We start from the raw sequence: 57204 nt of genomic DNA on the forward strand, positions 1-57204 counted from the left end.
GGTGCGCACGAATGGCACCATGATCTCGACGTTGGTCAGGCCCATCTCGTTGCGCACGCGCTTGAGAGCGCGGCATTCGAGTTCGAAGCAGTCGCGGAACGACTCGCTGATATAACGCGATGCGCCACGGAAACCCAGCATCGGGTTCTCTTCTTCCGGCTCGTAGAGCTTGCCGCCGATGAGGTTGGCGTACTCGTTGGACTTGAAGTCCGAGAGCCGTACGATGACTTTTTTCGGGTAGAACGCCGCCGCCAGAGTGCTGATGCCTTCGACCAGCTTCTCGACATAAAAGCCCACCGGGTCGTCATAGCCGGCGATGCGCTTGTCGACGCTGTCCTTGATTTCCGGCGGCAGACCGGCGTAGTTGAGCAGCGCCTTGGGGTGCACGCCGATCATACGGTTGATGATGAACTCCAGCCGCGCCAGGCCGACACCGGCGTTGGGCAACTGGGCGAAGTCGAAGGCGCGATCCGGATTGCCGACGTTCATCATGATCTTGAACGGCAGCTCGGGCATGGCGTCCACCGAGTTCTGCTTGATGTCGAAACCCAGCTCGCCTTCGAAGATGTATCCAGTGTCGCCCTCGGCACAGGACACGGTCACGCCCTGGCCGTCCACCAGCAGCTGAGTGGCGTTGCCGCAGCCGACCACCGCCGGGATGCCCAGCTCGCGGGCGATGATCGCCGCATGGCAGGTGCGCCCGCCGCGGTTGGTGACGATGGCGCTGGCGCGCTTCATCACTGGTTCCCAGTCCGGGTCGGTCATGTCCGACACCAGCACGTCGCCGGGTTGGACCTTGTCCATCTCCGAGACGTCATGAATGATCCGCACCTTGCCGGCGCCGATACGCTGGCCAATGGCCCTGCCTTCGACCAGCACCTTGCCTTTTTCCTTGAGCAGGTAGCGCTCCATGACGTTGCCGCTCGAGCGGCTTTTCACGGTTTCCGGACGCGCCTGGACGATATAGAGCTGCTGGTCGTCACCGTCCTGGGCCCATTCGATGTCCATCGGGCAACCGTAGTGCTCCTCGATGATCATCGCCTGCTTGGCCAGCTCGCTGACCTGCGCATCAGTCAGGCAGAAGCGCGCGCGCTCGGCCTTGTCGACATCGACGGTCTTGACCGAACGACCGGCCCTGGCCTCGTCGCCGTAGATCATCTTGATGGCCTTGCTGCCCAGATTGCGCCGCAGGATGGCCGGGCGGCCGCCCTTCAGGGTGTGCTTGTGCACATAGAATTCGTCCGGGTTGACCGCGCCTTGCACCACCGTCTCGCCGAGGCCATAAGCGCCGGTGATGAACACCACGTCGCGAAAGCCCGACTCGGTGTCGAGGGTGAACATCACCCCCGCGGTACCGGTTTCGGAGCGCACCATGCGCTGCACGCCAGCCGACAGCGCCACCAGCTTGTGATCGAAGCCCTGGTGCACGCGATAGGAAATGGCGCGGTCGTTGAACAGCGAAGCGAATACTTCCTTGGCCGCACGGATGACGTTTTCGACGCCACGGATGTTCAGGAAGGTTTCCTGCTGACCGGCAAAGGAGGCGTCCGGCAAGTCTTCGGCGGTGGCCGAGGAGCGCACAGCCACGGCGATGTCGGGGTTGCCCTTGGACAGCACGGCAAACTCGTCGCGAATGGCCTGGTTGAGAGCTTCGGGGAATTCGGCCTCCATGATCCAGGTGCGGATCTGGGCGCCGGTTCTGGCGAGGGCATTGACGTCATCGACATCCAGTGCGTCGAGCGCAGCATGGATCTGGGCGTTGAGGCCGCTCTGTTCGAGGAAATCACGATAGGCTTCAGCCGTCGTGGCAAAGCCGCCAGGCACCGAGACACCGGCACCCGCCAGGTTGCTGATCATCTCGCCCAGGGATGCGTTCTTGCCCCCCACGCGCTCAACGTCGTGTTTGCCGAGCTTGTCGAGGGAAACTACGTACTCTACCAAGGTGATCTCTCCACTGACTGTAAGTATTGTGTGTGCAGGAAAAACCTGGAGCCGCGCAACGTCATGCAGCACCGCGTTCCGAACTTTGTGACCAAGGCCTGAGGCGGCGACGAAAGCGGTCGTTCAAGGCCATGGAAACGGGCCTATCATATACACAACTTCCCTCGCGCTTAAGGCCCAGTACCCACAATGAAACGATCGGCATTCTTCATCTCGGATGGCACTGGCATCACCGCTGAAACACTGGGCCAGAGTCTCCTAGCGCAATTCGAAAACATAACCATCAACAAGTTCACCAGGCCCTATGTCGACAGCATCGAAAAGGCCCGCGCCATGGTCCAGCAGATCAATACCGCCGCCGAGCGCGACGGCATGCGCCCGATCATCTTCGATACCATCGTCAACCAGGACATCCGCGAGGTGCTGGCGACGTCCAATGGCTTCATGATCGATATCTTTTCCACCTTTTTGGCGCCGCTGGAAATGGAGCTCAACGCGCACTCGTCGTACTCGGTGGGCAAATCCCACTCGATCAGCCGCAACGCCAACTACATGGAGCGCATCGAAGCAGTGAACTTCGCCCTGGACAACGACGACGGCGCGCGCACCCACTATTACGACAAGGCAGACTTGATTCTGGTCGGTGTTTCGCGTTGCGGCAAGACGCCCACCTGCCTTTATATGGCCATGCAGTTCGGCATCCGCGCGGCCAACTATCCGTTGACCGAAGACGATATGGAGCGCCTGCAACTCTCGCCGGCGCTCAAAGCCCACCAGAACAAACTGTTCGGCTTGACCATCGACCCTGACCGGCTCACCGCGATCCGCCATGAGCGCAAACCCAACAGCCGTTATTCCAGCTACGCCCAGTGCGAATTCGAGGTGCGCGAGGTCGAAAGCCTGTTCCGCCGCGAGAATATTCCGCACATCAATTCGACGCATTTTTCAGTGGAAGAAATCTCCGCCAAGATCCTCGTCGAGAAAGGCGTGGAGCGGCGGTTCAAATGATTGTGTAGCGAGGAGGCTTTGCCTGCGATAAATCGGGTCAGGGACAAGAGGTTGACTGATCTAGCGTCATCGGGGGCGAGCCCCCTCGCTCCAGGGATCACGGCGCGCCCCCAAGGGTTGGCAAAACCTCTACAATATGGCGCTTTCGCCTGCCAGACGATCCCGCATGTCCACCTGTCACCTTTATCCCCTGCCCTATCATGCCGACGCCACGCGCTGGTTCGAGGCGATCCGTCACGCGCCGGGCGCCGTGCTGCTCGACAGTGCCCGCCCAGGCGCAGAACGCGGGCGCTTCGACCTGCTCAGCGCCTGGCCATTGCAACAATTGCAAACCGCTGCCGGCGAGTCCGGCACAACCTTCATCCAGCGCCTGCGCCACAGCCTCGCCGCGCTGGGCATGGCACAACTGCCCGCCGGCGCAGACCTGCCCTTCGCCGGCGGGCTGATCGGCTACCTCAGCTACGACTTCGGGCGGCGACTCGAAAGCATCGCCGGCGACAGTGTCGATGACCTGCAACTGCCCGATGCGCAATTAGGCCTCTACGCTTGGGCATTGATCAGCGATCACCAACTGCGCACCTCGCAATTGATGTTTCATCCGGCGCTGGCGGAGCAGGAGCGCGTACGACTGACCGAACTGTTCGAAGCGCAGGCTGAACGTGCGAGCGCAACCCGCCCCCACGGGGAAGATAGGTCGTTCAAGCTCGACCACGCCATGACCGGCGACTGGAGCCCCGATCAATACCGCGGCGCCTTCGAACGCATCCAGGGCTATATCCAGGCCGGTGATTGCTACCAGATCAACCTCACTCAGCGCTTTCGCGCGCCCTGCCAGGGTGATGCCTGGAGCGCCTATCGCGCGCTGCGGGCGGCCTGCCCGACGCCATTTTCGGCGTTCATGCCGCTGGCCGATGGCAGCACCCTGCTGAGCCTTTCCCCGGAGCGTTTCATTCAGGCGCGTAACGGCCAGGTCGAGGCGCGCCCGATCAAAGGCACCCGCCCCCGCGGCGCGACGCTGGCCGAGGACGTCGCCAACGGTGCCGAGCTACTGGCGAGCGCCAAGGACCGTGCCGAGAACCTGATGATCGTCGACCTGCTGCGCAACGATCTGGGGCGCACCTGCCAGATCGGCTCGGTCAAGGTGCCGGAGCTGTTCGCGCTGGAGAGCTATCCCAACGTGCATCACATGGTCAGCAGCGTGACCGGCACACTGGCCGCCGGCACCGACGCCCTGGATCTGATCGCCGGCAGCTTCCCGGGCGGCTCGATCACCGGCGCGCCGAAAATCCGCGCCATGGAGATCATCGACGAGGTCGAACCCCACCACCGCGGCTTCTATTGCGGCTCGATGCTGTACATGGATGTGCGCGGCGCGATGGACAGCTCCATCGCCATCCGCAGCCTGCTGATCAAGAACGGCCAGGTCAGTTGCTGGGGCGGCGGCGCGGTAGTGGCCGACTCGAACTGGGAAGACGAATACGCCGAATCCCTGACCAAGGTGCAGGTGTTGCTGGATACGCTGCAACAGCTCTGAGCTGCAAGATTTTGTTACCATTGCATCATTCGAGCGCCCAAGCGCCACTGACTACCGGAAGCCGCCTGATGAGCCAACCCTTCGATGTCGCCGAACTCGCCGCGACTTACTCCAGCAAATCCCCACAGGACATCCTCAAACTGGCCTTCAGCCATTTCGGTGACTATCTGTGGATATCCTTCAGCGGCGCCGAAGACGTGGTGCTGGTGGACATGGCCTGGAAACTCAACAAGAACGTCAAGGTCTTCAGCCTCGACACCGGCCGCCTGCACCCGGAGACCTATCGCTTCATCGACCAAGTCCGCGAGCATTACCAGATCGCCATCGAGCTGGTGTCTCCCGACCACAGCAAGCTGGAGCCTTTCGTCAAGGAAAAAGGCTTGTTCAGCTTCTACAAGGACGGCCATGGCGAATGCTGCGGCGTGCGCAAGATCGAGCCCCTGCGCCGCAAACTGGCGAGCGTGACGGCTTGGGCCACCGGTCAGCGCCGCGATCAGAGCCCCGGCACCCGCAGCCAGGTGGCGGCCCTGGAGATCGACGGCGCCTTCTCGACGCCAGATCGCCCGCTGTACAAATTCAATCCATTGGCGCAGATGACCAGCGAGGAAGTCTGGGGTTATATCCGCATGCTCGAGCTGCCTTACAACAGCCTGCACGAACGAGGCTTCATCAGCATCGGCTGCGAACCCTGCACGCGCCCGGTATTGCCGAACCAGCACGAGCGCGAAGGCCGCTGGTGGTGGGAAGAAGCGACCCAGAAGGAATGCGGGCTGCATGCCGGCAACCTGATCAGCAAGGCCTGAGTCACTTCAGCAAAAACACCGCCCCCCCTGTAGCGAGGGGGCTTGCCCCCGAAAAATAGTGCCAGCGACATTATCTCTGCCGCCGCACCGTCATCGGGGGCAAGCCCCCTCGCTACACGCTGGGCATCAGTGCTTGGGCAACTCGACCCCGGCAAACAGCTCTTCGAGCTCCTGCTTGTTGTGGCACTGGATGGCTTTGGCCATCACATCCCGGGTCAAGTGCGGCGCGAACTTCTCGATGAAGTCGCACATGAATCCGCGCAGGAAGGTCCCGCGACGGAAGCCGATCTTGGTCACACTGGCTTCGAACAGGTGATCGGCGTCCAGCACCACCAGATCGCTGTCCAGCTTCTCGTCCACGGCCATGCGTGCGACGATGCCAACACCCAATCCCAGGCGCACGTAAGTCTTGATGACGTCGGCGTCGGCTGCAGTGAATACCACTTTCGGCGTCAGGCCGCGATGGCTGAAGGCCTCATCGAGCTTGGAACGACCGGTAAAACCGAACACGTAGGTGACGATCGGATGCTCGGCGAGCACTTCGAGCGTCAGCTTGCCGACCTTGGTCAGGGGATGGCCCTGAGGCACCACGACGCAACGGTTCCAGCGGTAGCACGGCATCATGATCAGATCACCGAACAACTCGAGTGCCTCGGTGGCGATGGCGAAATCGACGGTGCCGTCAGCGGCCATTTCGGCAATCTGCATCGGCGAACCCTGGTGCATGTGCAGGGCGACGTCAGGGTATTGCTTGATGAAATTGCTGATCACCGGCGGCAAGGCATAACGCGCCTGGGTGTGGGTGGTCGCGATCGACAGGGTGCCTTTTTTCTCGTTGGAGAATTCCTGGGCGATCTGCTTGATGCTCTCGACCTTGCGCAGAATCTCACCGGCCGTATTGATGATCCGCTCGCCCGCTGGGGTCACGCGGGTCAGGTGCTTGCCGCTGCGGGCGAACACTTCGACTCCCAATTCATCCTCGAGCAAGCGGATCTGCTTGCTGATCCCCGGCTGCGAGGTATACAGACTTTGCGCCGTGGCGGAGACATTGAGGTCGTGGTGCGCCACCTCCCAGATGTAGCGCAGTTGCTGAAGCTTCATAGAGTTCCCTCAAAGCAGATAGACGTCACCTGCAGCAGCGACGGGTTATAACTATATCAATGGTAAAACCCGGAAACATAGAACTTTTTATTAATTGTAATAAAATTTTTCTACACGCCACCTGTATCGGCCCATCAGGCGCGGCTAACCCTCCCCGTCCCCGCGCTTGACCAGCGTCGACCCCAGGGGCACCAGGTATACCGGTACGGTGCTGAGTTGCAGGACCCGCGCGGCAGTGCGCCCCAAGGGAATGTCGGCATTGCCGCCCTCACCGTGGCTGCCGATGATCAACAGGTCGACTTCCAGGCGCTGGACCTGATCGAGAATGACTTGCGCCGGATCCCCCTGGCGCACCCGCACGGCGCTGATCAGCGCCAGGTCCTGCGGCTCTTCGAGTTCGTCGACGAAGCTGTCGAGGACCTTTTGCTCGATGTTGGCCATGACCGTGGTCACCCCTTCATGGTGCAAGTCATCGAGCGTGGATGGATCGAGGTAGCTCTGCAGCACCGATTCGGCGAACGGGCTCATGGGCTCGACGGCGTGTATCACATACAAGTCAGCCTTGAACGCCCTGGCCATGGACAGCGCATGCTGCAGAACGAAAGGCGCGTACGGACCAAGATCAGAGGCATACAACATGGACCGGATCATTCAACCCCCTTGTCACTGCTGCGAACGGCAGAACTTGCTAGAGCTTAGCAGCGCCGCCGCGAGGCGCTCGCCAGCATCGGCAAGGGGACAAAGCCGCCACTGGCCATTGTCGCCGCAGGGGGTATCGCGTTAAGGTTCCGCTCCCCGCTGCGCCGAATAATAGTGTGCACCGCCGTGTGGGGCATCGCTGGCGGACACCATCTGTGACCTGATGAGTAACACCATGGCTGATTTACCGATCAATGACCTGAACGTGGAGTCCAACGAGACCCTGATCACCCCCGATCAGCTCAAGAAGGACATCCCCCTCAGCGACGCCGCCTTGCATACGGTGACCCAGGGCCGTGCGGTGGTGCGCGACATTCTCGACGGCACCGACCACCGCCTGTTCGTGGTCATCGGGCCTTGCTCGATTCACGACATCAAAGCGGCACACGAGTATGCCCGGCGCCTCAAGGCCCTGGCCGAGGAAGTCAGCGACACGCTGTACCTGGTGATGCGCGTGTATTTCGAAAAGCCACGCACGACCGTCGGCTGGAAAGGCCTGATCAACGATCCATACCTGGATGACTCGTTCAAGATCCAGGACGGCTTGCACATCGGCCGTCAGTTGTTGCTGGACCTGGCGGAAATGGGCCTGCCCACCGCAACCGAAGCGCTGGATCCGATTTCGCCGCAATACCTGCAGGACCTGATCAGTTGGTCGGCGATCGGCGCGCGCACCACCGAATCCCAGACGCACCGGGAAATGGCCTCTGGCCTGTCCTCGGCCGTGGGCTTCAAGAACGGCACCGATGGCGGCCTCACGGTAGCGATCAATGCCTTGCAGTCGGTCTCCAGCCCGCACCGTTTCCTGGGCATCAACCCGCAAGGCGGCGTATCCATCGTCACCACCAAGGGCAACCCCTATGGGCATGTGGTACTGCGCGGCGGCAACGGCAAGCCCAACTACGATTCGGTCAGCGTCGCACTGTGCGAGCAGGCCCTGGAAAAAGGCGGCATCCGCCCGAACATCATGGTCGACTGCAGCCACGCCAACTCCAACAAGGACCCTGCCCTGCAGCCTTTGGTGATGGACAACGTCGCCAACCAGATCGTCGAGGGCAACAACTCGATCATCGGCCTAATGGTGGAAAGTCACTTGAACTGGGGCGCGCAATCCATTCCCAAGGACCTGGCCGACCTGCAATATGGCGTCTCGATCACCGATGCCTGCATCGACTGGCAAAGCACCGAGACCACCCTGCGCAGCATGCACGCCAAGCTCAAGGATGTGTTGCCGCGGCGAAAGCGCCGCTAAGGCTGCGACAAACGCAAAAACGCCGGGCTCAGCCCGGCGTTTTCATATAGCTGTGCAACCCGCGTCGGCAATTACAGCTTGGCAGCCTGGCGCTGGTGCAGTTCCATGTAGCGCTCGACATAGGAGCAGGACGGGATCACCACATAGCCCATGCGCTCGGCGTACTCGAGGGCTTCTTCGGTCAAGGCCGCGGCAATGCCCTGGCCGCGCAGCTCGTTCGGCACGAAGGTGCGGTAGATATCCAGCGTCTGCTTGCCAAGGTCCATATACGTCAGGTAGGCACGGTGACCGTCGACGATGGTCTCGAATTGATGACCAGCCTGGTCATGGTGAATGGACAACGCCTCGCTCATCATTACTCCTCGCGGGTCTTGGATTTTGACCGCTACCTTACCGCTGTTTTATCGGTGAGGGAAACCTCTGTTCGATCAACGCTCATTCATTGCCACTAGAGCATGCTTTGCCACTAGAAGGCAGCGACAAGAGCAGATCGAAGACAGCGGTGTCGTTCTCAGTCATATGGGTGACGCATAAAACAGCGATTCCCCATGGTTGCAAACGTGACACTGGATTGCATGTTGGTTAAGACGCTGGCAGACACTTAAAGTCACTTATGGTTCAGTAGCGATCAGTCTAGTTCAACCTGGCATTCTCTGCCGGGCTGCCGGTTTGACGGGGGATTCCCGGAACAACAACGCCACCCGGAGGTCTGCATAAGTGCGGGATGAAGCATGACACATCAAGCAGCAGGATTTTTTTTGCTTCTTGCGCTTCGTCAGTTTACTTACTACAAGTAATGAGTACTATGTACGCCGGCCATTGTCTCACTCTCGAGAGATGGCTATTAAATAGAAATTTAAGGGGAACACGATGAATAACGTTCTGAAATTCTCTGCTCTGGCCCTGGCCGCCGTTCTGGCAACCGGTTGCAGCAGCGCATCCAAAGAAACCGAAGCTCGCCTGACCGCTACCGAAGACGCTTCGGCTCGTGCTCAAGCCCGTGCTGACGAAGCTTATCGTCACGCCGACGAAGCTCTGGCTGCTGCTCAAAAAGCTCAGCAGACTGCCGACGAAGCCAACGAGCGCGCTCTGCGCATGCTCGACAAGGCCAGCCGCAAGTAATAATCCCCTGGATTATGGCTTCAGCATGAAAAAGCCGCCCCTTCTCGCGAAAGGGCGGCTTTTTTGTGGACGCCTGCAGGATGACATTCAAGGCCTGAGTCAGCCTTGAATGCCCCGCGCTCAAGGCGCGGTCGGCGTCGACGAGATCACCGGCCCACCCGGCGCCGCGATCTCTACCGGCATACCATCTTCGGCAGCGATCACATCACGCATGGTGTCCCAGTTCATGTTCAGGCTGCCGGCCAGATCCTTGCGATTCAACAGGGCATTGACCACTGCGGCGTGCTTGTCTTCGTGGGACGGATCCCCCTTGGCATCCAAGGGCGTGTGCGCTTCGAGATAGACCTTGCCGGCGCTGATACCGAACTTGTACGGCTCGTTGATGATGCGCACCGGCGTACCGATCGGCACCATGGTCGCCAGCTCGAGCACGTTGTTGTTGTACATGCGGAAGCAGCCATGACTGGTGCGCATGCCGATGCCGAACTTCTTGTTCGAACCGTGGATCAGGTAACCCGGCAAGCCCAGACCGAACTTGAACGGCCCCAGCGGGTTGTCCGGTCCGGCGGGCACCACGTTAGGCAACGGATCGCCATCGGCCAGGTGTTCGGCCTTGACCGACGCTGGCGGCGTCCAGGTAGGGTTTGGGGTTTTCGCGGTGATCTTGGTCAGGCCGATGGGGGAGCCCCAGCCATCACGACCGATACCGATCGGATACGTACGCACCACGTTCTGCCCCTTGGGGTAGTAGTACAGGCGGTACTCGGCCAGGTTGATGACGATCCCTTCCCGAGGGCCCGGCGGCAGAATGAAGCGCGTCGGCAGCACGATCTGGGTACCGGCGCCGGGCAGCCAGGCGTCGACGCCGGGGTTGGCGGCGATCATTTCCAGATAACCGAGATCGAAGGTGGTGCCCAGGTCGGCAAAGGTGTCTTCGTACTTGGCCTTGATCACCTGGACCTGACCGACGATGTCTTCGCCAGGCGGCGGCAAGGGAAACTCCAGCGCCATCGCCGAGGTGGCGGACAACACACCAGTCAGGCCAGCAGCCAGAGAAAGAGCGCGGGTGACGACGGAAAAGCGCGGCAACATCCGGAAAATCCTTCGCAAATCATTCGGGAGGGCAAAACCGCGATTGTACACTGCCCTCCCGCCCTTCGGGAGGCCGCCGAGCAGCCATGAGAGCGCCCTTCATGAAACTTTCTACAACTGCGACTACAACTCCGACTGCAGCTCTGGCCAGATCGGCCGGGTGCCCTTGCGCTGCGCCATCAGAATTGCCCGGCACAGCCGACACAGGCGCTGGTCGCGGTAGATAGCCTTGGCCACCCCGGACCACCGCGGCTGCGCCGGCAACAAGGTGCCGCACAGGGTGCGATCGATCGAGCCACCCAGCTCCAGCTGCCGCGCCACCATATGCACACGACTTTCCTGGCAGGCGAACAGGTCGAGTTGCTCGTCAGGCTCGATCAGTTGGTAGGCAAAAAGTGACCAGGCGGGACGCGGCATCGGGGGCTCCAAATCGGGGGCGCCACATTAGCCGAAAGGGCCCGCATAGAAAAGGGGATCATCAGCAAATATGAGCGCCAGTCCGAGCCGCCTACAGCAATGGCTTGAGCACCGGCCAGACGTTATCCAGCAACATCCCCTGCGCCCCTGCCGCCGGGTGCAGGCCATCCGCCTGCATCAGAGCCGGCACCCCGCCGACGCCCTGAAGAAAAAACGGCACCAACGCCACGGACTTCTGCTGCGCCAGATCCGCATAGACCTTGGCGAACGCATCGGTGTAGCGCTTGCCGTAGTTAGGCGGCAGTTGCATGCCCAGCAGCAGCACCTTGGCACCCACGCCTCTGGCGCTGTCGATCATCATTGAAAGGTTTTGTTGCAATTGCGCGGGCGGCTGACCGCGCAAGCCATCGTTGCCTCCCAGCTCGAGGATCACCAGGTCCGGCTTGTTGGCGGCAAGCAGCGGTGCCAGCCGCGCCTGGGCGCCACCGCTGGTGTCACCGGTGATCGAGGCATTGACCACTTTATCGCTGAAACCCTCGTGCTCAAGCCGTTGCTGCAGCAGCGCGACCCAGCCCTTGGAGGTATCCAGGCCGAAACCGGCACTGATACTATCGCCCACGATCAGGACTGTACCCGCCGCGGCATTCTGCGCCAGACACATCAAGGCCAGGCCAGCACTCATCAACCAGACACGCATCGGGAATCTCCATGACCACTCGTAGCATTCTCACCGCGCAGGACCTGAGCAAGGTCGTGCCCAGCGCGGAAGGCGAACTGACCATCCTGCACCATCTTTCCCTGGATTTGAAGCAAGGCGACAGCCTGGCCATCGTCGGCGCCTCCGGCTCGGGCAAATCGACCCTGCTGGGGCTGCTCGCCGGCCTCGATTTGCCCAGTGCCGGGCGCGTGACCCTGGCCGGGCGCGACCTGAGCACCCTCGACGAAGACCAGCGCGCCCGCGTGCGCGCCGAACATGTGGGCTTCGTGTTCCAGTCGTTCCAACTGCTCGACAGCCTCAATGCCTTGGAAAACGTCATGCTGCCGCTGGAACTGGACGGTCGCAGCGACGCCCGCGAACGTGCCCGCGGCCTGCTCGAACGGGTCGGCCTGGGCGCACGCCTGAGCCATTCGCCACGTCAGCTGTCCGGCGGCGAGCAACAGCGGGTAGCCATCGCCCGCGCCTTCGCCGCCGAACCCGACGTGCTATTCGCCGATGAGCCCACCGGCAACCTCGACAGCCATACCGGTGAACGCATCAGCGACTTGCTGTTCGAACTCAACAAGGAGCGCGGCACCACTCTGGTGCTGGTCACCCACGACGAGCGCCTCGCGCACCGCTGCCACCGCTTGATTCGCCTGGACGCCGGACGTCTGGTCGCCCCTCTGGAGCCTTGATGACTCGCCTGCCCCTGCCGCGCCTGTTCAGCCTCGCCCTGCGCCAACTGTTGCGCGACGCCCGTTCCGGCGAGCTGCGTGTGCTGTTTTTCGCCCTGCTGGTGGCCGTGACCGCCAGTACCGCCATCGGCTATTTCGGCGCTCGCCTGAACGGCGCCATGCTCCTGCGCGCCACCGAATTCCTCGGCGCCGACCTGGTGCTGCAAGGCTCCAGCGCAGCGCGGCCCGAACAGCTCCAGGCACCGACACTGGCGCACGCGCGGGTGGCGGAATTCACCAGCGTGATCGCCACCGACAGCGGCATCCAGTTGTCGAGCATCAAGGCCGTCGACAACCGCTACCCCTTGCGTGGCGAACTCAAGAGTGCCGCCCAAGCGTATGGCGCCGAGACCGCCGGCGGCCGCCCCGCACCCGGTGAGGCCTGGGTCGAGCCGCGTCTGCTGGCGGCCCTGAACCTGAACATCGGCGACAGTATCGATGTCGGCCAGAAGACCCTGCGCCTGAGTCGGGTGCTGACCTACGAGCCGGATCGCGCCGGCAACTTCTACAGCCTGACGCCACGGGTGATGATCAATCTCGATGACCTGCCCGCCACCGGCATCATCCAGCCCGGCAGCCGCGTGACCTATCGCGAGCTGTGGAGTGGCCAGCCCGACGTGCTGGCCGCGTGGCGCCAGACGCTGGCCGAACACCTCGATCCCAACCAGCGCCTGCTCGACTCCCGCGACAGCAACCAGCAGATCGGCGGCGCCTTGGGCAAGGCCGAGCGCTACCTGAACATGGCCAGCCTGGTCGCGGTGCTGCTGGCCGGTGTCGCGGTGGCGCTGTCGGCCAGCCGCTACGCCATGCGCCGCTTCGACGCCAGCGCGCTGTTGCGCTGCCTGGGGTTGTCGCGCCGTGAGGTCATGCTGCTGTTCTGCATTCAGCTGGCCGTGCTCGGCGGCCTGGCCTGCGTTGCTGGCGCCTTGCTCGGCTGGGTCGCGCAACTGGGGCTTTTCGCTCTGCTGCAAGGCCTGTTGCCAGGCACCTTGCCAGCGGGCGGGGCGCTGCCGGCACTGGCGGGTATCGCCACCGGCCTGGTGGCGCTGGCCGGTTTTGCCTTGCCGCCACTGGCCGGCTTGGGCCGGGTTCCACCGTTGCGCGTGCTGCGCCGGGACATGCTGCCGGTGGCCACCAGTACTTGGGCGACTTACGGCGTCGCACTGCTGGCGCTGGGGCTGATCATGTGGCGCTTGAGCCTCGACCTGCTGCTGACCTTCGCCCTGCTCGGCGGCGGGCTGATCGCCGCCCTGCTGCTGGGAGGGCTGTTGCTGCTGGGCCTGCAAAGCCTGCGCCGCCTGCTGGTCGATGCCCCGCTGCCCTGGCGTCTGGGGCTGGGCCAATTGCTGCGCCATCCACTGGCCGCCGCCGGCCAGGCGCTGGCGTTCGGTCTGATCCTGCTGTCGATGGCGCTGATCGCGCTGCTGCGTGGCGAACTGCTGGATACCTGGCAGAACCAGTTGCCCAAGGATGCGCCGAACTACTTCGTGCTCAATATCCTGCCCGCTGAAAAGCAGGCGTTCGCTGATCATCTGCGCGATATCTCCGCGCGCGCCGCCCCCTTGTATCCGATCGTGCCGGGGCGTCTGACCAGCATCAATGGCAAGCCCGTGGCCGAGTCTGTCACCGCCGATTCGCGCGGCGAAAACGCTACGCAACGGGATCTCAGCCTGACCTGGTCCGCGGATCTGCCCAGCGGCAACCGCATCACCGCAGGGCAATGGTGGAGCACCACCACCACCGCCGCTGCCGACAGTGCGGTGCCGGGTGTCTCGGTCGAGGCGAAACTGGCCGACAGCCTGAAGCTGAAACTGGGCGATACCCTGACCTTCAACGTCGGCGGCATGATCCGCGACGTCAAGGTCACCAGCCTGCGCGACGTCAGCTGGGACAACTTCCAGCCCAACTTTTTCATGATCTTCCAACCCGGCACCCTCAAGGACCTGCCGACCACCTACCTCACCAGCTTCTATCTGGCGCCGGGTCACGACCAACAAATCGTTGAACTGGCGCGGGCCTTCCCGGCGGCGACGTTACTGCAGGTCGAGGCCCTGCTCGAACAACTGCGCAGCATTCTGGCCCAAGTCACCCTGGCGGTGGAGTATGTGCTGCTGTTCGTCCTGGCAGCAGGCATGACGGTGCTGTTTTCGGGCTTGCAGGCGACCCTGGACGAGCGCATCCGCCAAGGCGCACTGCTCCGGGCCTTGGGTGCGGAGCGGCGTTTGCTGGTCAAGGCGCGGCGCATCGAATTCGGCCTGCTGGGCGCGGCCAGTGGCTTGCTGGCGGCGCTGGGCACCGAGTTGATCAGTTGGGTGCTGTATCGCTTCGCCTTCCACCTGCAATGGAGTCCGCATCCCTGGTTGCTGACATTGCCGCTGATAGGCGCACTGCTGATCGGCGCTGCCGGTATATTCGGCACACGCCGGGCGTTGAATGCCAGCCCATTGACGGTGCTACGTGAAGGTTAAGGACAGGTCGTGAGCGAGAACAAGGTTTTCAGTACCAAGATCATCACCCGCGAGGGTCATGAAGCCCTGAAAAAAGAGCTGGACTACCTGTGGCGCGAGTACCGCCCGGAGATTACGCAAAAGGTGGCCTGGGCGGCCTCGCTCGGCGATCGCAGCGAGAACGCCGACTACCAGTACAACAAGAAACTGCTGCGCGAAATCGACCGCCGCGTACGCTACCTGCGCAAACGCCTCGAAGACATGCGCGTGGTCGACTACGCCCCCGAACAGGAAGGCCGGGTGTTTTTCGGTGCCTGGGTGGAGATCGAAAACGAAGCCGGTGAAACCAAGCGCTTTCGCGTGGTCGGCTACGACGAGATCTACCAGCGCATGGACTACATCTCGATCGATTCGCCAATGGCCCGAGCGCTGCTGAAAAAGCAGGTCGATGATGAAGCCATGGTGCAGACCCCGACCGGCGAGGTGTGCTGGTGGATCACCCTGATCGAGTACAACAAGGCGCAGTGATCAGGACAGCTTGATCAGGCCCTGCCGGGCGATGCGAGTGATGTGGCCCAGCACATCTTCACGCTGCTCGGCGCTGGGCGCCTGCACTACCGCCAGATCGAAGCGATCGGTGGCGAAGCCGGCCAATGTGGCGGCGTCATCGGTGAACTGGATCAAAAAGGCGCTGGGCTTGCCGCCACGGCGTGGCCAGCCGTCGAGGCAGCGCAGCAAGGTCGGCTGATGACTGCCAGCGAGAAGAATACGGGGGTTGCGGGCGACCGGGCTCGAAGTGGCAGGAGCCGTTGACAGGTCGGGGCGCGCGTTGCTCATGCTTGTGATCTCAGCCTCCAGATTCCGCTTGGCAGCGGTGGGAGGCAACACCGAACCAGCGCTTTAGCGGTATTTGACGAGCCTGTGGCCCATCGGCGCCCCGCAAGTAGCTGTTTAAATCGGCGCAAGTGGCAATGCTAGAGAAGCTGGCCTATGGCTGTCAACACCTGTAGCGGGGGGGCTTGCCCCCGAAAATCGAGTCAGCGACATCATCGCCACTGACGCAATGATCGGGGGCAAGCCCCCCCGCTACAGCGTTATTCAGCGGGCGATCACGCGATCCAGCGACAGTTTGCCTGCGCCTTCGAGGAGCACCGCCACCGTACCGCCCAGCAGCGCCAGGGCGAACTCGTAGCCGTTGTTGGCCATGAACAGGCCGTTGTGGATGTGTACCGAGAGGATCGCCACGATCAGAGTGATCGACAGCACCGCCGCCGCTGGCCGCACCAGCAGGCCGAACACCAGCGCCAGGCCACCGAAGAATTCCGCACCACCCGACATCAGGGCCATCAGCAGGCCAGGGGCCAGGCCGATGCTTTCCATCCACTGCGCGGTACCGGTCAGGCCATAGCCGCCAAACAGGCCGAAGAGTTTCTGCGAACCATGGGCAGCGAAGATAACGCCGACGGCGATGCGCAGCGCGGTGATGCCCCAGTTGGCGCGAGTGGTCAGTGCGGTTTTGATCAGTGTGTTCATGGTGGCGTCCTGTGTCTCGATTCGAGTGAATGTCTGTGTTGGACGCCATATTAATCAAATATACGGATAATTAAAGCGCAATAAACCCAATATTACTATCGATAAAGTTGATAGATCAGCGTTCCGCCAGCTTCCGTCCCTGGGGCTCCAGGGATTCGCGCTCGCGATCGAAGGCCAGGTAGTACTTGTTCACGCTGTTGACGTAGCTGACCGGCCCCATGCCCACCTGCTCCATGGCCACGCGCTCGACCTGGAAGAACCAGCGGTCCGGGTTCAGGCCGCGCTTGCGGGCCTCGGCGCGCATGGCCTGAACGCGCTCCGGGCCGAGGTTGTATGCCGCCAGCACAAAGGCCATGCGCTCGCGTTCGTTGAGTTTCTGGCTGGAGAAGAACTTGCGCTGCAGCATCGCCAGGTACTTGGCCCCGGCCTGCACGTTGTTGTCGACTTGCTGGATGTTACCCACACCGACCCGCTGCGCCGCGGCCGGGGTAATCTGCAATAGCCCGGTAGCGCCACCGGCGCCGCGGGCCGATGGATTGAGCGCCGACTCCTTGAACGCCAGCGCGGCCAGGTTCAACCAGTCCATGCCCTGCTGGTGCGCCGTGCGCTGCAACAGCGGGCGCAGCTGTTCGAGGCGGCGGCGATCGGCGCTAGCCAATGGATAGTGAACTTTGTACAAACGCGCGTAGGCTTTGACGAACGCCGTGTCCTGGTCGGCCGGCGCCTGGTAAGCGCCGACGAAGCGGTCCACCGTGGCACTGAGCAGCGGCGCGTTGGCGCGGGTGAACCAGCTGATATGGCCGGGGCTGTCGAGGGTCGCCTTGCGCTGCAGGCGCAGGTTGGGCATGACCTTGGCCCAACGCTCGGCGATGGGTTGCTCGACAGCGGTGTAGGGGTAGATACCGGCCTGGACCATCTCCAGCACGTCCTCGACCGCCAGACTGCCATCCACCCACTCGACCTGCACCGGCCGTTGGTGACGCTGCGCGAGCCGGTCGTTGATCACCTTGATCGCCTCCCCCGCCGCACTGCCGGCGGGCAGTGCCAGGGTGCGACCGGACAACTGCTCGATGCGAGCGAAGTTTCTCTCGCCCTTGTTGCCCACCACGATCATTGGCGCATGCTCGACCGTCGGCGCACTGGCGATCAGCCCCTGGAGGGCGGCGGCATCGACGCTCTCACCCGGCGCGGCGACGTCACCCTCGCCACGCTGCAAGGCGGCGAGCAGTTGCTCCTTGGGCTTGGGGATCAGCTTGAGATGGATGCGCTGCGCCGGGCTGGCGTGGCCGTTGAGGTAGGTTTCGAACGCCCGCAGCCGCAGGTTCTCGACACCGATCAGCTTGCCGTCAACCTCGCCCGAGCTGTTGCGGCTCTGGTTGACCAGCACGCGCAAGGTCTTGCTGCGGCGAATCTCGTCGAGATCGCGCACCTTGGCGGCGGCTGCCTTATGAACGGCCACTTGATGAGGCGCGCCTTTATGTCCGGCTGGCTTGTCACGCGCAGCGGCCGAATCGGCATGGGGCGCCGCCCCGGCCACCGCCGCCACAGGCAGCAGCAAACCCAGGCAGGCCAGGATCAAACGTGAGGGACGAGTCATCCGCTCTCCAGAAAAGTAGCCGGCATCGCTTGCGCACAAAGTTGTGTCGACCGTTGTCGTCGATAGCCAGGCCATCTACTTTCCCCGGGGCAACTCAAGTGCTGCAAAACGACGCAAGGCGCCACCAAAACCGCAACTTCCGGGCAGACTGGACCGGTGCTCGTGAACCTATCAACCCCGACAGCGCCCTCCCGGCGCCGCAGCCATGGTCATGATTCGCCGCAACAGACCGCCTTAACCTCTTGAAGTTCTTGGCTTTAATTAAAATTATCCAGCTCTGGTATGCTTTTCGGCCTCCTGCCTGAGGTAGCACCATGCAACTCATCGACATCGGCGTCAATCTTACCAATGCAAGTTTTGCGCACATCCAGCCCGACGTGCTCGAGCGCGCCTACGCCGCCGGGGTCTGCCAACTGCTGCTCACCGGCACCAGCATCGACGGTAGCGAACAGGCGCTGGAACTGTGCGAACAGCTCGACGAATCCGCCCTGCGCCTGTTCGCCACGGCGGGCGTTCACCCCCACAGCGCCAGTGACTGGAACGCCGACAGCGAGCAGCGTCTGCGCGCCCTGCTGGCCCATCCGCGGCTGCGCGCAGTAGGCGAATGCGGGCTGGATTTCAATCGCGATTTCTCGCCCCGCGCGCAGCAGGAGAAAGTCTTCGAGCGGCACCTGGCACTGGCGGTGGAACAGCGCCTGCCGGTATTCATTCACGAGCGCGATGCCAATCAGCGCCTGCTGGAGATCCTCAAGGATTACCGCGATCAGCTGACGGCGGCAGTGGTGCATTGCTTTACCGGCGAACAGCGAGCCCTGTTCAGCTACCTCGATCTGGACCTGCACATCGGCATCACCGGCTGGATCTGCGATGAGCGCCGCGGTACCCATCTGCATCCACTGGTGCGCGAGATCCCTCGCGGGCGTTTGATGCTGGAAAGTGATGCGCCGTATCTGCTGCCCCGCTCATTGCGGCCCAAGCCGAAGAATGGCCGCAACGAACCGGCGTATCTGCCAGAGGTACTGCGTGAAGTGGCGCTGCATCGTGGCGAGACCGAGGCCGATGTGGCGCAGCACACCACGGCCTGCGCGCGGAAGTTCTTCGCCTTGCCAGCCATCGAAACCCCCGCCTGAACCCTGTAGCGAGGGGGCCTGCCCCCGATAAATAGCTCATCCACATCGGTGTAGCTGACACCCTTTTCGGGGGCAAGCCCCCTCGCTACAGGGGTGGGCGGGGTTTTCTGGCGGCGCGGCGCAATTCGACAAGGCGCTTGCCGAGGATCGCAGGCGAAGCGGCTTCACCGCCGTAACGCTGGGCAACGAAGGCTTGGGCGAATCCGCTGATCGCCGCCGCTTGCTCGGGCAGCGCCAGCGCCGCCCGTTCGGCGAACGCCTGCGGGCCCTCGCCCGCTTCGCGTCGCAGGCCATGGCGGGCCAGCAACCGCTCGAATTGCTGGAACTGGCGCAGCGCGGGCTCCTGCCGCGCGCGCCAGGGCTTGAGCAGCACCAGGGTCAAGATCAACATGATCAGCACCCCGCCCACCGGCAATACCCACGCTGCCAGCCCCTTGAACCAGCTCAGCATCAAAGCGCCCTGTTGCTCGGCCTGATACCCCAGCACCCAGCGCTGCCAGCCGTAGTTGAGGTTGTCCCAGCCCAGACGCAGGTCATTGAGCCAGGCCAGATTGGAGTAGCGCAGCGGCGAGAATGGCGAGTCCGGCAGAAAGTCCTCGTCGCTGGCCAAGGCCTCGGCCAGACCCGACTCGATGCGTTGCGGCGCCACGGCGAAGGTCGGGTCGACGCTGCGCCAACCCTGCCCTGGCTGCCAGTACTCGACCCAGGCATGGGCGTCGTACTGGCGCACGGTGATGAACTTGCCCGCCGGGTTCAGTTCGCCGCCCTGATAACCCGCCACCACCCGCGCTGGAATTCCTGCGGCCCGCAGCACATAGACCATGGCGCCGGCGAAGTGCGCGCAGAACCCGCGGCGGCTGTTGAACAGAAAATCATCCACCGCGTCCACTCCAAGCGCCTGGGGCTTGAGGGTGTAGTGGTAGTCCTGGTCATGAAAATGGCCGAGCAACGCTTGCACCAGCGCCGGCGCCTGCGGATAACGCGCCTTCAAGTCCTGGGCCCAGGCACGGGTGCGGGGATCGCCGCTGTTTGGCAAGCGCAACGCCTGGATGCGCTCGATATCGCTCAATGGCTGGGGGTCACGCAGCGTTGTGGGCCAGGAACTCAAGCTGTAGCCGAACGGCTGGCTGATCGGCCGTTGACGGCGCAGGGCGAAATCACTGGACTGCCGAACATCGGCACTGGGCGGTTGAGCCACATCCAGCGCCACCATCCACGGCTGCCCGCTGACCTCTTGAATGACCCGATAGCGCCAGGCCTCCCCCTGCGGCTGCCACGGATGTACGGTGCTCAGGCCTACGGAGGAAGACTGACTCCAGCGCCGACCGTCATAGCGATCCAAGGTAAGCACGCGCCAGTACAATCGATCATGCGCCGGTATCGGCGTGTCGAAGCTGACTCGGAACGCCACGGCGGGCGAACGGCTCAGCTCGGAGATATCGGCCGCCGACATGCTGTCGCTGAGGCCGGTCTGCGCTTGATTGCCCGGCATCGGCAACGACCACAGTGGCGGCAACCGCGGGAAGAACACGAACAGCAACAGCATCAATGGCAGCGCTTGCAGCATCAGCACCGCCGCCGTGCGCAGCGTCGCCAGTGGATCGGCCACCAGACGCGCCTGCTGCAGACCGATCAGCGCGGTCAGCAACGCCGTCACCGGCAACAGGCTGTACAGCGCCCACGGCAGGCTGTCGTCGAATAGATAGCCGACCACCACGCAAAAGAAGCCCAGCAGGATCAGCACCTGGGCATCGCGCTGGCTGTGCATCTCCACCAGCTTGAGCAAAAAGGTTGCGACCAGTAACGCCGCCGCCGTCTCCAGCCCCAACAGGTGCCCGCTGGACAGGTAGACACACACGGCAGTCACCAGCAGCAATCCGGCCTTCAACCACTTGCCGGGAATGGCCGCGCGCATGCGAAACATCTGCACGCGCCACAGGCTGCACCCCAGCCACAGGGCAATCATCCACGGCGGCAGCTGGAAGCAGAACGGCAGCATCACCAGCGCCTGCGCCAGCAACAGCCACCCCAGGCTGATGCGCGGGATAGCCACGACGCTCATGCGCCCTGCCCGTACAGCGCCAACGCACGCAGGCAGGCTTCGCGGTGTGCCTCGCCGCTGGCGCTGGCAATCGATTGCCCAGGCAGTTGCAAGGAGAACGCCCGCTGCTGCGCCGACAACGTCAGCACCCAGTAGCAAAGGCGCGACAGGCGCTGTTCGACATCGCCGCCCAGCGCCAGGAAGTCCAGGCTCAGGTCGCGCCCGCGCAGCTCGGCGAACTCCTTGATCAACAAGGCACCACCACGGGACCAGGCTTTCCAGTGCAGACGCCGCCACGAGTCCCCCGGCTGATACTCCTTGAGCCCCTGATAATCATCGACGCCCTGCCCGAGGGTGCGCACGCCTTCGTCCTCGACATCCGTCGGCGCGCTGGCCAGGGTCGGCAATTCACCCTCCAGCGGCTGTGGATAGACCAGCACCCGCTGACCCGGATCGATCCAGCTCCAGGCGCGCAGCACGCCCAGCGGAAAGCTGGTCTCCACACACACCCGCGGAGCCGCCAGCCAGCCACGCTTGTCGCTGGACAGGTCGAGCTGCAACTCCATGACGTGACCGATATCGATGTCCACCCGCTGCTGGCTGTTGCGCGACCATCCCGCGGCAATCGCCTGGTGCTGTTTGTCACGGCTCTCGAGGCGCAAGGTGAAGCGCGCCTGCTCGCCGACGAATACCGACTCCGCGGCCACACCACTGACCCACAGCCCGGCCAGATTGCGGAAGGTATGCAGGATGGCGACGACGAAAATCGAGCCCAGCAGGAATACCAGCGCATAGGCCAGGCTGTTCTGGTAATTGATGGCGGCCAACAGCATCAGCAGCAGCGTCACCAGAAAGCTGGCGCCGAGGCGATTGGGCATGATGAAGATGTGCCGTTGGGTCAGTTCGAGGCGCGCCACCGGCGGCGTGCGTCGCGCCTGCCAGCGCCGCCAGCGACGGTCCAGCGCGGCGATCAAAGCGTCGGCACCTCGCGCAGCAGCCATTGCACCAAGGCGCTGCCACCCTGCCCGGTGGGGTCGGCGCGCTCGCGCAGGCGATGACTCACTACCGACGGCAACACGGCTTGCACGTCTTCGGGTATCACGTAATCGCGCCCGACCACCAGCGCCCAGGCCCGCGCCGCAGCCAGCAGCGCCAGGCTGCCGCGCGGGGACAGGCCCCAGGCGAACTGCGGCTGGGTGCGTGTGGCTTCGACCAGGCGCAGCACGTAATCGACCAGCGCATCGCTGACGCGCACGCGCTTGGCCAGGGCCTGCAACTCGGCGAGCTGCGCATGGCTGAGCAACGCCGTCATGCGCGGTAGCAGATCCCGTCGTGCCTCCCCGAGCAGCAAGGCTTTCTCCGCCGCCTTGGCTGGATAGCCGAGGGACAGGCGCATGAGAAAGCGATCGAGCTGCGACTCCGGCAAGGCGAAGGTGCCGCCCTGACTGGTGGGGTTCTGGGTGGCGATGACGAAGAACGGTTGCGGCAGCGGACGGGTCGCGCCTTCGATGGTCACCTGCCCTTCTTCCATGGCTTCGAGCAGGGCGCTCTGGCTCTTGGGCGTGGCGCGATTGATTTCGTCGGCCAGGATCAACTCGGCGAAGATCGGCCCGGGGTGAAACACGAACTGGCCGCTGTCCTTGTCGAACACCGAGGTGCCAAGGATATCGCTGGGCAGCAGGTCGGAGGTGAACTGGATACGCTGAAAGCTCAGGCCCAGCACTTTAGCCAAAGTATGGCTGAGGGTAGTCTTGCCCATGCCGGGCAGATCTTCGATCAACAGATGACCGTCGGCAATCAGGCAGGTCAGCGCCAGACGGACCTGGACCTCCTTGCCCAGCAGTATTTCGTTGACGGCTTGCAGACAGCCTTCCAGTGCATGACGCATGGCTCGACGCTCCCTGTACCGATAGCCCAAGGCGTCTGCCGTCAGATTGACAGCAGACGCTCACTGCGGACGATCAACGCCCGGCGCGAGACTCGCGAATGTAGAAGCGTGCCTTCTCGGCCTTGCTGTCGCAACCCTCGAACGCTTCGACCTGCTGTTGGGTCTTGGCGCCGGTCAGCAGACCCAGGGCCTTGGAGTAGCTGACAGTCCCGGCAAAACCTTCGGCCTTGGCCAGGTCCAGCTCGTGCCAGGCGGCGTCCAGATTGGTCGCGCAGCTATCGCGGTAAGCTGTCTTGCCGGCGCAACCCGTCAGTACCAAAGCGAACAACGGCACACAGATCCAGGCTTTCATGGGTGACACCTCGAAAAAAAACATAGGGTAGTGCGCCATCAGACGATTCACCTAGCGATAAGTGCCGTTCGTCCGCCGTTTTCACCTTGTATTTCATCCGCTCAAGCGGCCGATGCGTGGCATGCTGAGGGCATTGCGGCGAAAGGGGGATCGATCGATGAAAAAGCGAGTGGCGTTGGTGCTCGGCTCTGGCGGTGCGCGGGGTTATGCGCACATCGGTGTGATCGAGGAGATCGAGCGACGCGGCTATGAAATCGCCTGCATTGCCGGGTGCTCCATGGGCGCGGTGGTGGGGGGCATCTACGCCGCCGGCAAACTCGATGACTACCGGCGCTGGATCGAGAGCCTGGACTACCTCGACGTGCTGCGCCTGGTGGATGTCAGCTTCAAGCTGGGCGCCATTCGGGGCGAGAAGGTGTTCGGGCAGATCCGCAAGATCGTCGGCGAGGTCAACATCGAGGACCTGCGCATCCCCTACACCGCCGTCGCCACCGACCTGACCAACCAGCAGGAGATCTGGTTTCAGGAAGGCTGCCTGCACCAGGCCATGCGCGCTTCGGCGGCGATCCCGAGCCTGTTCACCCCGGTGGTGCAAGGCAATCGCACGCTGGTCGATGGCGGCCTGTTGAATCCGCTGCCGATCGTGCCGGTGGTGTCCAGCCACTGCGACTTGATCATCGCGGTAAACCTCAACTCCACTCAGCAGAATCACTACAAGTTGCCAGTGATCGAACGGCCGGCGGCATTCCGTTTGCGCTTCGATCAACTGCTCAGCTCGTTGGGCTCGCACTTGCCGTTTCGGCGCAAGCAGGCCGAGCAGCTGCTGCGTTTGGAGCAGCAGACGCTGCAGGCCGATGCCGCAGTGCTGCCCAATCCGTGGCTGGGCGAAGCGGCCAACCCCGCCGCACAACAACCGGCCGCCGCGCCGCAGGCCGAAGCCGCGCCCAAGTCCGCGACCGGCTCGGTAGTCATCGACAATGTCGGCCCGGCCTCACTGCTGGATCTCATCAACCAGAGTTTCGAGGTGATGCAGACCTCGCTGGCGCAGTACAAGATCGCCGGCTATCCACCGGATGTGCTGATCAATGTACCCAAGCGGGTGTGCCGGTTCTTCGAGTTCTACAAGGCGCCGGAGCTGATCGCTCTGGGCCGGGAGATCGCCAACGATACGCTGGACAACTATGAAGCACAGAAACACTGAACATCTGTAGCGAGGGGGCTTGCCCCCGAAAAACGCCGGCCGCATGGACAGGCTATCGACTGGCCCGTTTTCGGGGGCGAGCCCCCTCGCTACAGGGATCTCGGTGCGCACCACTAAAGCAACCGATACCCCACCCCGGGCTCGGTGACGATGTAGCGCGGCGCAGTGGGATCGTCGCCAAGCTTGTGGCGCAGATGGCCGACCACAATGCGCAGGTAGTGGCTGTCCTCGGCATGGCTTGGGCCCCAGATGTCCTTGAGCAACTGCTGCTGGGTCAGCACACGGCCGGCATGCTGGGTCAATAACGCCAGCAGCGCGTACTCCTTGCGGGTCAAGGTGATCGCTTGCCCCGCCAGCGACACCTGCCGGGAGGCCAGATCGATGCTCAGTTCGCCCCGCGTCAGGATCGCCGAGCCGTTGCCCGGCACCACCGCGGCCTGGCGCAGCAACACCCGCACCCGGGCAAGAAACTCCTGGATACCGAAGGGCTTGCTCACGTAATCATTGGCGCCGCCATCGAGCGCCTCGACCTTGTCACTCTCCCCGGCACGCACCGACAACACCAGCACCGGTACCGCCGACCACTGGCGCAGCTCGCGCAACACCGTCTGGCCGTCCATGTCCGGCAGGCCGAGGTCGAGCACCACCAGCGCCGGGCTGGCCAGCGCCGCCTGCGTCAAGCCCTCTTCGCCGCTGCCGGCTTCGATCACCTTGTAGCCTTGGGAGCTGAGGCTGATGCGTAGAAACTTGCGGATCTGCGGCTCATCGTCGATGACCAGAATGGTGGGGGGCTGACTCATGGTTCAGGCATCTTCCAAATCGCCGGGCTGGCGCTGCAGCGGCAAGCATAAAGTGATGCAGGCGCCTTGACCATCGATGTCCTGCGCGTCGATCGCAAGTAAAAAAACCGTCTTCTGAAAAAATGTAACTAGACTGATACATTCAGGAAATGCCCGGCATACTTATCCCCTGTACCGTCCGGCCGACCGGACGCTGCAGTCGACAGATCGCACGCTCTTTGCGACCCGCAACTGTCCTGCACATTACACCCCGCCGCCCGCCGCGAGGCCGGCAGCCCTACCAGGCAGATGACCGCAAGCATGCAGAACTCCCCGATCTCCTCCAGCGATGCCAGCAAAGCTTCCCTCGGTGAAGACGAAAAACGCTGGAACACCCGCGCGCTGATCGTCGACGACGATGTGCCGATTCGCGAGTTGCTGATCGACTACCTCGCCCGCTTCGGCATCCTAGGTTTTGGCGTGACCGATGGTGAAGGCATGCGCCAGGCACTGCAGGAAGACGTTTTCGACGTGGTGGTGCTCGACCTGATGCTGCCCGGCGAAGACGGCCTCTCGCTGTGCCGCTGGCTGCGCGCCGAGTCGGACATCCCGATCCTCATGCTCACCGCACGCTGCGAGCCGACCGACCGCATCATCGGCCTGGAACTGGGCGCCGACGATTACATGGCCAAGCCTTTCGAGCCCCGTGAACTGGTGGCGCGTATCCAGACCATCCTGCGGCGGGTGCGTGACGATCGTAGCGATCAGCGCGGCAACGTGCGTTTCGACAACTGGCGCCTGAACAGCGTGCTACGCCAGCTGATCTCCGCCGATGGCCTGGTGGTGCCGTTGTCCAACGCCGAATTCCGCCTGTTGTGGGTCTTCCTCGAGCGGCCGCGCCGAGTGTTGAGCCGCGAACAACTGCTGGACGCCGCCCGCGGTCGCTCGATCGAGGCCTTCGACCGCAGCATCGACCTGCTGGTCTCGCGCCTGCGACAGAAACTCGGTGACGACCCCAAGGCTCCGCAACTGATCAAGACCGTGCGTGGCGAAGGCTACCTGTTCGACGCGAGAGAAATTGGCTGATGCGAGGCGATACGCTGTTCGCCAGACTGTTCGGCGTCTCCCTTGCCGCGATCGTACTCGCCCACCTACTGGCGTTCCTGTGGTTCCAGGCCTATGGCGGCCCACCGCCGCCCCCGCCACCGCCGCACATGCAACCGACCGAGTCGTTCGCCGACAGCGACAACCAGACCGCCGACGAAAAGATCGCCGAATTCGAACGCAACGAACACCTGCGCCCGCGTCCCCGGCCCTGGTGGAGCGGGCCTCTGGTGCCGTTCGTGTTCCAGTTCATCATGCTGATCATCGCCGCGTGGTACGGCGCCAAGCTGCTGTCGCGACCCATCCAGCGTTTCAGTGACGCCGCCGAACGCCTGAGCGAAAACCTCGACGCCCCGGCGCTGGAAGAAACCGGCCCCAGTGAGGCGCGCCGAGCGGCCAGCACTTTCAACCTGATGCAACGGCGCATTCGCGAGCAGGTGCAGCAACGCTCGCGCATGCTCGGCGCGGTGTCCCACGACCTGCGCACGCCGCTGTCACGCCTCAAATTGCGCCTGGAGCAGATCGACAACGAGAAACTCCAGGGCCAGATGCGCCAGGATCTGGACGACATGATCGGCATGCTCGACTCGACCCTCACCTACCTGCATGAGCAACGCACCAGCGAGGCCCTGCAGCGCTACGACCTGCAAGCGCTGGTGGAATCATTGTGCGAGAACGCCGAAGACAACGGCGCGCTGGTCGAAGCCCGTGGTCAGTGCGCACCGTTGCAGACGCAGCCCATGGCGCTGCGCTCATGCCTGAGCAATCTGTTGGACAACGCCCTGCGCTACGCCGGTGCGACGCAGATAGAAATCACCGATGGCGCGACCCAGGTGGTGGTGCGGGTGATCGATCACGGCCCGGGAATCAGTGCCGACAAGCGCGAAGCGGTGTTCGAGCCGTTCTTTCGTCTCGAAGGCTCGCGCAATCGAAATTCCGGCGGCGTTGGGCTGGGAATGACCATCGCCAGAGAAGCCGCTCATCGCCTCGGCGGCAGCCTGAGCCTCGAGGAAACCCCTGGCGGAGGCCTGACGGCCGTGGTTCGCCTGCCTCGCGGCGAACAGCCGGTGCTGCGAACCTAGCGCCGCCGATACAATCGCCACACACGCTGGACATACTTTGTTGCAATTCTCCATGAGCCGGTGGACCGTCACCGGCCCAACACAGGGGAGCATGCCCAATGATCAGTGGCATCAGCAGTTCTTCGAGCTATTACAGCTCACTCAGCAGCACCAACAGCACGACCAGCACCACCACCAGCGCAGAGGCCGCCAGGAAGTTCCAGGAGCAGCTGTTCGCCAGCCTGGACACCGACGGCGACGGTTCGGTCAGCAGCACCGAGCTGAGCACTGCGCTGTCCACCAGCGAAAGCAGCGGCGATAAAGGCCTGAGCGGGATTCTGGTGAGCTTGAGCCAGAACTTCAGCAAGCTCGACGGCGACTCCAGCAGCGACCTGAGCCTGGATGAGCTGGAAGCGGGCACACAGCCACCTGCGAATGGCCCCGGCGACAGCCAGATGGTCGACGATCTGCTGGCTTCACTGGACAGCGATGGCGACGGCTCGGTCAGCAGCGACGAGTTGAGCACCGCGCTGACCAACGCTGGCAGCAGCACCGACAGCAGCAAGGTGTTTTCGGCCCTGGACACCAACAAGGACGGCACCATCAGTGCCGACGAGTTGGCCGCTGCCATGACCCCGCCGCCACCGCCGGTGCAGAACTCCAACTCGACGTCCAGCGACGCCCTGTTCAGCGCTCTCGACAGCGATGGCAACGGCAGCATCTCGGCCGCCGAATTGAGCAGCGCAATGAGCAACGACGGCTCCAGCAGCTCGGACAGCAGCACCCAGAGTGAAACGTCTGCAGCGCTGAGCAAACTGATCGCCAGTATCAATCGCGAGTATCAGTTGGATAACAGCCAGAGTGTTGGCAGCCAGTTGAGCGCGTCTGCCTGACACTCCCTGTAGCGAGGGGGCTTGCCCGCGAAAATCATGAACCAGCGACCTTGCATCGCCTGGCATTTTTTCGGAGGCAAGCCTCCTCGCTACAGCGGATTAGTGTTATCAGACCGCGTACGCGTCCAGTCCATCAACAGACTGTAGGCCACCGCCAGCAACGTCGGGCCAATGAACAGCCCGATGAATCCGAATGCCAGCAACCCGCCGAACACCCCCAGCAGCACGATCACCAGCGGCAGATCGCCGCCCCGGCTAATGAGATATGGCTTGAGCACGTTGTCCACGCCGCTGATCACGAAGGTCCCGTAGACCCCGAGAAAGATCGCCATCCCATAGTCACCCTTCCAGGCCAGCCACAAGGTTGCCGGCACCCACGCCAGCGGCGGGCCCATCGGGATCAGGCTGAGCATGAAGGTGACGATCCCCAGTACCAGCGCACCTGGCACGCCGGCAATCAAGAAGCCGATCAGCGCCAGCAGCGCCTGCGCGGCCGCCGTACCGATCACGCCGTTGACCACCCGCTGCACCGTGCCGGCCACCAGCTCCAGGTAGTAGCCGCCACGCTCGCCGATCAGACGCTCCAGCAAGCGCAGCACAAAGGCTTCGACCCTAGGCCCGTCGCGGTAGAAGAAGAACACGAAGACCAGGCTCAGGGTCAGCTCCAGCAGGCCGCCGCCCACTTGCGCACTGCGCGCCAGCAACCAGTTGCCGACCTGACCGAAATACGGCTTGGCGCTTTGCAGCAAGGCCGCGCCCTGCTGATCGATGCTCTCCCAGGTCTGCAACAGGCGTGGCCCGATCAGCGGCAGATCACCCAGCCAGCTCGGTGCCGTCGGCAGCCCATCGACCTGCACGTCACGAATGAACGCAGTGGCGTCACGCACATGATCGACCAGATTGAACCCCAGCCACACCAGCGGCAGGATCACCAGCAGCATCCAGCCACAGGTCAGTATCGCCGCCGCCAGGGTTTCCCGGCCACCCAGCCAGCGGGTCAACAGGCGCATCAACGGCCAGCTGGCATAGGCGAGGATCGCGCCCCAGAGCAGCGCCGAGGCGAACGGCATCATTACCCACAGGCACGCGCCCAATAACGCTAGCAAGAGAATCTGGACCAAGAGTCGGTCGGTATTGAGCATGCTGGGCTCCACCCTGGAGAAAGCGTTACAGCTGCAGCCACAGGCTCAGCGAATCAATGAGATATGCAGCCCTGGCTGTTCCAGAGCGCCCAGTTCGAGGCGGGTTTGCCGTACGCCGGCGGCTACCAGCGCCGCTTGCCAGGCTGCGGCACCCTGCCCGGCCAATGTGACCCGCAGGCTGCTGTCCAGGTTCAGTGCCCGGCTCAACAAGGTCACCCAGGGCGCAGCGGGCGCGGAGGCCAGCGCCGGATAATCGAGCATGCCGGTACCGCGCAGTTCGCTCAGCACGGTGGCGGCGGTCGGCAACACTTCGCCCAGCGGCGCATCGGCGACGAATTGTTCGACATGCATCGACACGCGCCGGTTGCCCCGGGTAACGGTATAGACCGCCAGCAGCGTATCGGCGTCGGGTGCGGGCAAACGCAGGAGGAAGAAGCCTTGCTGCTCATCACCGCCGAGCAAGCGCGCATTACGGAAGATCTCGTTGGCCCACAGGCTGCTTTCACCGCAGTCCCGCGCCTCGCACCAGAACAGTAACTGCGTGCCGGGGGTATGCAGGGTTTGCCGAGCGGCAGCGAACGCTTCCTTGGCACTGCGCTCGACCGGCAGTTCATAGGTCACCGAGCTGACCTGGCCACGGGCGTTGATCTGCGATTCCATACGCAGCTGTCCGCTGATCTTGCGCAATGCCCCCAAGGGGTAGATGCGCTCCTGCTCGGTGGCGGCGCGCTGATCGATGACCTTGGCATCGACCTCATGCACCCGCGCATCGACGTCGACGGCCCAGGCAGCCGGCACGGCCAGCGATGAAAGCAACAGCGCGAGGCTGGCCAGATGAGGCTTAATCATGGTTGTCTCCATTTCAACCCGCCAAGCCTCGGCAGTTCACTGGAGCAAGTCAAGGAACGGCGAAGAATCTATTGATACAGTCTGCTACAAGATCGGCACCGTCTTCATCGTTGAGGTGCAAATGGTGACCACCTGGCAGAAACACCGGAGTCCAGGGCAAACGTGCCAGCAACTCGGCCTCCTGGGCCAGGCGCCCGTCCTGGGCGACGATCAACTGCACCGGGCACTCGATGGCATGGATGAACGCCAAGGCCTGATCTTCGCTCAGGCGTACCGGCGAACTGAGCATCAGACGCGAATCGCTGCGCCAGGTAAATCCGCCCGGCACCGGCATCAAGCTGCGCTCGCCGAGCAGTTCGGACGCCTCTCGCGATACGGCGACATGGCCTTTCATCCGCGCTTCGACGGCCCGCGCCAGGGTTGGATGCACGGTCTTGCGCTTGCGTCCCAGCGCCAACTGCTCGCGCAGCGCCGCTCCCATCCGCGCCACCGGATCATGGGGCAAGGGGTTCGGCGGCACGATGCCGTCGATCAGCACGATCCGCTCGATCCGCTCTGGTACGGCCCCGGCAACCAGGGTCGAAACGATCGCGCCGAGTGAATGCCCTATCAGGGAAAATTGCTCCCAACCCAACTGCTCGGCCGCCTGCAGCACATCGTGGGCGTAATCCCACAGCGCATAGCTGGCGCCCGCCGGACGGTGGTCGGAAAACCCGTGCCCGGCCATGTCCAGCGCAACGATGCGCACCCCCTTCAGGCGCGGAGCCAGGCGGGCGAAGCTGTTGGCATTGTCGAGCCAGCCGTGCAGCGCCAGCACCGGCTGGCCGTCCTCGGGCCCGAAGACGTGGGCGGCCAACTCGATATGCGGCAAGGTCAATCTCAGCTCTTGCGCGGCCTTCATGCGGATGACTCCTGGCAGTTGACGGAGGCTGACGTCTGCCAGCGGGTAATGACATCACGGATCAACGCGGCAGTCTGCAGCGGCCGCTCGAGGGGAAACATGTGTCCACCGGGCATGCCATGGAACTCCCCCCGCTCCAGACGCTGCGCTGCCCGCGCATGATGGCGCATTACCACCTGACTCTGCACCCCGCCCACCAGCGCCAGCGGCACTTGCAACTGCTGAAGGCGCGCCGGGCGCAGATGCGGAACGCTGCGATAGATGCTGATTTCCGTGGCCGGATCGAAGCGTAGCCGTAAACCCCGACCCTCGGCGCGCAATCCATGCTGCAGATAGGCTTCAAGGCATTGTGCATCGAAATCACGAAACAGCGCCTTGCCGGCGAAATACTCGCGGGCGCTGGCCAGGTCGCTGAATTCTTCGCGCCGCCCCAAGGTGCGACCGGCGGGCGTCAGGCGATCGATCAAGCCCAGGCGTTTGGCGGCGCGGATCACCCACTGATCGCGTTTGGTGAGCAGCGGCGAATCGAGCATGATCACCCCCCGATACAGCTCCGGACGCCGCAACGCGGCGTGCAGTTGCAGTACCCCGCCCAGTGAATGCCCCACACCCCAGATCGGCTCGGGCTGTGCCTCCAGGTGCAGGATCAGTTCGTCCACCAGGCTGGTCCAGTTATCGTCGACGGGAAAGCGCGGATCATGGCCGTGCACTGGCAGGTGGACCACCGTGAATTGTGGTGCGAGGGCGGCGAACAGCTTGCCGTAGGTAGCGGAGGGAAAGCCATTGGCGTGGGCGAAGAACAGGGGCTGCGGCATACACTTTAGTGTCCAGAACAGGGAGCCCCAACGGCAGGAGCGAACTCATGGATTGTCCGCAGCGCGCCGCAGATGGGCAATGACCGGAAACGCCATCGCCAGCGGCGTTCCGGTCAGGCGCCGCGACTTGACGTCAACACGACGCGCCTGCACGGCACCGCTCAGGCGTGTCGCAGGCTTTTAAGCGTCATCAACCCGGCCAATGGCCACTCGCCGTCAAGCTCTGCGAGGCTCGCGGTGCCCATGGGATGCTCGTGACTGGCACGGCCCGTATCCAGCACCCCCAGCAAGGCACCGACCAAGGGCTGATGGCTGACCAGCAGGACATTATCCAGACCCAACCCCTCCAGTTGCGCGATGACCGAATCCGGCGATTGCTCCGGCGTCAGCCACGGCACGGTCCTGATCGGCTCGGCATGGCCAAGTGCGTCATGGACCAGCCTTGCAGTCTGCTGCGCCCGCACGTAGGGGCTGGCATAGATAGCATCCAGCGCCACCCCTTGCAGGTACGCGGCGCTGCGCAACACTTCTGCACGCCCCCTGTCGGTCAGTTCGCGCGCCGCATCGGTGGGCGCCTGATTGTGCGCCTCGCCATGGCGCAGCACCCATAGCTTCATAGCTTGGAGTCCTCATCGCGCACCGGATGGGCCGCGGGCGGTACGCTGTGGGGCATTTCGCCTTCAGGTGGACGCGGCGTCGGCCAGTCGCTGAATGGCCAAGGTTTCTGCTCGGTATGGAAGCTGCCGAAGCGGCCGATCTGCGCCAGATACTGGCTGAGACTGTCGCCGAAGTTCATCAGCCCGGCATTCGGTGCGCTGTAGATCAGGCGATAGATCAACTGCACCAGCACCAGCGCGCCGAGCAGGAACTGCGCGACCTGCCAGACGAGGACGAACACCAGCATCCAGACGATACGCAGGATGATCGATTCATGGGTCGAGGGTGGACGAGTAGCGTTCATGAGGGGTTACCTTGGCGAGCAATCAGTTGAAACCGCTGATCGAGATGAAATCGACGTCGGTCTTGGGTTCGGCATGCATCAGCACTTCGATGACCTGCTTCAAGGTACGGCCCTCGAACAGAATCGCGTGCAACCCGGCGACCAGTGGCATGTAGACCTGCGCCTCCTGGGCCTTGGCCTTGAGCACCTTGAGGGTATTGACGCCCTCCGCCACCTCGCCCAGGCGACTGACCGCCTCTTCGAGGCTGAGGCCTTCGCCCAGGGCAAAACCGACCTGATAGTTGCGGCTCTTGGGCGACGAGCAGGTGACGATCAGATCGCCCACCCCGGCGAGGCCGAGGAAGGTCATGGGGTTGGCTCCCTGGCTGACGGCGAAGCGGGTCATCTCCGCCAAGGCCCGGGTGATCAGCATGCTCTTGGTGTTTTCGCCCATGCCCAGGGCCACGGCCATGCCGGCGATGATGGCGTAGACGTTCTTCAGCGCACCGCCAAGCTCGACGCCGAAGCGATCGGAACTGGCGTACACCCGGAACGTCGGGCCATGCAGCGCTTGCTGGACGCTTTGGCAGAGCTGCTCGTCGGCGCTGGCGATGACCGTGGCGGTCAGGGCATGCTCGGCCACTTCGCGGGCCAGGTTCGGCCCGGACAGCACCCCGATACGGGCTCGCGGCGCGATCTCTTCGAGGATTTCGCTCATCAGCTTGAACGACTGGGCCTCGATGCCCTTGGTCAGGCTGACCATCATCTTGCCCGCCAGCAACGCCTCGTGGTCGGCCAGCACCGCACGCAACGCGCTCGACGGCAACGCCACGAAGATCAGCGGCGCCGCCTGCAGCGTGGCCAGCAGGTCGGTGACCGGCTCCACGCCGGGATGCACCTTGATGCCTTTCAGATAGCGTGGGTTTTCCCGCTGCTCGCGCATGGCGCGGGCCTGCTCGGGGTCGCGCATCCACTGCAGCACGCGATGACCATTCTCGGCCAGCAGATTGGCAGCGGCCGTGCCGAAACTGCCTCCACCGAGCACGGCTACAGGCTGTTGTTCAGTCATATTCAATCCGTTAGCGGGTTACTGTGACAAAGGTCGCATTATACGGAGCGGTGTCGGGGCCACCAGTCCTTCGCTATCAGGTGGCAGACTCGCTCTATAAAGCGTAAGACAGCGCCGCAGACGCGGTTCTCCATGAGAATGCGCGTCTGTGACTGAAAATGTCGTAACAGTCAGTTACCATGCTTTATAAATCTTTGTGGACACACTGCTGTCGTGCAACCCCTCCCTCTCCATCATTGCCATCCATCGAGCGCCCCTGGCGTCGATCGCCATGCCGTGGGCGCTGATCGGAGACGTCGATGAAGCACCGGCGCAAGTGGGATATCCATACCCGCACCCAGCTCATCAGCCTGGGCCCGGCGATCTTGCTGACGCTGTTGTTGATCTGTTTTTTCACCTTCGTACGCATTCAGGATCTGCGCCAGGAGCTCAACCACACCGGCCAGTTGATCGCCAACCAGTTGGCCCCGGCCTCCGAGTACGGGGTGGTCACTGGCAACACCGACGTGCTCGAAGCGCTGATGAACGCCACCCTGGCGATCCCCCATGTGCGCTTCCTGGAAATCCAGAACGCCCAGGACCGCATCCTCGCCTATGTCGAGCAACCCACTGACGCCGACACGCCATCGCGGCGCATCGAGGTGTTCCAGGCGCCTATCCGCGAGCAGCGCAACGCCTTCAGGGATGCCACAGAGCGTGGCGTGGCCGCCGGCGAGATCGGTGGCGAGCTGCCGGAATATCTGGGCCGGGTGATCGTCGGCATGTCCGACGACGCGTTCAGCCAGCGCCAGCAGGAAATCGTCCTCAAGGCCGGGGTGCTGGCGCTGTTCGCCTTGATCCTGACCTTTTTGCTGGCCCGACGCCTGTCCCGCGATCTGTCCCAACCGATCAGCGACATGAGCGCCGCCGTTACCGCGATCCGCGAGGGTGATTTCCAGGGTGTCCTGCCGGTACCCCCTGGCGACACCGAATTGGGCGAGCTGGCGCGCCACCTCAACGAACTGGCCACCGGGCTGCAGAAGGCCAGCCACGAGCAGCGCGTGGCCATGGACGAGCTCATCCATACCCGCGAAGAAGCCGAACGCGCCAACAGCGCCAAATCGGAATTCCTGGCGATGATGAGCCATGAACTGCGCACGCCCATGAACGGCGTGCTCGGCATGCTGCAGTTGCTCGAAACCACGCAGATGACCGACGAGCAAAAGGAATATGCCGCCCTGGCGACGCAATCCACAGAGCACTTGCTCAAGGTCATCAACGATATTCTCGATTTCTCCCGTATCGAACGCACCACCCTCGAACTGGAACACATCGCCTTCGACCTGCCGCACCTGATCGAGCTGATAGCCCAGCCCTTCCGCCTCGACGCCGAGCAACGCGGCCTGCGCCTGGAACTGCAGATCGCCGAGGCGCTGCGCGGCGTGCAGGTAGCCGGCGATCCGACGCGGATCCGGCAGATCCTGGTCAACCTGATCGGCAACGCCCTGAAGTTCACCGAGGCGGGCCATGTGCGCATCGAAGTCGCCAGCCAGGCGCTGGATCACGACCTGATCTGGCTGACCTGCACGGTGAGTGACACCGGTATCGGTATCAGCCCGCAGGATCTGGAATCGATGTTCGTCGCCTTCCGTCAGGCCGACAGTTCGATTTCCCGGCGCTACGGCGGTACCGGCCTGGGCCTGCCGATCGCGCGCAACCTGGCGGAGCGCATGGGCGGCACCCTGCATGCCGACAGCGAAGTCGGCCGGGGTTCCACGTTCACGCTTGAGTTGCCGCTGGCGCTGAGCAACAAGCCGTTGCAGGTCAGTGCGCCCGCACCGGTCCGCGCCACCGCCAACGATGGTACCGGGACCTTCGGCAGCGGCTTGCACGTCCTGCTGGTGGAGGACAATCCCGTCAACCAGACCGTGATCGAAGCCATGCTGCGCAGCCTGGGTTTCACCGTCAGCGTGGTCGGCGATGGCGCCCAGGCGATCAGTGAAGTGTCGCGCCTGCGCTTCGACGCGGTGCTGATGGATTGCCGGCTGCCGATCATCGATGGATACGAGGCCACGCGCAGGATTCGTCTGCTAACGTTGCATAACGACGTCCCGGTCATCGCCCTCACCGCCAACGCGCTGCACGGCGACCGCGAGGCCTGTATCGACGCGGGCATGAACGATTACCTGGCCAAGCCGTTCAAACGCAGCGATCTGCTGCTGATTCTGCAGCGCTGGATCTGCTGAAACGGCTATCCGCCACCCTTGTCGAAGCCTTATGTGCCCTCTGGCGGCAATACATCTGCGGACATCGGCGCTAAACGGCTGCCATCAGGTGACGAAAATGTTAGAGTGCGGGAGTCTTTGACATCCACTCGGGCTAAAAGAAACGTCCGAAAAACCATTTCAGTGCACACCTGTACATTCGTATACTCTGTGCTGTGACTTTCATCATTACGCAATAGTCTATGTACAGGCTGCCGACTCGGCCTCTATCCAACGGGTCGATCGGGAAGATTTGCCCCCTGCCAGGCAGGGACTATTGAGGAGCTCGCATGACCAAACAAAACGCCTTTACCCGGGAAGACCTGCTGCGCTGCAGTCGCGGTGAGCTGTTCGGCCAAGGTAATGCGCAACTGCCCGCCGGCAACATGCTGATGGTGGATCGCATCACTCATATCAGCGCAGAAGGCGGTGCATACGGCAAAGGTGAATTGGTCGCCGAGCTGGATATCAACCCTGACCTGTGGTTCTTCGCCTGCCATTTCGAAGGCGACCCGGTGATGCCGGGCTGCCTGGGCCTCGATGCGATGTGGCAGCTGGTCGGCTTTTTCCTCGGCTGGCAGGGCCTGCCGGGCCGCGGCCGGGCGCTGGGTTCAGGCGAAGTGAAGTTCACCGGTCAGGTGCTGCCGACGGCGCAGAAAGTCACCTATAACATCCAGATCAAGCGCGTCCTCAAGGGCAAGCTGAACCTGGCGATCGCCGATGGTACCGTCAGCGTCGACGGTAAGCAGATCTACACCGCCGAAGGCCTCCGGGTCGGCGTGTTCACATCCACCGAAAATTTCTAAGGGTTATCCGCATGCGCCGCGTCGTTATCACTGGTCTGGGCATTGTTTCCTGCTTGGGCAATGACAAAGACACCGTCTCCGCAAACCTGCGGGCGAGCCGCCCTGGCATCCGATTCAACCCGGAATACGCCGAAATGGGGTTGCGCAGCCAGGTTTCCGGCTCCATCGACCTCAACCTCGAAGAGCTGATCGACCGTAAGGTCTTCCGTTTCGTCGGCCACGCCGCAGCCTACGCCTACCTGGCCATGGCCGATGCCATCAAGGATTCGGGCCTGACCGACGAGATGGTCTCCAACCCGCGCACCGGCCTGATCGCCGGTTCGGGCGGCGCGTCGACCCTCAATCAGATGGAAGCGCTGGACATCCTGCGCGAGAAAGGCGTCAAGCGCGTCGGCCCGTACCGCGTGACCCGCACCATGAGCAGCACGGTGTCGGCTTGCCTGGCCACGCCCTTCAAGATCAAGGGCCTGAACTACTCCATCGCTTCGGCCTGCGCCACCAGTGCTCACTGCATCGGTACCGCCATGGAGCAGATCCAGATGGGCAAGCAGGACATCGTCTTCGCCGGCGGTGGTGAAGAAGAGCACTGGAGCCAGTCGTTCCTGTTCGACGCCATGGGCGCCTTGTCCAGCAAGCGCAACGACACCCCCGAGAAAGCCTCCCGCGCCTACGACAACGACCGCGACGGCTTCGTCATCGCCGGCGGCGGTGGCATGGTGGTGGTCGAGGAGCTGGAACACGCTCTGGCCCGCGGCGCCAAGATCTACGCTGAAATCGTCGGCTACGGTGCGACGTCCGATGGCTACGACATGGTCGCGCCAAGCGGTGAAGGCGCCATCCGTTGCATGCAGATGGCCATGTCCACCGTCGACGCGCCGATCGACTACCTGAACACCCACGGCACCTCGACTCCGGTCGGCGACGTCGCGGAAATGAAAGGCGTCCGTGAAGTGTTCGGTGCCAAGGCGCCGGCCATCAGCTCCACCAAGAGCCTGTCGGGTCACTCCCTGGGCGCCGCAGGCGTGCACGAGGCGATCTACTGCATGCTGATGATGGAAGGCAACTTCATCGCCGGCTCGGCCAACATCGACGAACTGGATCCAGCAGTTGCCGATCTGCCGATCCAGACCGTGACCAAGGAAAACGTCGAGCTCAACACCGTGATGAGCAACAGCTTCGGCTTCGGCGGCACCAACGCCACCCTGGTACTGCAACGCTGGCAGGGCAAGTAAGAATCGACCTTGCTTGATACGATAAAGGCGCCGAAAGGCGCCTTTGTCGTTTCCGCTCAAAGCCCCCTGTAGCGAGGGGGCTTGCCCCCGAAAAACCCCAACGAAGACACACAGATAGCGCCTGGTGAATTTTCGGGGGCAAGCCCCCTCGCTACAGGGTCAGGACACGAATCAGTCCTGGAACACTTCATCCAGCAGATAGTGCATCGAGGCAAACGCGCGGTCGGCGACCGTCTTGTTGTACATCTGCACGCCAGGATTGTTGGCCTCGGTATCGGTGAAGGAGTGGTACGCACCGCCGAAGCTGGTCAAGGTCCAATCGACACCGGCGTCGTTCATTTCTTTCTCGAACGCTGGCAGCTGCTCCTTGGGCACCAATGGATCGCTGGCGCCGTGCAGGACCAGGACCTTGCCTTGTATGTTGTTGGCATCGGCCGGGTTCGGCGTATCCAAGGTACCGTGGAACGACACCGCCGCCTTCAATGGCGCGCCGGTACGGGCCAGCTCCAGCGCGCAGCACCCGCCGAAGCAGAAACCGAACGCCGCCAGCTTGGCGCTGTTGACACTCGCCACGGTCTGGCTCTGCAGTTGCTCCAGCGCCGCCTGCATGCGCTTGTTCAGCAGCGCACGATCGTTCTTCAACGGCATCATCGCCGCTGCGGCCTGGTCACCGTTCTGTGGACGCACGGCCTGGCCGTACAAGTCGGCCAGCAGCACCACATAGCCCTTGGAGGCCACGGACTGAGCGATACGCTCGGCACCTTCGCTGACCCCCATCCAGTTCGGCGCCATCACCAGGCCTGGGCGTGGTGAAACGATATCGGCGTCAAACACCAGACGGCTTTCGTAGTCGACGCCATCGATCTGATAGACAACGGATTGAACAGTGACTGCGCTCATGGATTTATCCCCCAATTAGAAGTCTTGACGACTGTAACGAAAAAACCCGCCGAAGCGGGTTTGTTCTGCGACTGGTTAGACTGACAGCTCAACCAGTAACTTGTTCAGGCGACGCACGTACGCCGCCGGGTCTTTCAGGCTGTCCCCTGCCGCCAGTGCGGCCTGGTCGAAAAGGATGTGGGAGAAGTCGGCGAAACGGTCTTCGCTCTGCTCGTTGTCCAGTTTTTCGATCAGTGGGTGAGCCGGGTTGAATTCGAAGATCGGCTTGGAATCCGGCACTTTCTGCCCGCTCGCTTCGAGGATCTGGCGCATCTGCAGGCCGAGGTCCTGCTCACCGATGGCCAGGATTGCCGGCGAATCAGTCAGGCGATGCGAGACGCGCACTTCGCTGACCACATCACCCAATGCAGCCTTGAGGCGCTCGACCAGGCCTTCCTTATTCTTGGCGACTTCTTCCTGAGCCTTTTTGTCCTCTTCGGAGTCCAGCTTGCCCAGGTCCAGGTCGCCACGAGCGACGTCGACGAAGCCCTTGCCATCGAAGTCGGTCAGGTAGCTCATCAGCCACTCGTCGATGCGATCGGTCAGCAGCAGCACTTCGATGCCCTTCTTGCGGAAGACTTCGAGGTGCGGGCTGTCCTTGACCTGCGCATAGGATTCGCCGGTCAGGAAGTAGATCTTGTCCTGGCCTTCCTTGGCGCGAGCCAGGTATTCGGCCAGGCCGACGGACTGCTCGCCGCTGCTGTCGTGAGTCGATGCGAAGCGCAGCAGGCCGGCAATCTTCTCTTTGTTGGCGAAGTCTTCGGCCGGGCCTTCCTTGATGACCTGGCCAAAGTTTTTCCAGAAGCCCTTGTACTGCTCGGGTTGGTTCTTCGCCAGTTTTTCCAGCATGTCCAGCACGCGCTTGGTCAAGGCCGATTTCATCGAATCGATGATCGGATCCTTCTGCAGGATCTCCCGCGACACGTTCAGCGACAGGTCGTTGGAGTCGACCACGCCCTTGATGAAGCGCAGGTACAGGGGCAGGAAGGATTCGGCCTGGTCCATGACGAACACGCGCTGTACGTAGAGCTTCAGGCCGCGAGGCGCTTCACGCTGGTACAGGTCGAACGGCGCGCGGGCCGGCACATACAGCAGCGAGCTGTATTCCAGCTTGCCTTCGACCTTGTTGTGGCTCCAGCTCAGCGGGTTTTCGTAGTCGTGGCCGATGTGTTTGTAGAACTCCTGGTATTCCTCGTCCTTGATCTCGGCACGCGGACGGGTCCACAGGGCGCTGGCGCGGTTGACGGTTTCCCATTCCAGCGCCGGCGGCTCTTCGCCTTCGGCGGCGGGCGCCTGCTCTTTAGGCAATTCGATCGGCAAGGCGATGTGATCGGAGTACTTCTTGATGATGTTGCGCAGGCGGTAGCCGTCGGCGAATTCGTCTTCAGCGGCCTTGAGGTGCAGCACGATGCGGGTACCGCGCTCGGCCTTGTCGATGTTGGCGACTTCGAATTCGCCCTCGCCCTTGGACGACCAGTGTACGCCTTCGCTGGCAGCGAGGCCGGCACGGCGGCTGAACACTTCGACCTGGTCGGCGACGATGAACGCCGAGTAGAAACCGACGCCGAACTGACCGATCAGGTGCGAGTCCTTTTTCTGGTCGCCGCTGAGGTTCTTCATGAAGTCGGCGGTGCCGGACTTGGCGATGGTGCCCAGATGAGTGATCACGTCCTGGCGGCTCATGCCGATGCCGTTGTCTTCGAGGGTGACGGTCTTGGCGTCCTTGTCGAAGCTCACGCGGATCTTCAGCTCGCCGGCGTCTTCGAGCAGCTCGGGCTTGGCCAGGGCTTCGAAGCGCAGCTTGTCGACGGCGTCGGATGCGTTGGAGATCAATTCGCGAAGGAAGATTTCCTTGTTGGAATACAGCGAATGGATCATGAGGTGCAGCAGTTGCTTCACCTCGGTCTGGAAGCCCAGGGTTTCTTTTTGAGTTTCCACACTCATGGTCACACACTCCAATCAGATGGTAGAAGCCGCTCGATCACCGGAGCCAAAGCCCCGAGCCGATCGATGAGCGGCGGGATGACAAACAGATGGGGGCTGGCGGGAGGATTTCAAGAGGGGGGCGATCGGCTGAATGAGCAAAAGCGTAGAGTCGCTGCTGCGCTGTGCGGCGACAGGAAATTTTACTCACGCTTACAAAGGATTCGAGATATAGGAGTTCTGGCTGTTTTTCCCTGAGAGCACGACGGCTAGTTTGGGTAGTCCCGGCAAGCCAGTCGGGGTAAATTTCAGGATATATACTCAAGGTCCGTAAATGCCAATTACCAATCACACACAGTCCATGGCACCGATCATGCCCTCGCCACATGCAACGTCAGCTTCTTCGTCCCGCCAAGGCAAAATCGCCCACGCACTGAGCAGCACGGCTAACTCGCCAAATGTATTGGCGTCGGATCTTCGGGGCATTGACTACCCCGCCGACTTTAAATGGGAAGGCTTCGATCCCGACACTTATCTAGGCAGCACCGACGTTGACGCCTTTGGGGAATTATGCCAATGCACTGCTGTATATCGAAACGCCAAAGGCATGATAGAGCGTAAGAACATAAACGTAGTCTACCTGCCCATACCTGGCGAGGTATCCATGGTTAGCGGCGATCCCCTGCTCCACCCATTATTGAGAACCAGCAGCTATAGCCCCCTGCTGGAAGGCGATGTGATAGTCGCCTCGAAAACGGTATCAGGCGCTAGGCGCTATGCTGAAAACCAGGGTTATACAGATTATACGCTGGCCGAGATAAACTGCTTTGGTGTGCGCACCGTCTCGGTAGTGGAAAACGCATTGCATAACTCTACAACTCTAGAGCAGACCATCGGGCTTAGATTAGGGAGAATCCACGAGCTCATTGCCCAAAATGGGTTTGAACAAGCCGACCTGATTTCTCGCGGCGACGATGCAATACATGTAAATTTCAGCGATATCGATAAAGCGAAAATAAAGCACCCGATCGAAATCTATTTATCATCATCAAATCAACCACTACTGGCGAAACTTACCGCCAAGTTGCGCTGAAGGTGACCGAACGACCCAAGATCAGCATTTCAGACCTGCAAACCCTTATTAGTTACGCAAGGTTACAACTGAATCGAAAAATAGGAATTTACCCTCTTCTGATGGCCACCGGCAACCGCTAGCTTGCGTGCCGCCGGTGAGCCTGCCGGGGAAAGAGTTCCTGTTATCCATTCAAGGACCAATGCAATGCCAGTTAGCTTGAACCCAACAGTGACAGTAAAACATTATTCTCCGCTCCGTGAAGTACCTGAAGACCCTACCCTGCTAGTCGCTGAGAAACTGATAAAGGCGCTGAACTCGATACGGCCGAAGACACCAGCCGCTACTGAGCCTGCAAGCCAAGGGCTCAAGCCCTCCCTGGGCGCATTGTTGGCTGGCGTAGCCGTGGGTGGCGCCACGAGCGCCGTCGGCTTTCCCATCGCGGGCTTTGCGTTGACCTATGGTTCCGTCAGCCTGATAGCCTCGATGCTGGGTCAATACACCTCAGCGCAAGACACCCGGACCCAGAACGAAAAACCCGCCCGCGATGCAGCCAATGCCAAGCTTGCCGCGCAAGTATTTGAAAAGGTGCTGGGTGTGTTCAATTCGACCCAGCAGGATTTCCTGCTCGATAGCCTTAAGGGCTATGAAGACAGACTTAATCTCCCCCTGCTGGTCAACAATTTGCTGGTGGCTCTCGACACGGCGCGCCCAGGTACCAGCATCGAGACGCTATTGGCTACGTTGCCGGTAAAGCAGTGGGTAGAGGCCGAAGAAGCTGCTCAGGACTCGAGAAACAAAACACTGCGCCAGGAGGAACGAAACAGCGCAATCCTCTCTTTCCTAAATTACCTGACACCGAGCGTCCCGCGCATAACAGCAGGACTCGATCCCCATCGCGATCATCTGGCTGGCGCGACGAAAGCCTTCTCCGAGGTATCGCGAGGCAAGTCAGAAGCCTCGGCCCAGCGCCAGGCGATAACCACAGAGAAACTGAGTAACTGGCCTGCAGAACTTGCCAAGGCCAGCTACGAGGCGAAGCTTGATCAGTTATCGATTAAATTTGAAGCCGCCAGTCAAGCCTACAAGGCCAAGACTTCGGCAGCGCCCGATTTCGTCCAGCTGGGTCAGACCTTTCGCGAGCTAAAGCACGAACTAACGGTGACGAAACTGCAACATGATATCTACACGACTACCGATCTCGAGACCAAAAAAGAGTTGCGATCCAAACTTTCCAACATAATGGAAAGGGAGTCACACACTGTACTGATGCATGAAAACTCTGAACGATACTACGTTAAGCACGATCCAGACACGGCATTTCGCCGCGATTATCATGCTGACAAGCGTCGCTCCTCGGATATTGGCGCCAGCCAGCCTGCGGCAGCCCCAAAAGCTGACAAGCCACAGGGTAATACCAACGCCCCCGCCCCTGCACAATCACCCGGTTCACAAGCACTGCAACAAGTGGCCATCGCTGGCGTGGGAGCAGGCCTTGGGGCCCTCGTCGGTCAACCCGTCGCAGGCGCTGTGCTGGCGTTCGCCATGAGCAGGCCCGCAAAAGCTGCAACGACGCCGAGCTGGACGGCGCCCTTGATGCCACTGACGGTGGTCGACACCCCTCCCCTGACCCTCAACAATCATACCCAAGCCGCTGACCAGGCGCTATTCAAGGCCTTCGCCGAGCAATGGGACCGGTACAAGGGCGATCTGGAGGTCACGGAGCAAAAGCAACTACTGGAAGCGGCACGCAAGGATCTGGAAATACAGGTCGAATTAGGCAAGCGGATCGAGGCACGCGACAAGACATCCAAATCCATCCTCGAAAAGGACCTCGGAAAAGCACTGACGAACGAGTTCAAGCAGCCTATCGACCCCCACAAGGTGTATTTCAAGACGTACTACGAACAGGCCAAACACGATCCATCACAGATCCACGAAGTCTCGCTCTATGACGCCACCCGGAGAAATTTCGATTGGCGAGAATCCAATCGGGACCCTGCCGCCATTACCGACGGCAACACCGATATCGTCGACGCCAGCGGCAAAAAATTGAGAATTTCGGTCAGCGCCATGCAAACCGCGATCCGCGCGTTCGACCTGGGCGGACGCCGTGCCGAACAGTTTAAAGAAGTGCAGGTCAAGGAGTTGACCCAACAAGCCGGATCGGCGCAGTGGGAGAGCGCTTGCCTGGACTTCAAGCGGCGCACAGGCAACCTGACACCGGCACTCAAGGGAGCCCTGAATAGTACCCGCTGGAAATCCTTTGCCCTTGGCCTGGACGGTAGCGCCGAGCACCAATCCGCAGACACCAAGTTGGCGCTGCCGCTCATGCTTATCGACAGCGAGGGCGTGACCTATAGTTACTTCCCCGGCAGACCGGGGGGCGCGCTGCAAGCCCATGCCAGCGAACAAGCGGCGATCACCGACTTCAACGAGAAAATCATCACCGATGGCAAGGCCGGAACACTGGGCTGGCTGTACCGTGGCATGTCTTTCGGCGACCAGATAAAACTCGATACCTTTCTAAAGACCAAGGAAAGCGTTGCCAAAGCGAATGAAGTCAGCATATCCGACGACACCTATACTCAACTCTTCGTGCACTACATCCGCAATCCCCTCGCCAACTTCCTGCAAGAGAAGTTGGGCTCGGCGCCGATCCCCAAGGCCGAGCGATTGCGCGTGATTGCCGATACGCCGGGCGGGAACAAACGCGTCAGTATGCAGGCGGCCATCTCGACCAAGGTCACGCAACGTTTGGAAAGCGACTGGAACTTCGGTCTGCGCACCACCGGCGAAGCGAACTTGCAAGGTGTGGAGGCTTTCGTCAGCGATGCAGCCAAGCAAATGATGGAACTGTTCCAGCTGCCGCTGTCGGGCGTTGGCCTGAACTGGCTACTGACAGCGGTGTTTGGCGCCAGTCTCGGCGTGACAATCACCGAGGCCATCGTCGGACTGACGAAAGGTGACAACACCGATGCAGTACAGGCGGGGGCAGATGTCATTGACCTTCTTGCCAACGGCGCAATGCAAGGGGCTGCTATCAGGCTTGGCGATCGACGGGCGAAAAACATCATCGACAACATGCAAAAACCCGAGGCCGGCCTCGATCATAAAGTGCTGACCGTTATTATCGCCAAACAGCAACTATCGAGTTACGTGACCGATCAGATCGTGCCACTGACCGGCGAGCCCGATCAACATGGCGTATACCATCAGGACAAACGTGCGCTGGTACAGATCAAGCATGAAGACACGTTGAAAACCGCCGAAGTCAAATATGATCCGCAAATAAGCGCCTATCGCCTGAGCAACGGCCCCGAGAACGCCTACCAGCCGCCAGTCCGCTACGATGAATCACTCAAACACTGCGTCGTCGACACCAGCCTGGATACCCGTGATTATTCCGATGTCGAATTGTTGAAGTGGATGCTGCCGATCTCTGACGCATCGACCCCGCTAAGTGCCGAAGCGCTCAAACAAGTCCTGGACCAGACCGGCACTACTCGCGCCGATTTGATCGCCCGCTGGAAAGGCCAGGCGATAGATGAGGCGCACATCCTCGATGCGGTGGCAGACCGGCAACTGAAGAACGATATCGCCTCGGCCAGCAAGACCGCCGACACCCGCGATGCCGTGCCCACGGTCGGGGAAGAACGGGTGATATTGCCGGTACTGGCCGAAAAGGCCGGGCTGGCGTTGAACATTCGCAATCCCGATGGGAGCCTCTATGCGTCCTACACCCCCGAGGGTCAACTTGCGTCACAAGATGCAATCGATCTGATACGCGACAACGCGGGTGAATACCGCCCGACTGTCGGCTCACATGCCACTGACCTGCCCAACGCGGATTCACTCTGGCGTGAGACGCTCAAGGCTCATGAAAAAATAACCGGGCACAGCCAATTAGGTCACAACTACCAAGATAACTCCTTCAATGGCAGGCTGGCCGAATTGAAATCTCAGGTGGGCGCGCGTATTGCCGCCGATCAGCACATTCTGCATGCGGCGCTTGGCAGCCAAAAGGTCCGAGACGACTTGCCCCTTGTTTCCCCTGCGCGTCACTACGCCCCTACTGCTGCCGCGCACCTGCAGGCCAGTGCCAATGTCAACACGCTGAGACGCTTTTACCCCGAACTGTCGCTCAATACCGCGAGAATCCTGCTTGAGCGCCATGGGCCAATCGATATATCCAAGCGGTCATCACGGGAGAGCCTGCCCGACCCGCTAAAGCGGGCCTGTGACGCACAAACCGGTGCGATTCATATGGATACAGCGCTGGCAAGCCTGGCGAGTCCGACGGTCCAGCCCGTCAACCTGAACGCCGAGGCACTGCTCTGCATTGCCATTACTGGGCACAAGAACGCGAACTTCCGCATCCGCATTACCGACGACCAAGGAGGTAGCGGGGCCACATATGGCAACACTCGACATTCGGACGTCGTCAATATCATCAGATATCAGGACGGTAAATACGCGGCCGCGCGCGACGGCAACGAAATTGGGCCTTATGCCGATTCCAACCCCCTGATCAGCTCCATGCTGCGGGCAATGACTGCCACGCAGCGAGACGCCCTGGGCGTCAAGGAAAATTCGGCCCAACGCGTCGCCGATTGGTCGGTTGCGTTCTACAAGAACCCACAGCGCCGAGGGGCAGGCTCCAACGCGCTGCTGGAACAGCGAACCCCTCAGTTGAGTCAAGAGGAGGTGCGCTCATACAAAGCGAAAAACATTCAATTGGCAGGACTGCGGCCCGACGCAAGAGGGGTATACGTCCATCCCAACGGCAAGTCATATATCGCCATAGGCAACAGCCCTATCCAGATCAAAGCGGACTCGCTCTATATGCGCAACCGCGAGCCGTTGATACGCATGGTCAAGCCCGGTACTCAGCACGCCGCACTCCCAGGAGAAACATACAACCCGGCCTGGGGCAATGGCCTGGCAGTGACGCATGTTGTTAAGGATCAATGGGCCATCGCACGCGTTGGACTATTGGGTGGAGTCAACGTCCGCAGAGATGCCAATAAGATCTTGCAGGGCGTTTACTCCGCGTCCCATGACGATGTGCAGGCGATACTCGACCAATACGACTTTCCGAATGCCGCGTCGAGCATGCACACCGAATATGAATTTGCGCACCATTTGCAGCGAACCTTAGCTGTCCCTGATTGGGCAGAGCAGTATCGACGGCCCCCCGTTCCTGACGGGTACCACAGGATGCCAGATGGCAATCTGGTAGAGCTGCGGGATCTATTCCCCCTCCTACCAGTGCCCGTCTACCAGCCGGCAATACCCAATGCGATAGACATCGATCTGCCTATCGACCCGCCTCAGAACAGCCCAGTTGCGTCGCCCGGGGGACCAGTCGACTCGCCCGGCGGCGGCATACGCATGGACGACGAAGCGAATCTGGTGCGGGAAAATACACATGCGCAAAACTTGATCCTGCCGCAGGGTACTTACCTGAACAGCCGAGGTTGTATAGAGAGAAAAGGGGCTGCTGGCGAATACCTTTACCGAGCAATCGATGAAGATGCCTATGAGCGTGGCGGTGATCCAAGCACATGGGGATTCGAGAAATCCATCAACTTCGGTGCTGTCCCCAAAATGCTGGATGGCGATGCGGTCATTACGTCTGCTACCGAGGAAGGCGCGCGCATATTCGCGAGTGACCAGTACGGAAACGATTTCAGAATTTTCAAAATAAACGCCCAAGGATTGTCCATGGTTTCATTACGGGAAAACGTAGCGTCCAATCCTGACTTTATGGATGAGCGCCAGCATGAGGCCCCCGGGACCATTGCAAGATTAACCGCGCAGAATCAACTCATGACCTACGCAGAGAGGGCGTATCTGCTTGACGAAGTGCATATCGAAGATAGCGTAGGTAGCGATCGGATCGAAGAAATACGCATGATCTGACACCGTGCATCGCTGGTTGGAACTATCCCTGCGACCCACGCTCGAAGGCACGTAATCATTATAAAGAAGGAGAAACACCCCATGCGTAAATCTCTGGCATTCACTTTGATGCTATCTGCCGCCCTCACCCTCGCCGCCTGCGACAAGAAATCCGAAGACAAGGCGCAAGATGCCCAGCAACACGCCGAACAGGCCCAGGAAAAAATGGACCAGGCGCAAAGCAAGATGAATGACGCCGCGAAGGAAAACGCTGAAGCGGCTAAAGACAGCAACCAGTCTGCCCAGGAAGCCGCCAAGGAGCAGAACGGCGCCATGATGCAGAAGGCTCCGGAAACCCAGCCGGTACCGGCCACCAAGCCATAACATCACGCGCACTGTGGGAGAGGCACAGCCCGCTCCCACAGGTCGAGACAAATCTAGATCGTCGCCATGACTATTTGCCGATACACCGGGCTGATCATGATCAGGAAGGTACAGATCAAGCCGACTAGCCACACCAGGCTGCGCTGGCTGGATTTGTCATTCCAATACAACAGCAGATACAGAACCCGGGTAATCACGAAGACGATCGCCAGCAGATCGATAAGCCATCCCTGAGTCTGCGTGGTGTGCGCCATCAGCACCGCCACCGCGAACAACGTGAACGCCTCCCAGCAGTTTTGATGCGCCGCCACCGCGCGTGCGCCCAGCCCGCTCAACTTCGCCTGCTGCGCCCTTGGGTTGTGGTTGTCGTAACCCTGTGCCTTCATCTCCCGCGTTACTGGCACCCGCGCCACGAAAATCAACAGCGCACTGATGAACACACACCAGAATGGAATACTCATGGGTAACGCTCCTTGGTGGACGCCATGGGCCATGCGGACGACCCGGGCCCTTTCATGTGCGTCCTAGAGCTTGGAGAACGGCGCTGGCCACTCGTTCCATATCGCCATCATCGTAGCGCTGGTCAATGGGAAGCGGCAGCATGCATTCGGTCCATCGCCGCGCCGCCGTGCCAAGGGCGGGGTCTGCAAGCAGCTCGCGCCAATAAGTAGCCACGTAGATGCGCTGGCTTTGCAACGCGCTGCGCACATGACTGGCCAACTCGGGGTTGTCGAGCAGCAACGGATAGACCATGGGCGACAGCACTCCATCGAAGCCCTTGAACCCGTTGATGGCGTGAAGCCGCGTGCGCAGGTTGGCGAAATTGCCCTGGCGGCGCTGCACGATAGCCACATAGTCCAAACCATCGAGGAGCCGCCGGGTCGCCACCGACATGCCTTGAATACCCTCGTCCCGGATCGTGGTCTCGACCTCGATGAACGTGGCGTAGAACGGCTCCGGCTCGCCATTCAAGCGCCCCGCCAGCGCGCGCATGCGCCCTTCTGCGCTGCCCGGCGGCAGTTGCGGCAGTTGCGCCGCGTTGAGCAGCCAGCCGCCGTCCGGCACGCCGACGAACTTGCGCGGCGAATAGAGCGTCGCCACTCCTTCAGGTGCATCGCTGAACAACGCCTGAGCATAATCCAGGATCAGCTTGCCACCCAAGGCAGGCAGCAGCGATTCGCGAATATAGGCATCCTTGAGGCCAAAGTAGTTGACGTATTGCAGGCATTCGTCCTGCGCCAAAGTCGGCAGGGCCAAAGGCTGCAATCGTTCATCGACTGCATAGCGCACCACTTCGACACCCGAGCGCAGAGCAGCCTCGTGCATGGTCGAACAGGTGTAATCGGGCAGATGAACACGGCGTGGCCGACGCTGGCGCAGCAGCGCTTCGAAGGCGAATCTGGCGCTGTTATAGGCCAATGCGCCAGGGTACAGCGAAGTTCCGTTGCCGACCTCCAGTTCAAAATAACCGCCGATGGCCTTCGTCATGCTTCCCCCCTCTTCCTGATAAGTCGTACATGATCGAAGGCCAGCGCCGCCAGCAGATCCCCCAAGCGTGCGCTGATCGAAAAGCCAAGACGCCGGGGCATGAATATATAGGACTAGTCTGAGTGTGTGGAAGAGCCGGAACTACAACAATTACAGGTCCGGCCGACAGGGACCGGCCGCCGACTTCTGGGGCAGGATGCCCCCCTTGCAGAGTAGTGATTGATGCAGATACCCACCACGCCCGCTTACTTTACCGAGTTGCTCGACCAACAAGGCCCGGATCGCGGTCCATTGCAAAGCGGCGCGCGAACCGATGACGCGTCCCCGCGCATGAGCGGCCAGGCGCCGGCCAATTCGCCGGTGTACATTTATTCAAATGGACGCCTTATCGGCATGACGACGGCTGACGCCGACGGCAACTGGAGCTTCACTCCCCAGCCGCCGCTGAGCAATGGCATGCATAACCTCACGGTAATGGCACACGGGCAAATGAGCGAGCCGTTTATCCTGGATATTCAGGCAGGGTCGGCGCCTTCACCCACCCGGCCAAAGATTACCCAGGCCATGGACGACCAGACTAATGGCGAATATATCGGCAACGGTGGCACCACGGACGACAGTTCTCCCGTCTTGATGGGCACTGCCGTACGCGATAGCGAAGTGAAAATCTATGCCAATGGCGTACTCGTAGGTACCGTCCGCGCCGATGCCAACGGCTTTTGGGCGATCGCGATCGAATTGGGTAATGGTCGCAACGAGCTGATAGTCATGACCCACGGCGAATCGAGCGAGCCCTACGTCATCAATGTGCAGGCACCTACGCCCACGCCAGAGCCTATCCCCCTGCCTGAACCGACGCCAGAGCCAATACCCCTTCCGGAGCCCGAGCCCGAGCCCGTACCACTGCCTGAACCAGAGCCTGAGCCAGAACCAACGCCTGTACCATTACCTGGGCCCGAGGCTGAGCCAATACCGCTGCCTGAACCCGAACTTGAGCCTGTGCCCCTGCCGGAGCCTATTCCCGAGCCAACCCCAGGCCCCGGTCCGGCGCGGATCACCAGCGTCTACGACGATTTCAACCAGTCCGGTTTCGTTGCCAATGGCGGCACCACTGACGACGCAACTCCGCGTCTGATCGGCATCACCACCCCCAACGCCTGGGTCGTCATCTACGCCAACGGCGTGGAGATCGGTCGTGTACAGGCGAACGAGCGTGGTGAGTGGGGCTTCACCGCCAATCTTGCCAACGGCTTGAATCGTTTGATCGTCGAAACCGACGGCCGCCCGAGCGAACCCTTCGAAATCAATGTCCAGGCGCCTGTTCGCCCAGCGATCACCGATGTTCATGACGATGTCGGTGAAACCGGCTCCGTGGCCAATGGCGGATCGACCGACGACACCACCCCGACCCTGAGCGGCACCGCAAATGGCAATGCGCTGGTCACGATATACGTCGACGGCCAGCCAGTCGCCCATATCATGGCCGACGCCAACGGCGCATGGAGCTACACCCCGACGCTCGGCCCTGGCCAGCACACGCTGAGCGTGGGAACCATGGGCGGTCGCAGCGAAGACTTCGTTGTCATCGTCACGCCAGACGGCACCGAGCCAGTGCCGGGGCCAGAGCCGGAGCCTTCGCGCCCGACCATCGAGTATGTGTACGACAACGAAGGTACGGATCAGGGCCAGATCGAAAACGGCATGAGCACCGACGACCGCACCCCCTTGGTGGCCGGGTCCGCAGCGCCAGGCGCCGTGGTGCAGTTTTTTGTCGATGGGGTCCTGCAATTCACCATGCTAGCCAGTGACGCCGGTCAATGGGCCTACACCGCCTGGCTGCCCTATGGGACCCACACCATTACGGTGGTGGCTGATGGACTGACCAGCGAGCCGTTCGAGATCATCGTCCTCGACCCAAGCGCGCCGCTGGCCCAGGCCGCCCCCGAAACCGCCGCTGCCGAACCCGTACTGGTCGACGGTGCAGACGAACTCTTCACCAACGCCATCCCAGCCGATGCCGAGCCGGACGAGGCACAATGGCAAAACCTGCAAGCCTCGATGGAGCGGGCGGGCGATGCTGACCTGGTCAGCTCAGAGGCTCATTACACGGCTTCGATCAACATCGAGTCGATCCTGCGTCCGGAGGACATTCACACCGTCTGACGACTGAAGAGCCCGCCGCTCGCCCAGAGCGGTCGGGCCTTGCCTGTGAAAACAGCTGCTTACAACACAGGTAACCGCGCTCCCTCTCCTGAGTCCTCCAGCGCCTCGTTCAGCCAAGGCAACAACGCTCCTGCGCCGTGGAGCCCTTGGATGACCGCAGCGTAGCCATCGAAACGACTGCTCACCTCGCTCGAAAGATGGCCGAAATGCTCGCTGTCAGCCCCCAGTACATCCAGCAACGTCCGCTGACCCAAGTGATACCACTGCTCGAAGAATGCCTGCTTGATCTGCGCCGACTGCTCGCCTAACTGCCGATAGCGCTGCTGGCGCTGGATCGAGGCCAGCGTCTTGCTATTGGCCAGATGAACCTTATGCAGCAATTGTCGACGCACTTCCTGCGCCCCCTCCTGCGCCGCCAAGGAGCGAGACAGCGCTGTGCTACGCGCGGCCTTGCTGGCACCGCCATCGAAGGCCGTCCAGCTGAGCGTGAGGCGCGTGTGCCAAGGCTGTTGCAGCCCGCGCTGATTTTCATAGGTAGACTTGCCGATCTCCCAATCCAGACGGGGCATCGCTGCGGCCTCGATGGATCGGCCACGGGCGGTTTCGCTGCGGGCTTGCGCAAGCGCCGCTTGCACCTGCGGGTGGTCTTCGACTCGGTCCAACAGCAGCTGGACCGGAACTGCGCGAATGGCCATCGATGCCTGGGCAGGCAGCACGGCCTGTTGCTGACCAGTCAGGCGCTGCAGCGTCAGGGCCGACTCTTCGAGACGAACCAGGGCACTGTCCAGCCATTCCTCGGCCTGCATCAACCTGGCGCCAGCCTGTAACAACTCACTGGCACGCCCCCCATCGACGGCCACCACCGATTCGAGCAAAGTGACGCGCTCACGCATCGACTGCCGATACTGTTCACCCAAACGCACCAAGGCTTGCTGGCGACCAAGTTCAAGCTGGGTCGCGACGACCTCGTAGGCCAGATCCTGCAGTGCGATGCTCGCCTGCGCGCGCGCAATCTCGACCCCCTCTCGTTGCCCCTCGATGGCGTATGCCACACGCCCCCAGTCGAAAAGAGTCGTCACTACATCGACGCTCAGGGATTTCTCTGCACCCTCCAAGGGTGCCAGGCCGCCCCCTAGCTCCTTGGCCCGGGACTGTCCGCGCAGTTGCAGTTGCGGCCACTGCTGGCTTTTCACCACTTCCAGTTCGCTCGTGGCGGCTTCAACCTGTGCATGGGCGCCACGCAGTTGTGCACTGAAGGCGATGGCTTGCAGCACCGACGCCTTGAAAGCCAGCCTTGATGCGTTTGATTCCGAGGTCGACGGCGCGTTGCCCAGGGCGCCCGCACTGGTGAATGCCATCAGTGCAGCCAGTAGCCACGGTAAAGACCACCGCGGTAATCGTCTCGTTGCAGTTCCAATCATGCCGCTCACCGCTCCCTGAACGCTTCGCGCGCTTTGAGTACCGGCTTGAGCAGGTAGTCGAGCAGGCTTTTCTGCCCGGTGCGGATATCGATCGTGGCGATCATCCCCGGCACTATCGGCAGTGGCCCCCCCGGCGATTGCAATTGCGCGGTGGTGGTCAGCACATGCACCCGATAATAGGTGGCAGGCCCCTGTCCGGTGGCCTTGCTGGTCTCGTCTTCGAGGGCATCGGCGCTGATGTGCTGGACGACACCGGGCAACCCGCCGTAGATATTGAAATCGTAAGCGCTGATCTTGGCCATGGTCGGCAGCCCCGGACGCAGGAACGCGATGTCCGCCGGCTTTATCCGCCCCTCCAACAGCAACTGCTCGTCCAGCGGCACGATCTCGAGAATTGCTTCGCCTGGCTGCACAACCGCACCAAGGGTATGGACCCGAATATTTTTCACCGTGCCGCGCAACGGCGCGGTAATGGAGGTGCGGTCGCGCAGATCGGCCCGGCCTGGCAGACTTTCCCGAACCTGCAGCCATTCGCGTTCGAGCGTCGCCAGTTCAGTGGCAGCTTCATGACGATAGCGGTCTCTGCGCTCGACGATCTGAGCGTTGAGTTCGTTTTCCTGGCGGCGCATCCGCAACAACTCGACCTGCGACATCAACCCCCTGGCAACCAAGGGCGCGGTCAGCTCGATTTCTCGCTGCGCCAAGGTCAGGCTGCGCTGCAGGGTCTTGAGGCTGTCTTGCAATGCCTGGCGCCGCGCGTCATAGGCCGCGCGCTGCTCAGCGGCAAGCTCGGGACTGTGGGCGATCACGGCATGCAGGTCCAGATCCATCCCGTACGCCTCGCTGCGCAAGCGCAACACGCTCGCGTGCAGAACACGCTCCTGCATGAGGGTTTCTCGATAACTCGCCTCGGCGCGAGTCGCATCGATATTGACCAGCAACTGGCCGCGCTCGACCACATCGCCTTCACGCACATGCAGGCGCTGCACGACGCCGCCATCCAGGCTCTTGATGACCTGCTCGCGACTCGACGAAATCACCACCGCTTCTGCCCGGGTGATTTCTTCGACCTGCGCCAGCCACGCCCATGCAACAGCGATTGCCAGCACCACGCCAAAGACCATCAGCATCAGGCGAGAGCGAGGCGTGGCATCGTCGAGCATCGCCGCTTGCAGGTCGGTAACGAAGCGCATCTCATCCGCTGCCAGCACTGGCTTGGTTTCACTCACTGGCACGCTCATCGTATGGCCCCGGCTTTTTCCCGGTCGGCCAACCAGGCGAGAATCCTCGCCTTGGCGCCATCGGCGACGACCTTGCCATCTTCGATCACGATAATGCGCTGCACCAGCGCCAGTACTGCCGGGCGGTGGGTCACCAGGATCAACGTGCGCCGTTCGACACTGGTGTGCAGCCGCTGCAGAAAAGCGGTTTCGGTCTGGCTGTCCATGGCGCTGGTCGGCTCATCGAGCAGCAACAGGCCCGGCTGTGCGAGCAATGTTCTGGCGAGCGCCACCAATTGTCGCTGCCCCCCGGACAACGCCACCCCGGCCTCTCCTACTGGCAGCTGAAGGCCCAGCGGGTGACGAGCGGCCATTTTATCGAGCCCGGTGAGGCGCAACACACGCAGTAGCTCGGCGGTGCTCGCGGTGGGGCAGCCGATCGTCAGGTTGTCCTTCAGTGTGCCCTGAAACAGCCTGGCATCCTGAGCGACAAATCCGGTGAAGCGGCGCCAATCTGCCAGCTCGATCTGGGATACATCCAGGCCATCGCTGAGTATCTGACCGCTGGTGGGCTGATATAGACGCGCCAACAGCCGAAGCAAAGTCGACTTGCCACTGCCTACCGCACCGACAATCGCCACGCGCTCGCCTGGCTGGATAGTCAGATTGATATTGCTCAGCGTGATCGGGCACGGCTGCAGAGGCGTAGCCGGATAGCTGAAGCCAACATCGCGCAGTGTGAGTTGGCCAGTCAACTGAAGCTCATGCAGGCAGTGCGACGGCGCCTCACGATCAGTGGGCAACGCCATCAGCGCGTTTAAGGATTGCATTGCCGCCCGCGCCTGTTGAAACCTGACGGCCAGGCTGGCGACCTGCACCAAGGGCGCCGTGGCCCGGCTGCACAGCATCACGCTGGCGATCAACGCGCCCAGACTGAGGGTTGCATCGTCAATGAGGTATACGCCCCAGGTGATGATCGCCACCGTCTGCACCTGCTGAAGAAAGCTGACGGCCGTGGTGGCCCAGGTGGATATCTTCCGCACCCGCAGCGCGCTCTGTGCCGCTTGTGCGCTAGCCGCTTGCCAGCGATGTTGCATGACGCCTTCGCCGGCCACGGACTTGAGCGTTTCAAGGCCTTCGATCGACTCGATCAGCACCCCTTGCTTGAGCGCCGCCAGTTGCAGACTTTCCCGCAGCACCTTTGCCAGCGGCCACTGCACCACCAGGCTGATTGCCAGGATCAGCCCCACAGCGGTAAGCGGCACCCAGCCGAGCGGCCCTCCTACGACGAAGATCACCGCGATGAACAGCAGCGCGAAGGGCAAGTCCGAGACTGCTGTCAGCGTGGCCGAGGTAGCGAAGTCGCGGACCGACTCGAACTCGCGCAGTTGGTTGGCAAAGGCTCCGGAGCTCGCCGGCCGGTGCTCCATCCGGATGGCTAGAGCCTGCTCGAACAGCGAGCTCCCCAACAGCAGGTCCGCCTTGCGCCCGGCCGTATCCAGCAGATGCGCGCGGGCCAGACGCGCGCTCGACTCGAGAATCATTGCCAGCAGCACCCCGATCACCAACGACCACAAGGTCACGTAGGCCTGGTTTGGCACGACGCGATCATAGACGTTCATGGTGAAAAAAATACTCGCCAACGCCAGCACATTGATCAGCAAGGCGCCCCAGGCGGCGCTCGCATACAGCCCACGCAAACGCCAGAGCGTATCGGTCAGCCACTGGCTTTTGTGCGCGGGCAGATCGGCCTCTGCGGGGTGACAGGCTTCAGGCGGGAGTTGGGCGGCGATAACATAACCGCCATAGAGGGCGTACAACTGCTCATGACTGACATCCACAGGCGTCAGGCTCGATGCCGGAAAAATCACCCGGTAGCCTCGCGCCTCGCCTGCTCGGGACACACGGCACAGCAGAATGGCGCCGCCCTGGTCCTTGAGCAACAGAATGATCGGTAGCAGCACCTCGGGCAGTGAGTCGAGAGAATGGGCAAGCAGGCCAGCTTCGAAATCCAGGCGGCGCAGCGCTTTAAGCGCGCATTGGGGCGAGAAGCCATCCACCACCGGCAAGCCGGCCGACAACACCGCTTCGGAAACAGGGCGGCGCGCATGCTGACAAATCCATGAGACACAGGCGAGCAGTGCCTGGCTCGGCGAACACTCGGTATTGGGCGTCAAAGCGCTTGAGGGGGGATTCATTCAAATCTCGGGGAAGCTGATTCGCGGGCGCGAAGTCTGCCAGCCTCCCCAAGCGCTGCCGATGGG

The 57204-nt window shown here is 62.0% G+C and carries 49 protein-coding genes (1 of these 49 only partly in view); 20 read left to right on the top strand and 29 right to left on the bottom strand.

Features of this window, described 5'->3' with window-relative positions:
* A protein-coding gene (gene ppsA / locus AC3WJP_RS03830; RefSeq protein ID WP_493719894.1) for a phosphoenolpyruvate synthase crosses the window boundary here: on the bottom strand, window positions 1-1941 show its 5' portion. The gene continues 435 nt to the left of window position 1, outside the view; only the first 1941 of its 2376 coding nucleotides appear in the window; the start codon lies at window positions 1939-1941; its stop codon lies beyond the left edge, outside the window.
* A 189-nt stretch (window positions 1942-2130) separates the two neighbouring features.
* On the opposite strand from ppsA, the gene ppsR reads away from it, so the two are divergent.
* The 3 genes from ppsR (at window position 2131) to AC3WJP_RS03845 (ending at window position 5286) form a co-directional block, all read left to right on the top strand.
* A complete protein-coding gene (gene ppsR, locus AC3WJP_RS03835) occupies window positions 2131-2949 on the top strand; it encodes a posphoenolpyruvate synthetase regulatory kinase/phosphorylase PpsR (RefSeq protein ID WP_493719895.1) in 819 nt (272 codons plus the stop codon).
* A 166-nt stretch (window positions 2950-3115) separates the two neighbouring features.
* Window positions 3116-4483, top strand: coding sequence for an aminodeoxychorismate synthase component I (gene pabB / locus AC3WJP_RS03840; protein WP_493719896.1), 1368 nt, complete (start codon window positions 3116-3118; stop codon window positions 4481-4483).
* Between the two features lie 68 nt (window positions 4484-4551).
* Window positions 4552-5286 carry a phosphoadenylyl-sulfate reductase gene (locus AC3WJP_RS03845; protein ID WP_493719897.1) on the top strand — a complete coding sequence of 245 codons (735 nt, stop codon included), beginning with the start codon at window positions 4552-4554 and terminating at the stop codon, window positions 5284-5286.
* A gap of 126 nt (window positions 5287-5412) precedes the next feature.
* Here AC3WJP_RS03845 and cysB read toward each other — a convergent pair whose 3' ends face one another.
* Together cysB and AC3WJP_RS03855 are read right to left on the bottom strand one after the other, a co-directional pair.
* Window positions 5413-6387: an HTH-type transcriptional regulator CysB gene (gene cysB / locus AC3WJP_RS03850; RefSeq protein WP_226506566.1), complete on the bottom strand. Its 975-nt coding sequence runs from the start codon at window positions 6385-6387 to the stop codon at window positions 5413-5415.
* Between the two features lie 144 nt (window positions 6388-6531).
* Entirely contained in the window at window positions 6532-7038 is a 507-nt protein-coding gene (locus tag AC3WJP_RS03855; RefSeq protein ID WP_493719898.1) for a universal stress protein, read from the bottom strand.
* Window positions 7039-7261: 223 nt separating this feature from the next.
* On the opposite strand from AC3WJP_RS03855, the gene AC3WJP_RS03860 reads away from it, so the two are divergent.
* Window positions 7262-8338 carry a 3-deoxy-7-phosphoheptulonate synthase gene (locus AC3WJP_RS03860; RefSeq protein WP_493719899.1) on the top strand — a complete coding sequence of 359 codons (1077 nt, stop codon included), beginning with the start codon at window positions 7262-7264 and terminating at the stop codon, window positions 8336-8338.
* A gap of 71 nt (window positions 8339-8409) precedes the next feature.
* On the opposite strand, the gene AC3WJP_RS03865 is transcribed toward AC3WJP_RS03860, so the two are convergent.
* On the bottom strand, window positions 8410-8691 hold the full coding sequence (locus AC3WJP_RS03865) for a GNAT family N-acetyltransferase (RefSeq protein ID WP_493719900.1): 282 nt from the start codon (window positions 8689-8691) through the stop codon (window positions 8410-8412).
* A 517-nt stretch (window positions 8692-9208) separates the two neighbouring features.
* On the opposite strand from AC3WJP_RS03865, the gene AC3WJP_RS03870 reads away from it, so the two are divergent.
* Window positions 9209-9460 (top strand): Lpp/OprI family alanine-zipper lipoprotein, encoded by a 252-nt coding sequence (locus AC3WJP_RS03870; protein ID WP_226506570.1) that lies wholly within the window; start codon window positions 9209-9211, stop codon window positions 9458-9460.
* A 120-nt stretch (window positions 9461-9580) separates the two neighbouring features.
* Here the strand turns inward: AC3WJP_RS03870 and AC3WJP_RS03875 are convergent, their stop codons facing one another.
* The 3 genes from AC3WJP_RS03875 to AC3WJP_RS03885 all read right to left on the bottom strand — a co-directional run bounded on the left by AC3WJP_RS03875 (window position 9581) and on the right by AC3WJP_RS03885 (window position 11666).
* Window positions 9581-10552, bottom strand: a complete 972-nt coding sequence (locus AC3WJP_RS03875; RefSeq protein WP_493719901.1) for a L,D-transpeptidase family protein — start codon at window positions 10550-10552, stop codon at window positions 9581-9583.
* Window positions 10553-10675: 123 nt separating this feature from the next.
* A complete protein-coding gene (locus AC3WJP_RS03880; protein WP_226506572.1) occupies window positions 10676-10969 on the bottom strand; it encodes a hypothetical protein in 294 nt (97 codons plus the stop codon).
* Between the two features lie 91 nt (window positions 10970-11060).
* Entirely contained in the window at window positions 11061-11666 is a 606-nt protein-coding gene (locus AC3WJP_RS03885; protein WP_493719902.1) for an arylesterase, read from the bottom strand.
* Between the two features lie 11 nt (window positions 11667-11677).
* Between AC3WJP_RS03885 and AC3WJP_RS03890 the strand changes: the two genes are divergently transcribed.
* Genes AC3WJP_RS03890 through greB form a run of 3 tightly spaced genes read left to right on the top strand, consistent with a single transcriptional unit; the run spans window position 11678 to window position 15378 of the window.
* Entirely contained in the window at window positions 11678-12364 is a 687-nt protein-coding gene (locus AC3WJP_RS03890; RefSeq protein WP_493719903.1) for an ABC transporter ATP-binding protein, read from the top strand.
* Window positions 12364-14871 (top strand): ABC transporter permease, encoded by a 2508-nt coding sequence (locus tag AC3WJP_RS03895; protein ID WP_493719904.1) that lies wholly within the window; start codon window positions 12364-12366, stop codon window positions 14869-14871. Before AC3WJP_RS03890 ends, AC3WJP_RS03895 begins: the two co-directional genes overlap by 1 nt.
* A 9-nt stretch (window positions 14872-14880) precedes the next feature.
* A complete protein-coding gene (gene greB / locus AC3WJP_RS03900; RefSeq protein ID WP_226506576.1) occupies window positions 14881-15378 on the top strand; it encodes a transcription elongation factor GreB in 498 nt (165 codons plus the stop codon).
* Here greB and AC3WJP_RS03905 read toward each other — a convergent pair whose 3' ends face one another.
* The 3 genes from AC3WJP_RS03905 to AC3WJP_RS03915 all read right to left on the bottom strand — a co-directional run bounded on the left by AC3WJP_RS03905 (window position 15379) and on the right by AC3WJP_RS03915 (window position 17980).
* On the bottom strand, window positions 15379-15687 hold the full coding sequence (locus tag AC3WJP_RS03905) for a class I SAM-dependent methyltransferase (RefSeq protein WP_493719905.1): 309 nt from the start codon (window positions 15685-15687) through the stop codon (window positions 15379-15381).
* Window positions 15688-15948: 261 nt separating this feature from the next.
* Complete coding sequence (locus AC3WJP_RS03910; protein ID WP_493719906.1) at window positions 15949-16383, bottom strand: DoxX family protein; 435 nt, start codon at window positions 16381-16383, stop codon at window positions 15949-15951.
* Window positions 16384-16498: 115 nt separating this feature from the next.
* Entirely contained in the window at window positions 16499-17980 is a 1482-nt protein-coding gene (locus AC3WJP_RS03915) for an MltF family protein (protein ID WP_493719907.1), read from the bottom strand.
* Between the two features lie 314 nt (window positions 17981-18294).
* Here AC3WJP_RS03915 and AC3WJP_RS03920 point away from each other — a divergent pair, with 314 nt between their 5' ends.
* Window positions 18295-19110 carry a TatD family hydrolase gene (locus AC3WJP_RS03920; RefSeq protein ID WP_493719908.1) on the top strand — a complete coding sequence of 272 codons (816 nt, stop codon included), beginning with the start codon at window positions 18295-18297 and terminating at the stop codon, window positions 19108-19110.
* Between the two features lie 85 nt (window positions 19111-19195).
* Here AC3WJP_RS03920 and AC3WJP_RS03925 read toward each other — a convergent pair whose 3' ends face one another.
* The 4 genes from AC3WJP_RS03925 to AC3WJP_RS03940 all read right to left on the bottom strand — a co-directional run bounded on the left by AC3WJP_RS03925 (window position 19196) and on the right by AC3WJP_RS03940 (window position 23391).
* Window positions 19196-21172 (bottom strand): transglutaminase TgpA family protein, encoded by a 1977-nt coding sequence (locus AC3WJP_RS03925; RefSeq protein WP_493719909.1) that lies wholly within the window; start codon window positions 21170-21172, stop codon window positions 19196-19198.
* Entirely contained in the window at window positions 21169-22152 is a 984-nt protein-coding gene (locus AC3WJP_RS03930) for a DUF58 domain-containing protein (RefSeq protein WP_493719910.1), read from the bottom strand. The genes AC3WJP_RS03925 and AC3WJP_RS03930 overlap by 4 nt, the downstream gene beginning before the upstream one ends.
* Window positions 22122-23039, bottom strand: a complete 918-nt coding sequence (locus tag AC3WJP_RS03935) for an AAA family ATPase (RefSeq protein ID WP_493719911.1) — start codon at window positions 23037-23039, stop codon at window positions 22122-22124. The genes AC3WJP_RS03930 and AC3WJP_RS03935 overlap by 31 nt, the downstream gene beginning before the upstream one ends.
* Window positions 23040-23112: 73 nt before the next feature.
* Entirely contained in the window at window positions 23113-23391 is a 279-nt protein-coding gene (locus AC3WJP_RS03940) for a hypothetical protein (protein ID WP_226506583.1), read from the bottom strand.
* 157 nt (window positions 23392-23548) lie between these two features.
* On the opposite strand from AC3WJP_RS03940, the gene AC3WJP_RS03945 reads away from it, so the two are divergent.
* A complete protein-coding gene (locus tag AC3WJP_RS03945) occupies window positions 23549-24592 on the top strand; it encodes a patatin-like phospholipase family protein (RefSeq protein ID WP_493719912.1) in 1044 nt (347 codons plus the stop codon).
* Between the two features lie 113 nt (window positions 24593-24705).
* Here the strand turns inward: AC3WJP_RS03945 and AC3WJP_RS03950 are convergent, their stop codons facing one another.
* A complete protein-coding gene (locus AC3WJP_RS03950) occupies window positions 24706-25392 on the bottom strand; it encodes a response regulator (protein WP_493719913.1) in 687 nt (228 codons plus the stop codon).
* Between the two features lie 300 nt (window positions 25393-25692).
* On the opposite strand from AC3WJP_RS03950, the gene AC3WJP_RS03955 reads away from it, so the two are divergent.
* The 3 genes from AC3WJP_RS03955 (at window position 25693) to xopAW (ending at window position 28429) form a co-directional block, all read left to right on the top strand.
* A complete protein-coding gene (locus tag AC3WJP_RS03955) occupies window positions 25693-26457 on the top strand; it encodes a response regulator (RefSeq protein ID WP_226506586.1) in 765 nt (254 codons plus the stop codon).
* Window positions 26457-27557, top strand: coding sequence for a sensor histidine kinase (locus tag AC3WJP_RS03960; protein ID WP_493719914.1), 1101 nt, complete (start codon window positions 26457-26459; stop codon window positions 27555-27557). The genes AC3WJP_RS03955 and AC3WJP_RS03960 overlap by 1 nt, the downstream gene beginning before the upstream one ends.
* 98 nt (window positions 27558-27655) lie before the next feature.
* Entirely contained in the window at window positions 27656-28429 is a 774-nt protein-coding gene (gene xopAW, locus AC3WJP_RS03965) for a XopAW family type III secretion system calcium-binding effector (RefSeq protein WP_493719915.1), read from the top strand.
* A gap of 89 nt (window positions 28430-28518) precedes the next feature.
* Here xopAW and AC3WJP_RS03970 read toward each other — a convergent pair whose 3' ends face one another.
* From AC3WJP_RS03970 to AC3WJP_RS04000, 7 genes are all read right to left on the bottom strand, one after another.
* On the bottom strand, window positions 28519-29571 hold the full coding sequence (locus AC3WJP_RS03970; protein WP_493719916.1) for an AI-2E family transporter: 1053 nt from the start codon (window positions 29569-29571) through the stop codon (window positions 28519-28521).
* Between the two features lie 45 nt (window positions 29572-29616).
* A complete protein-coding gene (locus AC3WJP_RS03975) occupies window positions 29617-30420 on the bottom strand; it encodes a DUF4892 domain-containing protein (RefSeq protein ID WP_493719917.1) in 804 nt (267 codons plus the stop codon).
* Window positions 30421-30469: 49 nt separating this feature from the next.
* On the bottom strand, window positions 30470-31321 hold the full coding sequence (locus AC3WJP_RS03980) for an alpha/beta fold hydrolase (protein WP_493719918.1): 852 nt from the start codon (window positions 31319-31321) through the stop codon (window positions 30470-30472).
* Window positions 31318-32136, bottom strand: coding sequence for an alpha/beta fold hydrolase (locus tag AC3WJP_RS03985; RefSeq protein ID WP_493719919.1), 819 nt, complete (start codon window positions 32134-32136; stop codon window positions 31318-31320). The genes AC3WJP_RS03980 and AC3WJP_RS03985 overlap by 4 nt, the downstream gene beginning before the upstream one ends.
* A gap of 161 nt (window positions 32137-32297) precedes the next feature.
* On the bottom strand, window positions 32298-32753 hold the full coding sequence (sixA, locus tag AC3WJP_RS03990) for a phosphohistidine phosphatase SixA (protein WP_493719920.1): 456 nt from the start codon (window positions 32751-32753) through the stop codon (window positions 32298-32300).
* Entirely contained in the window at window positions 32750-33097 is a 348-nt protein-coding gene (locus AC3WJP_RS03995) for a DUF4389 domain-containing protein (protein WP_493719921.1), read from the bottom strand. Before AC3WJP_RS03995 ends, sixA begins: the two co-directional genes overlap by 4 nt.
* Window positions 33098-33119: 22 nt before the next feature.
* On the bottom strand, window positions 33120-34145 hold the full coding sequence (locus AC3WJP_RS04000; RefSeq protein ID WP_493719922.1) for an NAD(P)H-dependent glycerol-3-phosphate dehydrogenase: 1026 nt from the start codon (window positions 34143-34145) through the stop codon (window positions 33120-33122).
* 299 nt (window positions 34146-34444) lie between these two features.
* Between AC3WJP_RS04000 and AC3WJP_RS04005 the strand changes: the two genes are divergently transcribed.
* The 3 genes from AC3WJP_RS04005 to fabB all read left to right on the top strand — a co-directional run bounded on the left by AC3WJP_RS04005 (window position 34445) and on the right by fabB (window position 38426).
* Window positions 34445-36370 carry an ATP-binding protein gene (locus tag AC3WJP_RS04005; RefSeq protein ID WP_493719923.1) on the top strand — a complete coding sequence of 642 codons (1926 nt, stop codon included), beginning with the start codon at window positions 34445-34447 and terminating at the stop codon, window positions 36368-36370.
* A 308-nt stretch (window positions 36371-36678) separates the two neighbouring features.
* Entirely contained in the window at window positions 36679-37194 is a 516-nt protein-coding gene (gene fabA / locus AC3WJP_RS04010) for a 3-hydroxyacyl-[acyl-carrier-protein] dehydratase FabA (RefSeq protein ID WP_493719924.1), read from the top strand.
* A gap of 11 nt (window positions 37195-37205) precedes the next feature.
* Entirely contained in the window at window positions 37206-38426 is a 1221-nt protein-coding gene (gene fabB, locus AC3WJP_RS04015; RefSeq protein ID WP_493719925.1) for a beta-ketoacyl-ACP synthase I, read from the top strand.
* 171 nt (window positions 38427-38597) lie between these two features.
* Here the strand turns inward: fabB and AC3WJP_RS04020 are convergent, their stop codons facing one another.
* Entirely contained in the window at window positions 38598-39326 is a 729-nt protein-coding gene (locus tag AC3WJP_RS04020) for a dienelactone hydrolase family protein (RefSeq protein WP_493719926.1), read from the bottom strand.
* Window positions 39327-39401: 75 nt separating this feature from the next.
* Window positions 39402-41309 carry a molecular chaperone HtpG gene (htpG, locus tag AC3WJP_RS04025; protein ID WP_493719927.1) on the bottom strand — a complete coding sequence of 636 codons (1908 nt, stop codon included), beginning with the start codon at window positions 41307-41309 and terminating at the stop codon, window positions 39402-39404.
* A 313-nt stretch (window positions 41310-41622) separates the two neighbouring features.
* On the opposite strand from htpG, the gene AC3WJP_RS04030 reads away from it, so the two are divergent.
* The 3 genes from AC3WJP_RS04030 (at window position 41623) to AC3WJP_RS04040 (ending at window position 48648) form a co-directional block, all read left to right on the top strand.
* Entirely contained in the window at window positions 41623-42381 is a 759-nt protein-coding gene (locus AC3WJP_RS04030; protein ID WP_493719928.1) for a hypothetical protein, read from the top strand.
* A gap of 186 nt (window positions 42382-42567) precedes the next feature.
* Entirely contained in the window at window positions 42568-48285 is a 5718-nt protein-coding gene (locus AC3WJP_RS04035) for a hypothetical protein (protein WP_493719929.1), read from the top strand.
* Between the two features lie 81 nt (window positions 48286-48366).
* Entirely contained in the window at window positions 48367-48648 is a 282-nt protein-coding gene (locus AC3WJP_RS04040) for a hypothetical protein (protein WP_493719930.1), read from the top strand.
* Window positions 48649-48701: 53 nt separating this feature from the next.
* Here AC3WJP_RS04040 and AC3WJP_RS04045 read toward each other — a convergent pair whose 3' ends face one another.
* Both AC3WJP_RS04045 and AC3WJP_RS04050 read right to left on the bottom strand, forming a co-directional pair.
* Window positions 48702-49109 carry an MAPEG family protein gene (locus AC3WJP_RS04045; RefSeq protein WP_493719931.1) on the bottom strand — a complete coding sequence of 136 codons (408 nt, stop codon included), beginning with the start codon at window positions 49107-49109 and terminating at the stop codon, window positions 48702-48704.
* A gap of 52 nt (window positions 49110-49161) precedes the next feature.
* The gene (locus tag AC3WJP_RS04050; protein WP_493719932.1) at window positions 49162-50136 is read right to left on the bottom strand and encodes a hypothetical protein; all 975 of its coding nucleotides are present in this window, start codon (window positions 50134-50136) and stop codon (window positions 49162-49164) included.
* A 222-nt stretch (window positions 50137-50358) separates the two neighbouring features.
* Between AC3WJP_RS04050 and AC3WJP_RS04055 the strand changes: the two genes are divergently transcribed.
* The gene (locus AC3WJP_RS04055) at window positions 50359-52299 is read left to right on the top strand and encodes an Ig-like domain-containing protein (RefSeq protein WP_493719933.1); all 1941 of its coding nucleotides are present in this window, start codon (window positions 50359-50361) and stop codon (window positions 52297-52299) included.
* Between the two features lie 59 nt (window positions 52300-52358).
* On the opposite strand, the gene AC3WJP_RS04060 is transcribed toward AC3WJP_RS04055, so the two are convergent.
* The 3 genes from AC3WJP_RS04060 to AC3WJP_RS04070 all read right to left on the bottom strand — a co-directional run bounded on the left by AC3WJP_RS04060 (window position 52359) and on the right by AC3WJP_RS04070 (window position 57138).
* Window positions 52359-53657, bottom strand: a complete 1299-nt coding sequence (locus tag AC3WJP_RS04060) for a TolC family protein (RefSeq protein ID WP_493719934.1) — start codon at window positions 53655-53657, stop codon at window positions 52359-52361.
* Between the two features lie 68 nt (window positions 53658-53725).
* Complete coding sequence (locus tag AC3WJP_RS04065) at window positions 53726-54961, bottom strand: beta-barrel domain-containing protein (protein WP_493719935.1); 1236 nt, start codon at window positions 54959-54961, stop codon at window positions 53726-53728.
* Entirely contained in the window at window positions 54958-57138 is a 2181-nt protein-coding gene (locus AC3WJP_RS04070) for a type I secretion system permease/ATPase (protein ID WP_493719936.1), read from the bottom strand. The genes AC3WJP_RS04065 and AC3WJP_RS04070 overlap by 4 nt, the downstream gene beginning before the upstream one ends.
* Window positions 57139-57204 lie beyond the last annotated feature (66 nt).

Source organism: Pseudomonas sp. GW821-FHT01A09 (assembly GCF_058986725.1).

Excerpts from the sequence above, each read along its gene's own strand:
- ppsR (WP_493719895.1), top strand. The coding sequence starts at position 2,131 with ATGAAACGATCGGCATTCTTCATCTCGGATGGCACTGGCATCACCGCT.
- pabB (WP_493719896.1), top strand. The coding sequence starts at position 3,116 with ATGTCCACCTGTCACCTTTATCCCCTGCCCTATCATGCCGACGCCACG.
- AC3WJP_RS03845 (WP_493719897.1), top strand. The coding sequence starts at position 4,552 with ATGAGCCAACCCTTCGATGTCGCCGAACTCGCCGCGACTTACTCCAGC.
- cysB (WP_226506566.1), bottom strand. The coding sequence starts at position 6,387 with ATGAAGCTTCAGCAACTGCGCTACATCTGGGAGGTGGCGCACCACGAC.
- AC3WJP_RS03855 (WP_493719898.1), bottom strand. The coding sequence starts at position 7,038 with ATGATCCGGTCCATGTTGTATGCCTCTGATCTTGGTCCGTACGCGCCT.
- AC3WJP_RS03860 (WP_493719899.1), top strand. The coding sequence starts at position 7,262 with ATGGCTGATTTACCGATCAATGACCTGAACGTGGAGTCCAACGAGACC.
- AC3WJP_RS03865 (WP_493719900.1), bottom strand. The coding sequence starts at position 8,691 with ATGAGCGAGGCGTTGTCCATTCACCATGACCAGGCTGGTCATCAATTC.
- AC3WJP_RS03870 (WP_226506570.1), top strand. The coding sequence starts at position 9,209 with ATGAATAACGTTCTGAAATTCTCTGCTCTGGCCCTGGCCGCCGTTCTG.
- AC3WJP_RS03875 (WP_493719901.1), bottom strand. The coding sequence starts at position 10,552 with ATGTTGCCGCGCTTTTCCGTCGTCACCCGCGCTCTTTCTCTGGCTGCT.
- AC3WJP_RS03880 (WP_226506572.1), bottom strand. The coding sequence starts at position 10,969 with ATGCCGCGTCCCGCCTGGTCACTTTTTGCCTACCAACTGATCGAGCCT.
- AC3WJP_RS03885 (WP_493719902.1), bottom strand. The coding sequence starts at position 11,666 with ATGCGTGTCTGGTTGATGAGTGCTGGCCTGGCCTTGATGTGTCTGGCG.
- AC3WJP_RS03890 (WP_493719903.1), top strand. The coding sequence starts at position 11,678 with ATGACCACTCGTAGCATTCTCACCGCGCAGGACCTGAGCAAGGTCGTG.
- AC3WJP_RS03895 (WP_493719904.1), top strand. The coding sequence starts at position 12,364 with ATGACTCGCCTGCCCCTGCCGCGCCTGTTCAGCCTCGCCCTGCGCCAA.
- AC3WJP_RS03905 (WP_493719905.1), bottom strand. The coding sequence starts at position 15,687 with ATGAGCAACGCGCGCCCCGACCTGTCAACGGCTCCTGCCACTTCGAGC.
- AC3WJP_RS03910 (WP_493719906.1), bottom strand. The coding sequence starts at position 16,383 with ATGAACACACTGATCAAAACCGCACTGACCACTCGCGCCAACTGGGGC.
- AC3WJP_RS03915 (WP_493719907.1), bottom strand. The coding sequence starts at position 17,980 with ATGACTCGTCCCTCACGTTTGATCCTGGCCTGCCTGGGTTTGCTGCTG.
- AC3WJP_RS03920 (WP_493719908.1), top strand. The coding sequence starts at position 18,295 with ATGCAACTCATCGACATCGGCGTCAATCTTACCAATGCAAGTTTTGCG.
- AC3WJP_RS03925 (WP_493719909.1), bottom strand. The coding sequence starts at position 21,172 with ATGAGCGTCGTGGCTATCCCGCGCATCAGCCTGGGGTGGCTGTTGCTG.
- AC3WJP_RS03930 (WP_493719910.1), bottom strand. The coding sequence starts at position 22,152 with ATGGCTGCTGCGCGAGGTGCCGACGCTTTGATCGCCGCGCTGGACCGT.
- AC3WJP_RS03935 (WP_493719911.1), bottom strand. The coding sequence starts at position 23,039 with ATGCGTCATGCACTGGAAGGCTGTCTGCAAGCCGTCAACGAAATACTG.
- AC3WJP_RS03940 (WP_226506583.1), bottom strand. The coding sequence starts at position 23,391 with ATGAAAGCCTGGATCTGTGTGCCGTTGTTCGCTTTGGTACTGACGGGT.
- AC3WJP_RS03945 (WP_493719912.1), top strand. The coding sequence starts at position 23,549 with ATGAAAAAGCGAGTGGCGTTGGTGCTCGGCTCTGGCGGTGCGCGGGGT.
- AC3WJP_RS03950 (WP_493719913.1), bottom strand. The coding sequence starts at position 25,392 with ATGAGTCAGCCCCCCACCATTCTGGTCATCGACGATGAGCCGCAGATC.
- AC3WJP_RS03955 (WP_226506586.1), top strand. The coding sequence starts at position 25,693 with ATGCAGAACTCCCCGATCTCCTCCAGCGATGCCAGCAAAGCTTCCCTC.
- AC3WJP_RS03960 (WP_493719914.1), top strand. The coding sequence starts at position 26,457 with ATGCGAGGCGATACGCTGTTCGCCAGACTGTTCGGCGTCTCCCTTGCC.
- xopAW (WP_493719915.1), top strand. The coding sequence starts at position 27,656 with ATGATCAGTGGCATCAGCAGTTCTTCGAGCTATTACAGCTCACTCAGC.
- AC3WJP_RS03970 (WP_493719916.1), bottom strand. The coding sequence starts at position 29,571 with ATGCTCAATACCGACCGACTCTTGGTCCAGATTCTCTTGCTAGCGTTA.
- AC3WJP_RS03975 (WP_493719917.1), bottom strand. The coding sequence starts at position 30,420 with ATGATTAAGCCTCATCTGGCCAGCCTCGCGCTGTTGCTTTCATCGCTG.
- AC3WJP_RS03980 (WP_493719918.1), bottom strand. The coding sequence starts at position 31,321 with ATGAAGGCCGCGCAAGAGCTGAGATTGACCTTGCCGCATATCGAGTTG.
- AC3WJP_RS03985 (WP_493719919.1), bottom strand. The coding sequence starts at position 32,136 with ATGCCGCAGCCCCTGTTCTTCGCCCACGCCAATGGCTTTCCCTCCGCT.
- sixA (WP_493719920.1), bottom strand. The coding sequence starts at position 32,753 with ATGAAGCTATGGGTGCTGCGCCATGGCGAGGCGCACAATCAGGCGCCC.
- AC3WJP_RS03995 (WP_493719921.1), bottom strand. The coding sequence starts at position 33,097 with ATGAACGCTACTCGTCCACCCTCGACCCATGAATCGATCATCCTGCGT.
- AC3WJP_RS04000 (WP_493719922.1), bottom strand. The coding sequence starts at position 34,145 with ATGACTGAACAACAGCCTGTAGCCGTGCTCGGTGGAGGCAGTTTCGGC.
- AC3WJP_RS04005 (WP_493719923.1), top strand. The coding sequence starts at position 34,445 with ATGAAGCACCGGCGCAAGTGGGATATCCATACCCGCACCCAGCTCATC.
- fabA (WP_493719924.1), top strand. The coding sequence starts at position 36,679 with ATGACCAAACAAAACGCCTTTACCCGGGAAGACCTGCTGCGCTGCAGT.
- fabB (WP_493719925.1), top strand. The coding sequence starts at position 37,206 with ATGCGCCGCGTCGTTATCACTGGTCTGGGCATTGTTTCCTGCTTGGGC.
- AC3WJP_RS04020 (WP_493719926.1), bottom strand. The coding sequence starts at position 39,326 with ATGAGCGCAGTCACTGTTCAATCCGTTGTCTATCAGATCGATGGCGTC.
- htpG (WP_493719927.1), bottom strand. The coding sequence starts at position 41,309 with ATGAGTGTGGAAACTCAAAAAGAAACCCTGGGCTTCCAGACCGAGGTG.
- AC3WJP_RS04030 (WP_493719928.1), top strand. The coding sequence starts at position 41,623 with ATGCCAATTACCAATCACACACAGTCCATGGCACCGATCATGCCCTCG.
- AC3WJP_RS04035 (WP_493719929.1), top strand. The coding sequence starts at position 42,568 with ATGCCAGTTAGCTTGAACCCAACAGTGACAGTAAAACATTATTCTCCG.
- AC3WJP_RS04040 (WP_493719930.1), top strand. The coding sequence starts at position 48,367 with ATGCGTAAATCTCTGGCATTCACTTTGATGCTATCTGCCGCCCTCACC.
- AC3WJP_RS04045 (WP_493719931.1), bottom strand. The coding sequence starts at position 49,109 with ATGAGTATTCCATTCTGGTGTGTGTTCATCAGTGCGCTGTTGATTTTC.
- AC3WJP_RS04050 (WP_493719932.1), bottom strand. The coding sequence starts at position 50,136 with ATGACGAAGGCCATCGGCGGTTATTTTGAACTGGAGGTCGGCAACGGA.
- AC3WJP_RS04055 (WP_493719933.1), top strand. The coding sequence starts at position 50,359 with ATGCAGATACCCACCACGCCCGCTTACTTTACCGAGTTGCTCGACCAA.
- AC3WJP_RS04060 (WP_493719934.1), bottom strand. The coding sequence starts at position 53,657 with ATGGCATTCACCAGTGCGGGCGCCCTGGGCAACGCGCCGTCGACCTCG.
- AC3WJP_RS04065 (WP_493719935.1), bottom strand. The coding sequence starts at position 54,961 with ATGAGCGTGCCAGTGAGTGAAACCAAGCCAGTGCTGGCAGCGGATGAG.
- AC3WJP_RS04070 (WP_493719936.1), bottom strand. The coding sequence starts at position 57,138 with ATGAATCCCCCCTCAAGCGCTTTGACGCCCAATACCGAGTGTTCGCCG.